The sequence below is a fragment of the Variovorax sp. W1I1 genome, assembly GCF_030815625.1.
Classification (GTDB): Bacteria; Pseudomonadota; Gammaproteobacteria; order Burkholderiales; family Burkholderiaceae_C; genus Variovorax; species Variovorax paradoxus_C.
On sequence record NZ_JAUSWZ010000001.1, the window covers coordinates 904,003 to 961,673 of the forward strand.

At 66.8% G+C, this 57,671-nt stretch carries 39 protein-coding genes (2 of these 39 only partly in view); 19 read left to right on the forward strand and 20 right to left on the reverse strand.

Features of this window, described 5'->3' with window-relative positions; genetic code table 11:
• The 4 genes from QFZ83_RS04440 to QFZ83_RS04455 form a co-directional block, all read left to right on the forward strand.
• Positions 1-317 carry the 3' portion of a hypothetical protein gene (locus QFZ83_RS04440; protein WP_306880730.1) on the forward strand. 28 nt of this gene lie to the left of the window's left edge, so the window shows 317 of its 345 coding nt (coding positions 29-345); its start codon lies beyond the left edge, outside the window; it ends in the stop codon at positions 315-317.
• A 157-nt stretch (positions 318-474) separates the two neighbouring features.
• Positions 475-1,098: a hypothetical protein gene (locus QFZ83_RS04445; RefSeq protein WP_307503087.1), complete on the forward strand. Its 624-nt coding sequence runs from the start codon at positions 475-477 to the stop codon at positions 1,096-1,098.
• Positions 1,095-3,200: a DUF3274 domain-containing protein gene (locus tag QFZ83_RS04450; RefSeq protein ID WP_307503089.1), complete on the forward strand. Its 2,106-nt coding sequence runs from the start codon at positions 1,095-1,097 to the stop codon at positions 3,198-3,200. Before QFZ83_RS04445 ends, QFZ83_RS04450 begins: the two co-directional genes overlap by 4 nt.
• Entirely contained in the window at positions 3,200-4,561 is a 1,362-nt protein-coding gene (locus QFZ83_RS04455; protein ID WP_307503092.1) for a DUF2875 family protein, read from the forward strand. Before QFZ83_RS04450 ends, QFZ83_RS04455 begins: the two co-directional genes overlap by 1 nt.
• A gap of 29 nt (positions 4,562-4,590) precedes the next feature.
• On the opposite strand, the gene QFZ83_RS04460 is transcribed toward QFZ83_RS04455, so the two are convergent.
• Positions 4,591-6,894, reverse strand: coding sequence for an NADP-dependent malic enzyme (locus QFZ83_RS04460; RefSeq protein ID WP_307503095.1), 2,304 nt, complete (start codon positions 6,892-6,894; stop codon positions 4,591-4,593).
• A 241-nt stretch (positions 6,895-7,135) separates the two neighbouring features.
• Here QFZ83_RS04460 and QFZ83_RS04465 point away from each other — a divergent pair, with 241 nt between their 5' ends.
• Positions 7,136-8,476: an NAD(P)/FAD-dependent oxidoreductase gene (locus tag QFZ83_RS04465; protein ID WP_307503098.1), complete on the forward strand. Its 1,341-nt coding sequence runs from the start codon at positions 7,136-7,138 to the stop codon at positions 8,474-8,476.
• 9 nt (positions 8,477-8,485) lie between these two features.
• On the opposite strand, the gene QFZ83_RS04470 is transcribed toward QFZ83_RS04465, so the two are convergent.
• The 3 genes from QFZ83_RS04470 to gcl are packed head-to-tail and all read right to left on the reverse strand — an operon-like array spanning position 8,486 to position 12,025.
• Positions 8,486-9,397: a 2-hydroxy-3-oxopropionate reductase gene (locus tag QFZ83_RS04470; protein WP_307503102.1), complete on the reverse strand. Its 912-nt coding sequence runs from the start codon at positions 9,395-9,397 to the stop codon at positions 8,486-8,488.
• Between the two features lie 28 nt (positions 9,398-9,425).
• Positions 9,426-10,205 carry a hydroxypyruvate isomerase gene (gene hyi / locus QFZ83_RS04475; protein WP_307503105.1) on the reverse strand — a complete coding sequence of 260 codons (780 nt, stop codon included), beginning with the start codon at positions 10,203-10,205 and terminating at the stop codon, positions 9,426-9,428.
• Positions 10,206-10,231: 26 nt separating this feature from the next.
• A complete protein-coding gene (gene gcl / locus QFZ83_RS04480; RefSeq protein ID WP_307503108.1) occupies positions 10,232-12,025 on the reverse strand; it encodes a glyoxylate carboligase in 1,794 nt (597 codons plus the stop codon).
• 112 nt (positions 12,026-12,137) lie between these two features.
• Here gcl and QFZ83_RS04485 point away from each other — a divergent pair, with 112 nt between their 5' ends.
• Complete coding sequence (locus QFZ83_RS04485) at positions 12,138-13,040, forward strand: LysR family transcriptional regulator (protein ID WP_013542945.1); 903 nt, start codon at positions 12,138-12,140, stop codon at positions 13,038-13,040.
• 308 nt (positions 13,041-13,348) lie between these two features.
• Here the strand turns inward: QFZ83_RS04485 and QFZ83_RS04490 are convergent, their stop codons facing one another.
• The 5 genes from QFZ83_RS04490 to QFZ83_RS04510 form a co-directional block, all read right to left on the reverse strand.
• Positions 13,349-14,845, reverse strand: a complete 1,497-nt coding sequence (locus QFZ83_RS04490; RefSeq protein ID WP_307503111.1) for a carotenoid oxygenase family protein — start codon at positions 14,843-14,845, stop codon at positions 13,349-13,351.
• 7 nt (positions 14,846-14,852) lie between these two features.
• The gene (locus QFZ83_RS04495) at positions 14,853-15,287 is read right to left on the reverse strand and encodes a DUF2141 domain-containing protein (RefSeq protein ID WP_307503114.1); all 435 of its coding nucleotides are present in this window, start codon (positions 15,285-15,287) and stop codon (positions 14,853-14,855) included.
• A 146-nt stretch (positions 15,288-15,433) separates the two neighbouring features.
• The gene (locus QFZ83_RS04500; protein WP_307503117.1) at positions 15,434-16,567 is read right to left on the reverse strand and encodes an AI-2E family transporter; all 1,134 of its coding nucleotides are present in this window, start codon (positions 16,565-16,567) and stop codon (positions 15,434-15,436) included.
• Positions 16,568-16,732: 165 nt separating this feature from the next.
• Positions 16,733-17,437, reverse strand: a complete 705-nt coding sequence (locus tag QFZ83_RS04505) for a GntR family transcriptional regulator (RefSeq protein ID WP_306880716.1) — start codon at positions 17,435-17,437, stop codon at positions 16,733-16,735.
• A 5-nt stretch (positions 17,438-17,442) separates the two neighbouring features.
• A complete protein-coding gene (locus tag QFZ83_RS04510) occupies positions 17,443-18,777 on the reverse strand; it encodes a C4-dicarboxylate transporter DctA (protein WP_307503121.1) in 1,335 nt (444 codons plus the stop codon).
• Positions 18,778-19,127: 350 nt separating this feature from the next.
• On the opposite strand from QFZ83_RS04510, the gene QFZ83_RS04515 reads away from it, so the two are divergent.
• The gene (locus QFZ83_RS04515; RefSeq protein WP_307503124.1) at positions 19,128-19,985 is read left to right on the forward strand and encodes an aldo/keto reductase; all 858 of its coding nucleotides are present in this window, start codon (positions 19,128-19,130) and stop codon (positions 19,983-19,985) included.
• 6 nt (positions 19,986-19,991) lie between these two features.
• Here the strand turns inward: QFZ83_RS04515 and QFZ83_RS04520 are convergent, their stop codons facing one another.
• The 5 genes from QFZ83_RS04520 to QFZ83_RS04540 all read right to left on the reverse strand — a co-directional run bounded on the left by QFZ83_RS04520 (position 19,992) and on the right by QFZ83_RS04540 (position 25,550).
• On the reverse strand, positions 19,992-21,497 hold the full coding sequence (locus QFZ83_RS04520) for a nucleobase:cation symporter-2 family protein (RefSeq protein ID WP_307503127.1): 1,506 nt from the start codon (positions 21,495-21,497) through the stop codon (positions 19,992-19,994).
• A gap of 164 nt (positions 21,498-21,661) precedes the next feature.
• The gene (locus QFZ83_RS04525) at positions 21,662-22,426 is read right to left on the reverse strand and encodes a GntR family transcriptional regulator (protein WP_307503130.1); all 765 of its coding nucleotides are present in this window, start codon (positions 22,424-22,426) and stop codon (positions 21,662-21,664) included.
• Positions 22,427-22,475: 49 nt separating this feature from the next.
• A complete protein-coding gene (locus tag QFZ83_RS04530) occupies positions 22,476-23,213 on the reverse strand; it encodes an aspartate/glutamate racemase family protein (RefSeq protein ID WP_307503133.1) in 738 nt (245 codons plus the stop codon).
• A 29-nt stretch (positions 23,214-23,242) separates the two neighbouring features.
• Positions 23,243-24,736 carry an NCS1 family nucleobase:cation symporter-1 gene (locus tag QFZ83_RS04535; RefSeq protein WP_307503135.1) on the reverse strand — a complete coding sequence of 498 codons (1,494 nt, stop codon included), beginning with the start codon at positions 24,734-24,736 and terminating at the stop codon, positions 23,243-23,245.
• A gap of 382 nt (positions 24,737-25,118) precedes the next feature.
• A complete protein-coding gene (locus tag QFZ83_RS04540) occupies positions 25,119-25,550 on the reverse strand; it encodes a helix-turn-helix domain-containing protein (protein ID WP_307503140.1) in 432 nt (143 codons plus the stop codon).
• Between the two features lie 309 nt (positions 25,551-25,859).
• On the opposite strand from QFZ83_RS04540, the gene QFZ83_RS04545 reads away from it, so the two are divergent.
• The 5 genes from QFZ83_RS04545 (at position 25,860) to QFZ83_RS04565 (ending at position 43,660) form a co-directional block, all read left to right on the forward strand.
• Positions 25,860-26,795 carry a LysR family transcriptional regulator gene (locus QFZ83_RS04545; protein ID WP_234974815.1) on the forward strand — a complete coding sequence of 312 codons (936 nt, stop codon included), beginning with the start codon at positions 25,860-25,862 and terminating at the stop codon, positions 26,793-26,795.
• A gap of 430 nt (positions 26,796-27,225) precedes the next feature.
• Positions 27,226-27,837: a hypothetical protein gene (locus QFZ83_RS04550; RefSeq protein ID WP_307503143.1), complete on the forward strand. Its 612-nt coding sequence runs from the start codon at positions 27,226-27,228 to the stop codon at positions 27,835-27,837.
• A 143-nt stretch (positions 27,838-27,980) separates the two neighbouring features.
• On the forward strand, positions 27,981-30,881 hold the full coding sequence (locus tag QFZ83_RS04555) for a hypothetical protein (protein ID WP_307503146.1): 2,901 nt from the start codon (positions 27,981-27,983) through the stop codon (positions 30,879-30,881).
• A gap of 207 nt (positions 30,882-31,088) precedes the next feature.
• The gene (locus QFZ83_RS04560) at positions 31,089-38,321 is read left to right on the forward strand and encodes a DUF11 domain-containing protein (RefSeq protein ID WP_307503149.1); all 7,233 of its coding nucleotides are present in this window, start codon (positions 31,089-31,091) and stop codon (positions 38,319-38,321) included.
• A 32-nt stretch (positions 38,322-38,353) separates the two neighbouring features.
• A complete protein-coding gene (locus QFZ83_RS04565; protein WP_307503152.1) occupies positions 38,354-43,660 on the forward strand; it encodes an Ig-like domain-containing protein in 5,307 nt (1,768 codons plus the stop codon).
• A gap of 34 nt (positions 43,661-43,694) precedes the next feature.
• Here the strand turns inward: QFZ83_RS04565 and QFZ83_RS04570 are convergent, their stop codons facing one another.
• Positions 43,695-44,099: a helix-turn-helix domain-containing protein gene (locus tag QFZ83_RS04570; RefSeq protein ID WP_307503155.1), complete on the reverse strand. Its 405-nt coding sequence runs from the start codon at positions 44,097-44,099 to the stop codon at positions 43,695-43,697.
• Positions 44,100-44,484: 385 nt separating this feature from the next.
• Here QFZ83_RS04570 and QFZ83_RS04575 point away from each other — a divergent pair, with 385 nt between their 5' ends.
• A complete protein-coding gene (locus QFZ83_RS04575) occupies positions 44,485-44,796 on the forward strand; it encodes a hypothetical protein (RefSeq protein WP_307503158.1) in 312 nt (103 codons plus the stop codon).
• A gap of 292 nt (positions 44,797-45,088) precedes the next feature.
• Here the strand turns inward: QFZ83_RS04575 and QFZ83_RS04580 are convergent, their stop codons facing one another.
• Together QFZ83_RS04580 and QFZ83_RS04585 are read right to left on the reverse strand one after the other, a co-directional pair.
• Entirely contained in the window at positions 45,089-45,640 is a 552-nt protein-coding gene (locus tag QFZ83_RS04580) for a MarR family winged helix-turn-helix transcriptional regulator (RefSeq protein ID WP_306880700.1), read from the reverse strand.
• 19 nt (positions 45,641-45,659) lie between these two features.
• Positions 45,660-45,821, reverse strand: coding sequence for a hypothetical protein (locus tag QFZ83_RS04585; RefSeq protein WP_306880699.1), 162 nt, complete (start codon positions 45,819-45,821; stop codon positions 45,660-45,662).
• 894 nt (positions 45,822-46,715) lie between these two features.
• Between QFZ83_RS04585 and QFZ83_RS04590 the strand changes: the two genes are divergently transcribed.
• The 5 genes from QFZ83_RS04590 to QFZ83_RS04610 all read left to right on the forward strand — a co-directional run bounded on the left by QFZ83_RS04590 (position 46,716) and on the right by QFZ83_RS04610 (position 52,955).
• A complete protein-coding gene (locus QFZ83_RS04590) occupies positions 46,716-49,160 on the forward strand; it encodes a phosphoesterase (RefSeq protein WP_373457491.1) in 2,445 nt (814 codons plus the stop codon).
• 130 nt (positions 49,161-49,290) lie between these two features.
• The gene (locus tag QFZ83_RS04595) at positions 49,291-50,676 is read left to right on the forward strand and encodes a cytochrome-c peroxidase (RefSeq protein WP_307503160.1); all 1,386 of its coding nucleotides are present in this window, start codon (positions 49,291-49,293) and stop codon (positions 50,674-50,676) included.
• Positions 50,673-51,338 (forward strand): hypothetical protein, encoded by a 666-nt coding sequence (locus QFZ83_RS04600; RefSeq protein ID WP_306880697.1) that lies wholly within the window; start codon positions 50,673-50,675, stop codon positions 51,336-51,338. The genes QFZ83_RS04595 and QFZ83_RS04600 overlap by 4 nt, the downstream gene beginning before the upstream one ends.
• A gap of 80 nt (positions 51,339-51,418) precedes the next feature.
• Positions 51,419-52,051 (forward strand): hypothetical protein, encoded by a 633-nt coding sequence (locus QFZ83_RS04605; RefSeq protein WP_307503163.1) that lies wholly within the window; start codon positions 51,419-51,421, stop codon positions 52,049-52,051.
• Positions 52,052-52,064: 13 nt separating this feature from the next.
• Positions 52,065-52,955: a 2OG-Fe(II) oxygenase gene (locus QFZ83_RS04610; protein WP_307503166.1), complete on the forward strand. Its 891-nt coding sequence runs from the start codon at positions 52,065-52,067 to the stop codon at positions 52,953-52,955.
• A 62-nt stretch (positions 52,956-53,017) separates the two neighbouring features.
• On the opposite strand, the gene QFZ83_RS04615 is transcribed toward QFZ83_RS04610, so the two are convergent.
• Entirely contained in the window at positions 53,018-54,724 is a 1,707-nt protein-coding gene (locus QFZ83_RS04615; protein WP_307503169.1) for an S-layer protein, read from the reverse strand.
• Positions 54,725-54,923: 199 nt separating this feature from the next.
• Between QFZ83_RS04615 and QFZ83_RS04620 the strand changes: the two genes are divergently transcribed.
• Positions 54,924-55,310 (forward strand): DUF1090 domain-containing protein, encoded by a 387-nt coding sequence (locus tag QFZ83_RS04620; RefSeq protein WP_307503171.1) that lies wholly within the window; start codon positions 54,924-54,926, stop codon positions 55,308-55,310.
• 19 nt (positions 55,311-55,329) lie between these two features.
• On the opposite strand, the gene QFZ83_RS04625 is transcribed toward QFZ83_RS04620, so the two are convergent.
• Together QFZ83_RS04625 and uraD are read right to left on the reverse strand one after the other, a co-directional pair.
• On the reverse strand, positions 55,330-56,556 hold the full coding sequence (locus tag QFZ83_RS04625; RefSeq protein ID WP_307503174.1) for an ArgE/DapE family deacylase: 1,227 nt from the start codon (positions 56,554-56,556) through the stop codon (positions 55,330-55,332).
• A gap of 157 nt (positions 56,557-56,713) precedes the next feature.
• A protein-coding gene (gene uraD / locus QFZ83_RS04630; RefSeq protein ID WP_307503177.1) for a 2-oxo-4-hydroxy-4-carboxy-5-ureidoimidazoline decarboxylase crosses the window boundary here: on the reverse strand, positions 56,714-57,671 show its 3' portion. Its footprint extends 812 nt past the window's final position; 958 of the gene's 1,770 nt are visible here — the last part of the coding sequence; its start codon lies beyond the right edge, outside the window; it ends in the stop codon at positions 56,714-56,716.

Below are 57,671 nucleotides of genomic sequence, written 5' to 3' on the forward strand. Positions count from 1 at the left end.
CCTTGCTCGTGTCATTTCTCTTGGGGTGTTCTTCGCCGGCGCCCAAGTCGAAGGAAACGCCAGAGTCTGCGCCAGAAAAAAGCGTCGAGTCATCGCGAGCATTAGGCATTGAGTCAGCCAAGGGTGGCCAAAACAATCTCCGCATTCCCTATCCCAATAGGGAGGTCGCCGTTAGAACGAGCGACGGGAAGATCGCACATTTCATAAGCGACGACCAGGGATTGATTCGTCTGCCCGACGGCGATCTTTTTGACCCCAGCAAGCTAGAAATTCTGGTGTGCCGGTCGTTGACCGGCTGCTCAGCGCCCAAGTTCTGACCCGCGCGCGGTGCGATGACTTTCAATGCGCAAATTTCCATCGACCCCTTATCGCTTCGACACAACCCTTCGCCGACTCTATCAACGCAGCCGACGGCAACCCGCCAGTTCGGGCCGGTTTGACTCGTTTCGCACAAAAGACAGGGAAAGCATTTTCATGAGCAATCTTGATTTCAAACCGGCATGGCGACTGACGCTGGCGGCGTTGGCGTTGGCCCTGAGTGCGTGCGCGTCCGGCAGAGCTTCGCCGCCGCCACCATCCCAGCCCGCCAAGCCACCTCAAGTGGTCTATCGCATCGACGACCACCGCTACTTTGAGCTCACGCCGGACGAGACGTGCTTTGGCAACATGCTGTACTTCATCGATACGGCTAAAGGCATCCGTTCGGAAGTGGTGACATTCGATGCAGTGATGAACCGAACCACGCTCATCATCGACGCCGCCAACGATCAGTATTTGGTGGCGCCTGTGACGCGAGGGGGTATCAACTGTTCGTCGGGAGGAGGAGCATGCGGTGGAGATCAATTGCCCTATTCCATCGACGGCGGAAGAACCTGGACGCGAATATGGGCATATTCGTCTCGAGAGGGTGTGATGATCAGCGACTCAACGGCATACAACGTGGACGGCCTCAAGCTGATGAATGGCCTGAACCTGGCGCTCCCCAAGCCGCAAAGCAGTGATTGGAAATATCTTCGCGATTTCGTCTTTAAACCCCGTATTTCCCCGGTGAACACCAAGGTGCAATGCAAAGCCCAAGATAGCGGGAGCAGCAAATGAGCCAGGACAAGGACCTGAGTTCGCTTACCCCCGTAGTGCCCGACCCCGGCAAGTACCAATGGGTCAAAGGCAAATCTACCGGCACCGACGACAAGCAGAAGGACCGCACACACACAGTCGGAGTGCCGGACCTGATGCCCGGCATCATCATCTTTGTGCATGGGGTCAACTCCGATGGAGAGTGGTATCACGATGCCTCTATTGAGTTCGCAAAAGGACTAAACCAGCGATTGGGAAGAGAAGACCTTACTGCCTTGTTTCCCGAGGAAACGCCGCTTTCTGATGGCCGAAAGTCAACTCGATACCTAAGGGGAAAAGACGGAAAACGCGTCAAATCCCCCGTCATCCCCTTCTGGTGGGGCTACCAAACCCAGCCCACAGAACGCAAGATAGTCAAGGGCACAGACCAGCACGGTGAGACCCCCGCCAAGACCGACCTATACGGCAACCCCCTGCGCACCGACGGCGCGTGGGGCGGCGGTCCTTTCCAGAACGGCGGCGCCGCACTCACCTCGTTCTGGCTGCCCACGGGATTTCGCAAAGACGTCCTGTTCGGCACGGTCGACGTCAACACCATCAACCCCGTCGTCGGCCGCATGCTGTGCGACTGCCCGCCGCGCCTGTACTACGCGCACGCCGCACGGCGCCTGGCGAACCTCGTCAAGGACATCCGCAAGAACCTGCCCAACGAACCGATCAACATCGTCTCGCACAGCCAGGGCACCATCGTCGCGCTGTGCGCGCTGTTCTTTCTGGACAAGGTGCGCGGACCCGACACCGTGATTCTCAACAGCTCGCCCTACCGTTTCGACACGGCGATCACCGATGTCATCAGCGCGTCCGACGGCAAGCGCAGCGTGCAGCCAAAGCAGGCGCGCATCGACACCTTCGTCAACGCCGTCAAGATCGTGGCCGAGGCCATCAAGAGCTACCCCGCGCCGCCGGAGCCGAAGTTCGCATGCACCGTCGAACACAAGCCGCGACACGCCTACGACGACGCCGTGTATTGCCACAAGCCCGCGGACGCCCCGCAGTGGCAGGCTGAAATCGGCGGCAAGGTCGAAGACCCCGAAGGCCCTCGCGGGCAAGAAGGCAAGCCCTGGTGGAGCAATGCCAAGTTCGAGCGTAACGACACTCGCGGCAAGCTGTTCGTCAACTTCAACCCCGGCGACCGCGTGATCGGCGTATCCGCCGTCTCCGGCATGGGTTGGCGTGGCATTCCGCCGAACTACATGGAGAAGGTCAACCAGGAAAAGAACGTGCAGCAGCGCCTTTTTGCGCGGGGCACGAATGGCAAACACAACCCGCCGGTCGGCGCGAAGCCCAGCGGCAAGGCGCTGCCCTACTTCTACAAGCAGCTCGTGCCTGTCGCGGCCGGCCCGAACGGCGAACCTGCATACAAGCGCGAGGAATTACGCTATTTGAACGGCAGCAACCCCAATGCCATGTGGAAAATCGAGCCGGAAAAGATAAAGGGTCTCGTGCCGGTGCAGGGAGACCTCCAGTCGAATGAGCGCGGCGAGGTGGAGAGCGTGATCGTCAACGCACCGGAGGTACCGCGACCATTGAATCTGCCTCAAAAATTCGATGCCGAATACGTGATGTACCACGGCAAAGAGGGCCACGACCCAGACGGAGCGCCGGTAAAAGCCTCGACAGAACAACGGGAGGACTTCAAGGACGACGTGAGATACCAGGAGCGGCAGACCGTCATGCGTCGCGACGAAAAGGGGCTGCCTACGCATGTGACCTACGAGACCTGGGAAGAGGTCGAGAGGCGCCGCGAGAAAGAGGTCGGCAAGACACCGGTGTCGCCCACCAACCACGCGGCCATCCTGCGATTTGTCAATGATGACGACGACAGAAGTTCACCGGTGGCGAACGTGCTCAGCTACGACGTCACCGTGGGCTTGGGCTACGCCTGGCACGACGAGAAGTACTGGAACTACCTGCTCGATCTGGCCGACTGGAAGAAGAGCGACCCGTACTACGAAACGGGCAAGCTGCCGGACTCCGACAAGACGATGCCGCCGGGCATCGTGACCGGCAACGCGCCGGCATCTGCGCCTCAGCCAAGCTCGGACCAGATGGGAGCACTGTGATGACGAGACGCTATCGCTATCAGCCGGCTGCCGCGTCGCCCGCCAGGTTCTTGCATGTTTCGGGTGTCGGGCTGCGCGTGGACCATGTGCCCGCAGGTCCCTTGTGGGACCGCGTGCAACGCCGGGCATCACCCGTCGAAGAAGAGCCCACTCCGCCGGGCTCGCTGGACAAATGCCGCGAGATGGCAGGTCTGTTTCGCAGCGCCGCGTTGCGCGCCGCACTCACCCACCGGCCAAGGAACGACGAGCGCGGCCGTTTCGTGGAGAGCTATCCTCTGCCCACCACGATGGCATTGCCGCCATCCACGCAAATGGACAGGGCAGCACTGGCGGAATGGAGCAGCACCTACCAGAGCAGCGAGCGCACGGGCGGGGTGCCCTGGCAATTGCAGAACGGCCCGGCGGGCATGGCATTCCACCAATTGGGATTCAAGACGCGACCGAGCTTCGAGGTGGCGGGTGTCGATCTCTGGCGATCGGCCTGCAATGCCTTCGATACCCAGGGCGACCTCAACAGTCTGCTGGTATGGGCCGAAGACGGCTACGCAGTGCGCGCAGAACTTGGCGGATGGGAGAACCCGAAAGGGCAGCGCAGCGAATCGCTCGAAGACATTCTTGCGCGACCCAAGCGTCCCGGGCAGTTGCGCGACTCCTTCTCGGGCCTGCTGCTCACGCGCCCCGAGGCGGCCGAATGGTTGCGAGAGTGGTCGCTGCACGTGCGCGATGCCAGCCAGGACAGCCGCTTCCCCAACGGCGTAGTGGCACGCGGCCCGCACGGCTTTGGCGGCCTGCACACCGAGGCCCATGACGGTGGTGCGAACTACTGCGTATTTCGCGGCGATTTCAAACCGACGCCCAACGTGCCGTCGCTATGGAGTCGGGCGCAGTACGAGCAGTACGCGCAGATGCCGACGTTGGCGCTGTTGCTCAAGCCCAGCGTCGCGGGTTTCGGTGTGGACATGTCGGAGGATCAGCGGGCCCAAGCGTTGGAAGCGGCACTGAAGTCCACGTTGGAGGACTCTTTGCTTGAACGGCCGCCCAAGCGGGTGTTCTACAGCGCCGCATCGGACCGGGACGACGGCGCCGCCGCATTGCTCGCCCGCAGCATGGCCAAGGCCGCACCGCAAAGCGGACTGTTGGATCCGGGGCGCGGTTTCAGGCTGGAGCAGTGCCTTGGTGGAGAGCTGGGCGCGGCGAGCATGAATGCAGCCATTGGCCTGGCAAGCATCGCGGTTTGGGAAACCAACGAGCCTGCGCTTGTCGTCACCCTGCGCGACCCGCGCGGCGCCCTGGTCTTCGGGCTCTTGCCGCCGAGCGCCGAGCAGCGCGCGAGGACGAGCGCGCGCCCCTATGTGATCTAGTACGCCGCCCCGGAGGGCGTCGTACCAGGCTACTTCAACGCCGTCGTCGCATTCGCCACAGCCAGCGCCGTCATGTTGACCACGCGCCGCACGGTCGACGAAGGCGTCAGCACATGCGCCGAGCCCGCGCCGCCCAAGAGGATCGGGCCGACCGTGATGCCATTGGCACCGGTCATCTTCAGCACGTTGTAGAGGATGTGCGCCGAGTCGAGATTCGGGCACACGAGCAGGTTGGCCTCGCCGGTGAGCGTGGTCTCGGGCAGTGCGGTGCGGCGCACTTCTTCCGAAAGCGCGGCATCGCCGTGCATCTCGCCGTCGCATTCGATGTCGGGCGCCATCTGCGCGAACAGGTCGCGTGCGAGGCGCATCTTGCGCGCCGAGCCGCGGCTGGAGGTGCCGTAGTTCGAGTGCGAGAGAAAAGCCACCTTGGGCGGCAAGCCGAAGCGGCGCACTTCCTCGGCCGCCATCAGCGCGATGCTCGCGAGCATTTCTGCGCTCGGGTCTTCGTTGACGTTGGTGTCGGTAATGAACACCGTGCGCTTCTCCAGCGTGAGCGCGTTCAGCGTCGCGAAGCCCGGCGCGCCGCGCTTCAGGCCGATCAGGTTGCGGATGTGCTCAAGGTGCACGTCGAAGCGTCCGACCAGGCCGCAGATCATCGCGTCGGCATCGCCCAGGTGCAGCATCAGCGCGGCGATGGTGGTGTTGGAGCGGCGCACCATGGTCTTGGCGGCCTCGGGCGTCACGCCGCGGCGGCCCATGAGCTTGTGGAAGGCCTCCCAGTACACACGGAAGCGTGGGTCGTCTTCAGGATTGACGATCTCGAAGTCGGTGCCCGGGCGGATGTGCAGGCCCGCCTTCTTGATGCGCGCCTCGATCACGGCAGGGCGGCCTACCAGGATCGGGTGCGCCAGACCTTCGTCCACGGCCAGTTGCGCGGCACGCAGCACGCGCTCGTCTTCGCCTTCGGCGTACGCCACGCGCTTGGCGGTCGCAAGCTTGGCTGCGGTGAACACCGGGCGCATGAACATGCCGGTCTGGTAGACGAAGCGCGTGAGGTGCTGGCGGTAGGCCTCCATGTCCTCGATCGGACGGGCGGCCACGCCCGAAGCGGCGGCCGCCTTGGCCACGGCCGGCGCGATGCGCAGGATGAGCCGCGAATCGAAGGGCTTCGGAATGATGTAGTCCGGCCCGAACGAGAGCTCCTGCCCCGCGTAGGCGGTGGCCACTTCCTCGCTGATGTCGGCCTTGGTGAGGTCGGCGATCTCGCGCACGCAGGCCAGCTTCATTTCTTCCGTGATCTTGGTGGCGCCGCAATCGAGCGCGCCGCGGAAGATGTACGGGAAGCACAGCACGTTGTTGACCTGGTTCGGATAGTCCGAACGGCCCGTGGCGATGATGCAGTCCGGCCGCACGGCCTTGGCCAGCTCGGGCCGGATCTCGGGCTCGGGGTTGGCCAGCGCCAGGATGATGGGCTGCGTGCCCATGGTCTTGACCATCTCGGCCGTCATCACGCCGGGGGCCGAGCAGCCGAGGAACACATCGGCGTCCTTCACAACGTCGGCCAGGGTGCGGGCGCCGGTGTCTTCCTGGGCGTAGCGGGACTTCGATTCGTCAAAACCGCCCGCGCGGCCGATGTAGATGAGACCCTTGGAGTCGCAGGCGTAGATGTTGGCGGGCTTGGCGCCCAGGCCGACCATGACGTCCAGGCACGCGATGGCTGCTGCGCCAGCGCCCGAGACGGCGATCTTCACGTCCTCGATCTTCTTGCCGACAAGCTCCAGGCCGTTGATCAGCGCCGCGGCCGAGATGATGGCCGTGCCGTGCTGGTCGTCATGGAACACCGGGATGTTCATGCGCTCGCGCAGCTTCTTCTCGATGTAGAAGCACTCGGGCGCCTTGATGTCTTCCAGGTTGATGCCGCCCAGCGTGGGTTCCAGCGCCGCGATGATGTCGACCAGCTTGTCGGGGTCGTTCTCGGCCAGCTCGAGGTCGAACACGTCGATGCCGGCGAATTTCTTGAACAGGCACCCCTTGCCTTCCATCACCGGCTTGGCGGCCAGCGGGCCGATGTTGCCCAGGCCCAGCACCGCGGTGCCGTTGGTGACGACGCCCACGAGGTTGCCGCGGGCGGTGAATTCGACCGCCAGCGACGGGTCGGCCGCAATGTCGAGACAGGGATAGGCCACGCCCGGCGAATAGGCCAGCGACAGGTCGCGCTGGTTCAAGAGGGGCTTGGTGGGGGTGATCGAAATCTTGCCCTTGACGGGCGAGCGGTGGTATTCGCGCGCTGCCTCGCGAAGTGCTTCTTCGGCGGGGGAGAGGGGTGCAGCCATGAAATGTCTCCTTGTTTCTGACGGGCAATGAGGCTACCCCAAAAGCGCACCCGGTTCCCGGCGAGGGAATGCCGAAAACGCCTGAACCCATAGCCGGGGCGGCTCCGGCATGGCGCCGGTTCGCTAAACTCCACAACTGTTAACCAAGGTCACCCAAGGTTCACAAGGCAATCCGGAACCGGCCGCCAGAACGGCCGGCCGGCGTCCATCGAGACACACAATGACAACGGAGGGGCAGCGCATGACACCCGGAGCTTTCACCACCACCGACCCCGACGTCGTGGTCATCGGCGGCGGCCCTTCGGGCTCCACCGTGGCCGCGCTGCTGGCGGACAAGGGCCACGACGTGGTGCTGATCGAGAAGGCGCAGCACCCGCGCTTTCACATTGGCGAATCGCTGCTGCCGATGAACATGCCGCTGTTCGATCGGCTGGGCGTGCGCACCGAGGTCGAGGCCATCGGCATCAAGAAGCACGGCGCCGAGTTCGTCTCGCCCTGGCACGACCACACGAGCCATTTCGATTTCGGCCAGGCGATGGACAAGAGCTTCCCGTACGCGGTGCATGTGCGCCGCTCGGAGTTCGACGAGCTGCTGTTCCGCCACGCCGGCAAGCGCGGCGCGCGCACCTTCGAGGGCCAGCGCGTCACCGGCGTGGACATGGATGCCGGCAAGGGAACCCCCGACAACCGCCCGCTGGTGAAGATCAAGGCCGACGACGGCACCGAGACCCAGTGGCGCCCGCGCTTCGTGATCGACGCGAGCGGGCGCGACACCCTGCTGTCGAACCAGTTCGACGCCAAGCAGCGCAATCGCAAGCACGCGAGCGCGGCGCTCTATGGCCACTTCGCCAATGCCGAGCGCCGCCCGGGTCGCTTCGAGGGCAACATCTCGCTCTTCTGGTTCGACCACGGCTGGTTCTGGTACATCCCGCTGAAGGACGGCACCGTGAGCGTCGGCGCCGTGGCCTCGCCCGCGTACTTCAAGCGCCGCCAGGGTGCATCGCTCGAAGAATTCCTGATGGAGACCATCGCGCTCGCGCCGAAGCTGGCCGCGCGCCTGAAGAACGCCACGCTGATGGAGGGCGCCACCGCGACCGGCAACTACGCCTACGACTCCAAGTTCTGCCGCGGCGACCGCTTCATGATGGTGGGCGACGCCTACGCCTTCGTCGACCCGATGTTCTCTTCGGGCGTGTACCTGGCGATGAACAGCGGCTTCGAGGCCGCGAACGCGGCCGACCTGTGGCTCAAGGGCGAGGCGAAGGAGGCCGAGAAGGCTTTCCGCCACTACGAGAAGGTCATGAAGCGCGGGCCGAAGATGTTCTCGTGGTTCATCTACCGCATCACCTCGCCGGCGATCCGCCGGCTCTTCATGGCGCCGCGCAACATCTGGCGGATGCAGGAGGCGCTCCTGTCCATCCTGGCCGGCGACCTGTTCCGCGACACGCCCATCGGCCCGCGCTTCTGGGGCTTCAAGGTGACGTACTACGCCTCGTGCATCGGAATCCTGCCGCAGGCCATCAAGACCTGGGCATGGCGGCGGCGAAACCTGAAGGAATCGCTGGACGCCGCAAAGACCTGAGCCGCAGGCTCAGTCCGGGGTGACGGTGTGCTGGGCGAGCGCTTCGAGCGCCTTGACCAGCGCCGAGTGATCCGACTGCCCGTGGCCGAGCGCCGCGCAGGCATTCATCAGCTGCGCCGCACCCGCCGTCTGCGGCAGCGCCACGCCCAGCGAACGCGCGCTCTGCAGCGCGAGGTTCAGGTCCTTCTGGTGCAGCGCGATGCGGAAGCCCGGCGCGAAGGTGCGCTTGATCATCCGTTCGCCGTGCACTTCGAGAATGCGCGAGCTCGCGAAGCCGCCCATCAGCGCCTGGCGCACCTTCGCCGGATCGGCGCCCGCCTTCGAGGCGAACAGCAGCGCTTCGCCCACGGCGGCGATGTTCAGCGCCACGATGATCTGGTTGGCCACCTTGCAGACCTGGCCGTCGCCCACGGCGCCGACCAGCGTGACGTTCTTGCCCATCTTGTCGAGCATCGGCTTCACGCGCTCGAAGGTGCCTTCGTCGCCGCCGCACATGATCGTGAGGCTCGCGGCCTTGGCGCCCACTTCGCCGCCGGAGACCGGCGCGTCGATGTAGCCGCAGCCGAGCGCGACGATGCGCTTGGCGAAGGCCTTGGTGGCGATCGGGTCGATGGAGCTGCAGTCCACCACGATCTTGCCGCGCGAGTCCTTCAGGCCCTCGGCCACGCCGTGCGTGCCCGGCTCGCCGAAGAGCACCTTTTCCACGTCGGGCGTGTCCGGCACCATGATGAAGATGATGTCGGCCTGGCGCGCCACTTCGGCCGCCGAGGCGCAGATCTTCGCCTTCGAAATGAAGGGCTCGGGCGTGTTGCCTTGCGTGTTCACGAAGAGCTGGTGGCCCGCGTCGAGCAGGTGGCCCGCCATGGGCGCGCCCATGATGCCGAGGCCGATGAATCCGATTTTCTGGGGGCTTGTCGTCATGTCTCTTTTTCCGATCTGAAGTTGTCTTTTATTGCGTGAGCGCTTCGCGCCATCCGAGGCCATTGACCGTGTCGCTGCGCGGCTTGTATTCGCAGCCGATCCAGCCGTCGTAGCCCAGCGAATCGATGTGCTTGAAGAGCCACGGGTAGTTGATCTCGCCCGTGCCCGGCTCGCCGCGGCCGGGGTTGTCGGCCAGCTGGATGTGGCCGATCTGCGCGAGGTGCTTGGTCAGCGTGTTGCCGAGCTCGCCCTCCATGCGCTGCGCGTGATAGATGTCGTACTGCACCTTCAGGTTCGGCGAACCCACAGCCTCGATCAGCGCCAGCGCCTTGTCGGTGCGGTTCAGGTAGAAGCCCGGAATGTCGAAGGTGTTGATCGGCTCGATCAGCATGCGGATGCCGGCCGCCTCCAGCTCCCGCGCGGCCAGGCGCAGGTTGTCGATCACCGTGCGGTTGACCACATTGATGTCGGCGCCCTCGGGCACCTTGCCGATCAGGCAGTTGACCTGCGGGCAACCGAGCGCGCTTGCGTAGTCGATCGCCATGCCGATGCCTTCGGCGAATTCGCCGGTGCGGTCGGTAAGGCAGGCGATGCCGCGCTCGCCCTTGTCCCAGTCGCCGGCAGGCAGGTTGTGCAGCACCTGCTGCAGGCCGTTGGTGCGGAGCGCCGCGGCGAGTTCCTTCTTCTCGAAGGGGTAGGGAAAGAGGTACTCGACCCCCTTGAAGCCCGCCTTGGCGGCGGCTTCGAAGCGTTGCATGAACGGCAGCTCGGTGAAGAGCATCGTGAGGTTGGCTGCGAACTTGGGCATCTGTGTCTCCTTGCTTGTTCGCTTGCTCAGTCCAGCATCTCGGCCGCGACCGCGGTGGGCGCATCGGCCGGGTGCTCGGCCAGCGGCTCGAACTCGGTGATGTTGTCGATCTCGGTGCCCATCGCGATGTTGGTCACGCGCTCGAGCATCACCTCGATGACGACCGGCACGCTGAACTCCGCCATGAGCGCCTCGGCGCGCTGGATCGCCGGTGCGATCTCTTCCTGCTTGTTCACGCGGATCGCCTTGCAGCCCAGGCCTTCGACGACCTTCAGGTGATCGACGCCATAGCTGCTCTCGATGCCGGCGTCCGGACCTGCATTGATGTTGTCGAACGCGAGCTGCACGCAGTAGTCCATCTCGAAGCCGCGCTGCGCCTGGCGGATGAGGCCGAGGTAGGAGTTGTTCACCACGATGTGGATGTACGGCAGCTTGAACTGCGCGCCCACGGCCAGCTCCTCGATCATGAACTGGAAGTCGTAGTCGCCCGAGAGCGCGACGATCTTGCGCGTCGGGTCGGCGGCGCGCACGCCCAGCGCGGCGGGAATGGTCCAGCCCAGCGGGCCGGCCTGGCCGCAGTTGATCCAGTGGCGCGGGTTGTACACGTGGAGGAACTGCGCAGCCGCGATCTGCGAGAGCCCGATGGTGCTCACGTAGCAGGTGTCGTTGCTGAAGTTGTTGTTCATGCACTGGTACACGCGCTGCGGCTTCATCGGTACGCTGTCGAAGTTGGTCTTGCGCAGCATCGTCTTCTTGCGCTCGATGCACGACTTGGCCCACTCGCGGCGGTCGGTGAGCTTGCCGGCGGCCTTCATTTCCTCGGCGACGGCGACGAACTGCTCCAGCGCGGCCTTGGCGTCCGAGACGATGCCGAAGTCGGGCGTGAACACGCGGCCGATCTGCGTGGGCTCGATGTCCACGTGCACGAACTTGCGGCCCTTGGTGTAGACGTCGACCGAGCCCGTGTGGCGGTTGGCCCAGCGGTTGCCGATGCCCAGCACGAAGTCGGAAGCGAGCATCGTCGCGTTGCCGTAGCGGTGGCTCGTTTGCAGGCCGCACATGCCGGCCATGAGCGGATGGTCGTCGGGGATCGCGCCCCAGCCCATCAGCGTCGGGATCACCGGCACGCCGGTGGCTTCGGCAAAACGCACGAGCAGGTCGGACGCATCGGCGTTGATGACGCCGCCGCCGGCCACGATCAGCGGGCGCTCGGCCGCTTGCAGCATGCCGATGGCCTTCTCGATCTGGGCGCGCGTGGCGGCCGGCTTGTAGGGGGTGAGGGGCTCGTAGCTGTCGATGTCGAATTCGATCTCGGCCATCTGCACGTCGAAAGGCAGGTCGATGAGCACGGGGCCGGGGCGGCCCGAGCGCATCAGGTGGAAGGCCTGCTGGAACACCTGCGGCACCTGGCCGGGCTCGCGCACCGTGACCGACCACTTGGTGACCGGCTTGGAGATCGATTCGATGTCGACCGCCTGGAAGTCTTCCTTGTAGAGACGTGCGCGCGGCGCCTGGCCGGTGATGCAGAGGATCGGAATTGAATCGGCCCAGGCCGAGTACAGGCCCGTGATCATGTCCGTGCCCGCCGGCCCTGAGGTGCCGATGCAAACGCCGATGTTGCCGGCCACCGCACGCGTGTAGCCCTCGGCCATGTGCGAGGCGCCCTCGACGTGGCGCGCGAGGATGTGCGAGATGCTGCCGCGCTGGCGCAGCGCCGAATACATCGGGTTGATGGCCGCGCCGGGCACGCCGAAGGCCTGCGTGACGCCTTCTTTTTCCATCACAAGCACAGCGGCTTGGACTGCTTTCATTTTTGCCATGGGACTGTCTCCGTTAAGTGACGTCCACTGTAGGAAGCAGGGGCCATTCGAAGAAGACGGCTGCGGACCATAAAACCTATTCCGTGGCGGAATAACTGGCTACCATCCGCGAATGGACAGACTCTTGGCAATGGAAATGTTCGTGCGGGTCGTGGAGACCGGCAGCTTCTCGAAAGCAGCGCGCGAGTTCAACACCACGCAACCCACCGTGACCAAGCAGATCGCGGCGACGGAAACGCGGCTGAAGGTGCGGCTGCTCAACCGCAATACGCGCGGCGTGAGCCTCACGGAACCGGGCGCGCTCTACTACGAGAAGTGCAAGACCATCGTGCGCGATGCCGAGGAGGCCGACAGCATCGTGCAGCTGCGGCAGAACCAGGCGCAGGGGCTGCTGCGCGTAGGCACCTCGGTGGCGTTCGGGCGGCGCGTGGTGGTGCCGCTCGCGCTCGAGTACATGCGCAGGCATCCACAGGTGCAGCTCGACCTGAGTTTCGAGGACCGCTACGTCGACCTCATCGCGCAGGGCATCGACGTGGCGATCCGCATGGGCAAGCTGGCCGATTCGTCGCTGGGTGCGCGCTACCTCGGCGCGAACCCGTGGGTCATGGTGGCGGCGCCGGGCTACCTGAAGAAGCACGGCACGCCCAAGCGCGCGCAGGACCTCGGCGCGCACGTGGCGCTCATCTACAGCAGCGTGGTGGGCGACGAGTTCTGGCGCATGCACACGCCAAAGGGCGAGCCGGTGACGGTGCCGGTCTCGGGTCGCTTTCGCTCGAACAATCTTTCGGCCGTGCTGGCGGCCGCGCGCGACGGGCTGGGCATTGCGCTCATGCCGCGCTATGTGGCGAGCGAGTCCATGGCGGCAGGCAAGGTGGTCGCGGTGCTCGGCGACCATGCGCTGCCCGAGCAGGAGATTCATGCCGTGTTTCCGTCGCCCAAGCTGGTGCCGGGCAAGGTGTCGGGCTTCGTGGCGTTCCTGCAAGGGCGGTTCGACGAAGGCTGGTGGGCAGCGTGAAGGTCGGATGCGGGATTCATTCAAGGCGCGTGCACAGGCCGCCGGGTACTCCCCTCCGCGAATGTCCCCCGGCTTCGCCTTCTCCTTGATTTCGCTGCGGGGAGTACCCGACGCCCTGCGCACATGGGCACGCTGCTGGTGATCGGGCGATCAACCACCGCCGCTTGCAACGCTCGCGCCGATGGGGTGCCTTGCGCAGCGAAATCAAGGAGGAGGCCGCAGGCCGGGGGACATTCGCGGAGCAAGGTACCCCGTCGGCGTGAGTGCGCCCTGAATAACGCGCTCTGCCACGAAACAGTACGCCGGCTTCAGGCCGGAACGAACGCCCCGTGCAGGCCCAACGGAAGCGCATACGGTAGGACGGCCTGCGCCACCGGACCCGAAGCCAAGTGATCGGCAGCGAAGCACGACAGCACCGTCTTCTGTCGGCCGAAGTCGAGCACTGTGCCCAACACCCAACCCGGCTTCGAACCATCGGGCACGAAAACGTGCTCTTCCACGATGGATCGCGGCCCGTAGCTGAAGCGCTGGCTGCGACCGGTTTCGACATCCGTGCGCGCGACCGCACCGAAGCCCGGCAGGCCGGATCGCAGCTGCGTCGCGTGCACCACCTGGCGATGGCGCAGGCCGACGCGCCTCGGATCGATGCGCGGAAACTCCGCCTCCAGCGGCAGTGCTTTCTGCGTGGCCTCGCCAGTGGCCAGATTCAGCGTGGCGACGGTCAGGTGAGGGCGGGTGCTTCTTGCGACGCGCGCCCGCATCAGTTCGCGGTTGGTGGTGAACACCGAATCGGCGTTGTCCGAGCGCACGTAGTCGATGTGGATCCGCGTGCCGCGCGGCGTGTCTTCTTCCCAGGCGTTGCCCACGTGGAACAGGAAGCCGGCCGGCAGCGCGAGCATCTGGCGCTTGTCCCAATTCTGTTTGTCGACCACCAGCGCGCGCATGCCGAGTTCGGGCCGCCAGACATGCGCGTCGAGAAAGCTCGCGCCGGCTTCCTTGCGCTTGCCGTCGTAGACCAGCGGCGGCATCAGGAACACCAGGTGCCGATCGGTGACAGCGAAGTCGTGGACCATCCCGATGTCGGGCACCGGCAGCGCGGTCGCGCGGCGAAGCACCCCGTCGGCGGCGATCTCGTACAGCGCCATCAGACCTTGGCTGCTGCTGACACCGAAGTTCCAGACCGTGCCGTCGGGGTCCACCTTGGGGTGGGCCGAGAAGGGCATGCCCGCGAGGTCGGGGCGCCAGGCCTTTACGCCCAGCGTGTTCAGCGTGCGCGCATCGACGCGCGTGGCCGAGCCGCCCTCCCACAGCGCCAGCACCTCGCCCTGCAACGGCAGCACGCTGGTGTTCGCGACGTTGATGCTGTCGGCCGAAGTCGGCGGCTCGACGCCCGGCGGCATGGTGCCGAAGGCCTCGAACAGACGGCGCCCGGCCCGCACCTCGGCCACGCGCTTGGGCGTGGCGACATACCGGCCCTGATGGCGTACGTCGGCGCCGTCGATGACGAAGCGGTGCACCATGCCGTCGCCGTCGAACCAGTGGTGGTAGCGCTCGCCGCCCAGATCGTGGCCCGCCGGGCCGATGCGGAACAGCGTGCCGGCGACGGCGTCGGGGAAGCGCCCGCGCACCGTGGCGCGGATCAGCGGCAGGTCGCCGGGCGGCGTGGCGAAGCCGGTCTTCCAGGGCGCGTCGGCGGCCTCGAAATCGGCCTGCCAGGTGTCCTTGCCCGCGGCGCGCGCCAGGGGCGCGAGAAGAGAGAGCGCACCGGCCGAAGCCAGCAGGCGCATGAGTTCGCGTCTTTGCATGGCGGCCTCAGCGCAGGTGGATGACGGTCTGCAGGTCGGTGTCGATGCCGATCGCGGCGGCGTCGAATTCTGGTGCGCCGCGGTTGCCCTTGGCGTCGTTCGAGAAGCCATAGCGTTCGGTGGGCATGCCGAAGAGGTTGGTGTCGAGCTTGCCGTTGCCGTTTTCGTCGGCGAACACGCGCACCGCATAGCGGCCCGGCGCGAGGCCCGGAAACACGAGCTGCGCCGCACCGGCGCGCATAGGCACCATCTGCGAAGCCAGCGCGTTGCCCGCGAAGCCGGCTGCGCTGTCGTAGAGCGCGACGTACAGCGTGGCGTCGGCGGCGGGGCCATCGGCCACGCTCAGGCGCAGGTCGGCGGCGAGCGCGCCCAGCGGCGCGAGGAGGGCGGCGGCGCACATCGCGCGCACGGCCGGACGGGAGGGGAGAGCGAAAAGATGCATGGCGGGCCTCGTTGCAGTGAAGAGGCCCCGACGATCTCGCAGGCACCTGGCGGTGCCCAGCGGCATGCGACGAAATGCGGAAATGCGCGCGCCAGATGCAGAAATTGCGCGCGACCGGCGCGAGAAGCGCCGGCAACCTGCCGGGTTCAGCCCTTCTTGCGGTTCTCGGGCAGGGCGGCCGGGTCGGCGGCTTCGGGCGCCTGCGGCGGCTCGATCGTCTGGTGGCCGTTGCCCACGTGCCCCGAGTCTGCGAACAGGCTCCACGCCGCCATGAACAGCGCCGCGATCACCGGCCCGATCACGAAGCCGTTGATGCCGAAGATCGCCATGCCGCCGATGGTGGACATCAGCACGATGTAGTCGGGCATCTGCGTGTCCTTGCCCACGAGCACGGGGCGCAGGATGTTGTCGACCAGGCCGATCACGAACACGCCCACGAAGATCAGCACGCCGCCCTGCCAGAAGTGCCCCGTGGCCAGGAAGTAGATGGCCACCGGCCCCCAGATGAGCGCCGCGCCCACGGCGGGCAGGAGCGACAGGAAGGCCATCAGCACCGCCCACAGCAGCGCGCCCTGCACGCCGAGGAACCAGAACGCGAGCCCGCCGATGGTGCCCTGCGCGATGGCCACGGCTACGTTGCCCTTCACGGTGGCGCGGATCACGGTGGTGAACTTGTTGAGCAGGTAGTGCGTGTGCGGCTTGGCGAGCGGCACGGCGTCGCGCATGGTCTTGGAGAGCGTCGCGCCGTCGCGCACCAGGAAGTACAGGAGGTACAGCATCACGAAGAAGCTGACGATGAAGTCGAAGGTGTTCTGGCCGATGGCCAGCGCCTGGCTCGCGATGATCTGGCTGGCCTGCCCGGCGGCTGTGGAAATGCGGGCCTGCCAGGCCGCCATGTCGCCGAGGTTGAAGCGCTCCACCAGGCTCAGCAGCCACTGCGGCGAGGCATCGAGGATCTGCTGGAAGTAGGCCGCGAAGTTGATCTGCCCCGAACGGATGTTCTGCGTGACCAGCGCGATTTCCTGCACCAGCGACACGCCCACCATCGCCAGCGGCAGGATCACGATGAAGAGGCAGATCGCCAGCGTCGCGAGCGCGGCGGCATTGGGCTTGCCGCGCATCTTCTTGAGCAGCCACTTGTAGAGCGGCGTGAACAGGATCGCCAGCGCCACGCCCCACAGCACCGCGCCGAAGAACGGCAACAGCACCCAGACGAAGGCGGCGGTGACGACGGCGAGCAGGGCGAGGAACACGCCGCGCTGGAGTTGGGGTGAGTTCATAAGTGTCTCGGACTGTAGCCGAGCAGGGCGGCGCGATCCTGTCAGCGGGCACGCCCTTGTGCACAGCCGCGCCGAGGGCGGGCGAATTCGCTTGCAGCCATTGCTGGCTCTTCGCCGCGTGCTATCTCATCGATAGCGTGCCGCGGCACTAATGCACGGACGGCTTCAGCGTTTGGCGCGCGGCAGCGCGATCGGCGCGAGCGTGGCGCGCAGGCGGCTCGGCGCATCGGGCTCGGCGGTGGCATCCACCTCGAGCGCGCGCTCGACGTTGCCGATGTGATCGAGCATCAGGCGGCGCGCCTTGTCCGTATCGCCTTCTTCGAGTGCCGCGACGATGGCGCCGTGCTCCGCGCACGACTGCCCCGCCTCGTGCTTCGACTGGTAGAGCGTGGCCGCCAGCGTGGTGCGCGCCGTGAGGTCGCGCAGCACATCGACCAGCAACTGGTGCCCCATCTGCTCGGCGAGGCAGACATGAAAGTCCGCCAGCAGGAAGGCGCGCGTTGCGGCGTCGGCGCCTTCGATGGCGCGCTGCTCGTCGGCGATGTGGTCGCGCAGCTTGCGGATCACCTTGCCCAGCGGCCGGCCTTCGCTCGCGGCCAGGATGCCGGCCTCGACGATGCGGCGCGCCGAGAAGGCATCGCGCGCTTCCTCGGCCGATGGCTCCACCACGTACCAGCCGCGGCGCGACTGCACCTCGACGAAGCCGCGCGCCTGCAACTGCATGAGCGCCTCGCGCACCATCGTGCGGCTCACCGCGAAGTTCTCGGCCAGGGCCTGCTCGCCCAGTCGCTCGCCCGGCGCGAGCTTCTGCGCGAGGATCGCCTCGACGACGCGCTCGGCGATGGCGGTGGGGCTGACGTCGTTGGCCATTGTTTTCAGTGGGTGGTGGAAGTGGATGCAGCGACGGTGTTTGTCACGGGCGCGTCGGCGAGCGGCTCGTCGTCCGGCGTGTACGTGCCGTCGAGCACCGCATGCGCGCGCTCGCGGTCGATGTCGCCTTCCCACGCGGCAATCGCCACCGTCGCCACGCAGTTGCCGATCAGGTTGCCAAGCGCGCGGGCGATGCCCATGAACCAGTCCACCGACAGCACCAGCACGAGGCCGATGGCGGGAATCGCCGGAATCGCATGCAGCGTCGCGGCCAGCACGACGATGGCCGAGCCCGGCACGCCGTGCGCGCCCTTGGAGGTGACCAGCGCGATCGCCAGGATCGTGAGCAGGTCCGCCATCGAGATCGGCGTGTTGGTGGCTTGCGCGATGAACACCGCCGCGAGCGTGATGTAGATCGAGAAGGCATCGAGGTTGAACGAGTAGCCGGTCGGGATCACCAGGCCCACTGTCGAATCGCGGATGCCCATGCGGCGCAGCTTGGCCATGATCTGCGGCAGCACGCTGTCCGACGAGGTGGTGGCGAACACGATGGCGAGCTCTTCGCGCAGGTACCGCAGCAGCTTCCACAGGCTGAAGCCCGAGAAGCGCATCACCAGCCCCAGCACCACGAATACGAAGATCAACACCGCGCCGTAGAAGAGCGCGACCAGCATGCCCAGCTGCTTGAGCGAGCCGATGCCGTACTGCCCCACCGTGAACGCGATGGCGCCCAGCACGCCGAGCGGCGCCAGCTTGATGATGATCCCCATGATCTTGAAGAGCACCAGCGAGAGCGCGTCCACCACCACCGCCACCGGCTTGCCGCGATCGCCCAGGAGCGACAGCGCGCAGCCGAACAGCACCGCGAACAGCAGCACCTGCAGCACGTCGCCCGTGGCGAAGGCGTTGACCACCGTGGTGGGAATCAGCTTCATCAGGAACTCGACCGTGCCGCCGCTCGTGAGCTTGTCGGCGTTCGATGCATAGGCGCTCATGGCGGCCGGGTCGAGCTTGGCCGGGTCCACGTTCATGCCCACGCCCGGCTGGAACACGAAGGCCAGCGCCAGGCCCATGGCCAGCGCGACGGTGGTGAGCACCTCGAAGTAGATGAGCGCCTTGACGCCCACGCGCCCCACGCGCTTCAGGTCCCCCGCGCCCGCGATGCCGTGCACGACGACGCAGAACACCAGCACCGGGATGATCATCTTGATCAGCTTGATGAAGCCGTCACCCAGCGGCTTGAGCTTGACGGCGTACTCGGGCCAGAAGAGGCCGGCGAGCACGCCCAGCACCAGCGCGATGACCACCTGACCGAAGAGCGATTTGGCGAAGCGAGGCATGGGAGTCTCCTGTCTTTATGTCTTGTCGAGGGTTGCATGCAAGGGTCGCTTTTTCTTGCATACAAGAAATGTAGGCAAGAAGGGTTCGGGGGCGGCAGAGGGTATTCCCGGGCGTTCGGGAATCCGAAGGCGCAACCCAGTGGTATCGAATACCGATGCTTTTTCGATCTGTCGGGGCCGATGGATCAGGCATCTCGTACCCTCGATGCAGCCGACCTTCAACATCAGCCACCGACATGCACGCCATCCTCATCCATGGCCGTGATCCGCGGCCTCGGCCGAACACCCGTCACCCCCGGGCCGCGGGCATGCACGCCGTTCTCCTGCATCGCCCTCGTACCATTGGCCGCATGCGAACACTCCCACTCCCCACCGGCGGCGAGATGCCGGTCCTCGGCCTCGGCACCTGGCGCATGGGCGAGGTGGCTTCTCGTCGCGCGGCCGAGGTCGCCGCGGTGCGCGAAGCCATCGTGCTGGGCTACCGGCTCATCGACACCGCCGAGATGTACGGCGAAGGCGGTGCCGAGACTGTGCTCGGCCAGGCCATCGGCGAGTCGCTGCGCGCCGGCGACGTGCGGCGCGACGAGCTCTTCATCGTGAGCAAGGTCTACCCACACAACGCGAGCCGCCGCGGCACGCGCGAGGCTTGCGAGCGCAGCCTCAAACGATTGGGGCTCGATGCCATCGACCTCTACCTGTTGCACTGGCGCGGCAGCCATCCATTGAGCGAGACGGTCGAGGCGATGCATGCGCTGGTGTCTGACGGGCGCATCGGTCACTGGGGCGTGAGCAACTTCGACACCGATGACATGGAAGAGCTGGATGGCGTCATCGGCGATGGCCCCGGCTGCGCAGCGAACCAGGTGTACCTATCGCTCGGCGAGCGCGGCCCCGAGTTCAGTCTGCTGCCCTGGCTGCGCGAACACGGCATGCCGTTGATGGCCTACAGCCCGATCGACCAGGGCGCGTTGGCCGAAGACGATGGGCTCAGTGAATTGGCCGAGCGCCTCGGCGTGACCGCCGCGCAGCTGGCATTGGCCGCGGTGATTGGGCGCCCAGGTGTCGTTGCGATTCCGAAGGCGGTGCGCAGCGCGCATCTGAAAGAAAACCTCGCAGCCGCCGAACTGAAGCTCGATGCGGCAACCCTCGCCGAACTGGATCGCCTGCACCCGCCGCCGCGGCGCAAGACGCCGCTGGCGATGATCTGATTTCCCTTAGTGCGCGTCCGCGTGCTTCGCCGCCGCAATCACCGCTTGCTCGTCGTGCTTCGCGCCATTGAGGAACAGGTTCAACAACACCGCCACGATCGACGCCAGCAAGATGCCCGACTCGATCAGCGAATGGATCGCATGCGGCATCCACTGCTTGAAGTTGGGCGCAATCAGCGGAATCATGCCGACGCCAATCGACACCGCGACGATCATCGCGTTGTGGCGATTCGTCTTGAAGTCCACGCCCGAGAGAATGCGGATGCCGGTGGCCGCGACCATGCCGAACATCACGAGGCCCGCGCCGCCGAGCACCACGGTGGGCAATGACTCCACCAGCGCCGCCATCTTCGGCAGCAGGCCCAGCACGATGAGGATCACGCCGCCTGCCACGCACACATAGCGGCTCTTGATGCCGGTGACGGCCACGAGGCCCACGTTCTGCGAGAAGCTGGTGTACGGAAAGGTGTTGAAGATGCCGCCGATCAGCGTGCCCAGGCCGTCGGTGCGCAAACCCTTGGCAAGGTCCTTCTGCGTGATCTTGCGGTCGGTCATTTCGCCGAGCGCGAGGAACATGCCGGTCGATTCGATCATCACCACGATCATGATCAGCGTCATCGTCAAGATGAGGATCGGGTCGAACTGCGGCATGCCGAAGTGAAAGGGCAGCACGATGTCGACCCACGCGGCCTTGCCGACTTTCTCGTAGGTCATGAGGCCGGTGAATGTGGCGACCACCGCGCCGATCACGATGCCCAGCAGCACCGAGATGTTGGCGACGAAGCCCTTGGCGTACTTGACGATCAAGAGAATCGACAAGAGCACCAGCGCGGCCACGCCGAAGCCCGAGAGGTCCGCGTACTTGGGGTTGGGCACGGTGGGCATGATCGCGAAGCCCTTGGGCACCGCGGGAATGGAGCTGCCCGGCGAGGTCACTTCAGCGAGCCACTTCGCATACACCGGGTCGACCAGCGCAGGTGCCGTCGGCCCCACGGGGTTGCCGAAGATCCAGTTGATGCCCACGCGCATCAGGCTGATGCCGATGACCGCGATGATCGTGCCCGTGACCACCGGCGGAAAGAACCGCAGCATGCGGCTCACGAGCGGCGCGATGAGTATCGACACCACGCCTGCGCCGATGATCGCGCCGAAGAGCAACTGCGCGCCGTTCTGACCGGGGTTGGCATTGGCAATCGCCACCATCGGCGCGACCGACGCGAAGGTCACGCCCATCATCACCGGCAGCTTGATGCCGAAGAACTGCGTGGCGCCCAGCGCCTGGATCAGCGTGGCGATGCCGCAGCAGAAGAGGTCGGCCGAAATGAGCAGTGCGACTTCATCGGGCGAGAGCTTGAGCGCGCGGCCGACGATGAGCGGCACCGCGACGGCGCCCGCATACATCACCAGCACGTGCTGCAGGCCGAGGGCCGCGAGCTTGCCGGAGGGCAGGCGCTGGTCCACCGGGTGGACTGTTGAAACAGCGGAAGAATCGGAAAGGGTCTCGGCCGTCATCGTGTATCTCCTGGCGCAGCAAGGGGAGAGAAGGCGCGGACGGCGCGGCGTTTCGCGGCGTCCACAAAGTGTGTACGCGAAACTGTATACAATTTATGCGGCAATACGGATGCAGGAAAACCCGCATCGCAGCGCGCAATGGTGTCGGGCTGTTTCCGGTGGTTCTAGGCGAGCAGGGCCTTGACCAGGTCGAGTTGCCGGTCGGGCTTGTCGCTGCCCAATTCAAGGCTCGCCTCGATGCGTTCGAGGTGCTCGGTCATACAGACCACAGCGCCTTCGACATCACCCTTGCGGCAGATGCGAAGGAAATCGGAGTGCTCGTCCGACGAGCAGTGCGGATCGTTCGACGAGTGATACAGCATCGCGATCAGCGAACTGCGCGCCACCAGCTCGCGCACCAGCGTGGCCAGCGTGCGGTTGCCCGTGAACTCGGCCAGCGCCACGTGAAAATCGCCCAGCACCTTCTCGCGCACCGTGCCCATCGCGGGGCTCTGGCGCAGCGCCGTGCGCTCGAACTTGATGTGCTGCTCCAGCACCTGGTAGTCGCGCGGCCGTGCATTGGCGATGAAGAGTCGCACCACTTCGCTCTCGAGGATGCGGCGCACCGCGAACACCTCGCGCGCCTCCTGCACCGTGGGCTGCGACACGAAGGCACCCTTGTCGGGAATCATCTCGATGAGCTTGTCCTTCGACAGCATCAAGAGCGCCGCGCGCACCTTGGTGCGACTCACCGAATAGACACGACCCAGCGCCTCTTCGCGCAGCCACGTGCCGGGCGGCAGGCGCTTCTCGACGATCGCGGTGGCGATGTCCTGGGCGATGCGCTCGATGGAGCTTCCCTTGCCAACGGCTGCACCGTTCTCGGCCGGAGTGGCGATGGTGTCGGTCGGGGCGGGGGAGGCGATGGTTTTGGAGCTGGCGCGGGGCATGCGGAGATTGTGGCTCAGCGTCCGATGCCTTCGCCTGCACCAGCCCGCATCACCCGCGCAGCGTGAAGCCTTCGAGGGCGCCCGTCATGGTCTTGGGCAGCGGCCGCGCGAGTTCGCCGCGCTTGCTGGTCTTGAGCTTCAGCGTGACCAGCGATTCGATGAGCTTGGTGCCTGCGGCCACGCCGTCGATCACCGGCACGCCCAGCAGGTCGCTGATGTGCTCGCACAGGTCGGTCATGCCGGCGCAGCCGAGCACGATGCAGTCGGAGCCGTCTTCTTCGAGCGCGCGCCGGCATTCGTCGACGATGCGTTCGCGCGCGTTGGAACCCGGCTCTTCAAGCTCAAGCACCGGCAGCTCGCACGCACGCACGTTGGCGCAGAAGCGCTCCATGCCGTAGATCTCGGCCAGGTGCCAAGCCTGGCCCATCGTGCGGCCCAGCGTGGTGACCACGCTGAAGCGGCTGCCAATCATGCTGGCCAGGTGCATCGCCGCTTCGGCGATGCCGACCACCGGGCCGCGCGCGAGTTCGCGTGCAGCCTTCAGGCCCGGGTCGCCGAAGCAGGCGATCACGTAGCCGTCGATGCCCTCGCGCTCGCCCGCTGCAATCTCCTGCAGCAGGCCGGGCACGGCCAGCGCTTCGTCGTAGTGGCTCTCGATGGAGACCGGCCCCATGGCCGGGCTGACCGCGACGATTTCCGTGCCGGCGTGCGCCACCGCGCGGGCGCAGGCGCCGATCTTCTCGGTCATGCTCCAGGTGGTGTTGGGATTGATGATCTTGATGCGCACGGCGCGGCCCTTTCTTTCTCTTCGGTGTTTCAAGTCTTGTTGTTGCGGTTCAAAAGCACGTAGAGCACGAAGCCCAGGCCCATGCCGATGAAGCACGCATAGTTCGCGCCACCGCGCAGCACCGGCACCATCACGCAGAGGATGGGCACGAGGGCCGAGGGCACCAGCGCCTGGATCGCCTTCGGGTTGTAGCCGCCGCTGTACCAGTACTTGCCCTGCTTGCTCATGGTGTAGAGCGCGTCGACGTCGATCTTCTGCTTGCGCACGATGTAGTAGTCGGCAATCAGGATGCCGAACAGCGGACCGATGAACGAACCCAGCACGTCGAGCGTGTAGTGAATGACTTCGGGGCTGTTGTAGAGGTTCCACGGCGTCAAGAACACCGAACCCACCGCGGCGATCATGCCGCCCGTGCGCCAGCTGATGTGCTGCGGCGCCACGTTCGAGAAGTCGAAGGCCGGCGAGACGAAGTTGGCGACGATGTTGATGCCGATGGTGGCGATCATGAAGGTCAGCGCGCCCAGCACGACGGCGGTGGTGCTGTCGATCTTGCCCACGGTATGCACCGGATCGGTGATGAGTTCACCGAACACGGGCAGCGTGGCGGCGGTGGTGATCACGGTCAGCAGCGAGAAGAACACGAAGTTGATGGGCAGGCCCCAGAAGTTGCCCTTCTTCACCGCGTCGAAGCTCTTGCCGTAGCGCGAGAAGTCGCCGAAATTGAGCATCGGACCGCTGAAGTAGCTCACCACCAGCGCAATGGCCGAGAGCATCACCGGCAGCGCGTCCCAGCCCTGGAACTTGATGCCGCCCAGGTTCAGGTCGATCTTGCTCCAGCCGGCCTTCCACACCAGCCAGCCGCACAGCACGGCCATCACCACGTACACGGCCGGACCGGCCCAGTCGATGAACTTGCGAATGGCTTCCATGCCGTGCCAGAACACGAAGGCCTGCAGCACCCACATGACCATGAAGGCGACCCAGCCGAGGGCGGAGAGGCCGACGAAGCCGTGCTGCGCGACATCGGCGTACGGCGCGAGGTTCGGGAACATGTGCAGCGCCAGCACCATGAAGGCGGCCGACGCCAGATAGGTCTGCACGCCGTACCAGGCCACCGCGATCAGCCCGCGGATGATGGCCGGGATGTTCGCGCCCAGCACGCCGAAGGACGCGCGGCACACCACCGGGTAGGGCACGCCCGTCACCTGGCTGGGCTTGGCCACGAGGTTGCAGAAGAACTGCACGATCACGATGCCCACGAGCAGCGACACCAGCACCTGCCAGCTCGACAAGCCCAGCGCGAACAGGCTGCCGGCCGTGATGTAGCCGCCCACGCTGTGCACGTCGGACATCCAGAACGCGAAGATGTTGTATTGGCCCCAGGTCTGCTTCTTGAGCGGCGCGAGGTCCTCGTTGGTCAGGCGCGGGTCGTAGCCGGGCTTGATGAGGGCGTTCGATTCCGCGTGCGGCGCAAGGCCCGCTTCGCTGGCCCCGGCGGGGGCGTGGCTCACAACTGTGCTCATGGTCTTTTCCTCGTGCAAGTGTTGGGAAGATGAAGCCCGTTTTCGACGCAAATATCGCGCCACATATCGAGTGCGTTATTTGTATACAAAAAATGCACGCAATCAAGACCATTCGGGGAATCATATATCCGTAGATTCCCTGATGCGGCTGGCCGTCATGAAGTGCGTCGCCATTTCGCCCCCCCAACGGTCGCAGTCAGGTTCCGACTTTCGCCAGGCGGGCGAAAGCCTATGGACGCTGCATCACTGCGCACGCGGCTCTTCGTCGCCGGCTCTCAGGCACTTCTTGACGGGGTTGCGAGGCAGGCCTGTACGCCTGGCTATCTCGCGAATGCACATCTGCGCGCAGGGCCCAGCCCTAGCGGTTGTTTGCCAGCCGGACTCAGAGCCCCTGGACGAGGTCTTCCTGTTCAAGGTCGGTGGGCGCGTCGATCACCCTGGACAGCCTCGATTGCCAGCCAATCAACCAGAGGTGGAGTTCGGCGTGTTCTGCTTGCGTGAGCTTCGCTCCTCGCAAGGCCACCTCGTCGAATTTGGTCAGCACCTCGCCCACGGGCAGCTGGACTGTCTCCGAGAGTCGCGTCGGGCGCTTTGCCCACTTGGGCGCGTCACCTGTCGCCAGCCACCGCGCATGGACACGGAAGTAGTCCGCGATGGCAAACAGATACGACGAGTTGATGCCGTTGTTGCGGCCGGACAGCCAGTTCGAGATCGCGGGACGCGACACGCCGCAGTGCCGCGCCAGATCAGCCTGCCACCCCCGGTCGGCATTTGCCGCGAGCTCGTTCAATCGTTCGCTGAAACTGCCGCTCATCTGCATCGCTCCACCTTGAAAACTGCGATTTGACCGAGGCGGCCGAACAGAAGGTGCCGCCGCTTGCTCAGGGAACCGGAGCCGCAGTAATCCTGTTCGCAAGACGGCTGCAGTGGCGGACATCGGAGCCCTTCGCACGCCTGCACGTTTGTCGAAAAAAGGTGAACTATTCCCGCTACTTCCTGAATTTGCTGTGACAAATGTTAACAGTTGCAGGCTCTTCGTTTGAGAATGTGAACCAAAGGTTTCCTGGAAAACCCTGGACTCCCTGGCCCCGCGGCGCAGCACAGATGCTCTCAAGCCGCAGGAATGTTTCACGGAAAAACAAACAAACGGACCTCCGAGCCGAAGATGCGAGACTTTTCTTTGTCCGATGTGCGGCTCTTCACGAAGGCCGCCCAACTCGGAGGATTGACGCCGGCGGCGGATGCCCTGAGCGTGCCCAAGGCGTCGGCTTCGCGCCAACTCCAGCGGCTCGAAGCGATGGTCGGGCACCAGCTGCTGCATCGCGGCTCCACACGGTTCGCGCTCACGGAAGAGGGTCGGGAGTTCCTGGTGGCGGCCGGGCAGGTGCTGACCATCCTGGACGACGTCATGCTGAGCTTGTCTTCAGGCGCAGGCACGCTGGCGGGGCGGCTGCGCGTCGCGGCCCCCCACTACTACGGCAGGGAACTGCTGGGGGTGCATCTGCCTGACTTCATGTCGGCCTACCCGCAACTGGAGGTCGTGGTCGAGACGGGCAACGACCGGGCCGACCTGTTTCGCGACGAGGCCGACGTGGCCATCCGCCGCGGACGCGAGGGTTGCGACGAGATGGTGGCGCGCCATCTGAAGAACGAGCCGATGGTGCTGTGCGCCACATCGGACTACCTTGCGCCGCGCCAAGCGATCGAGAGCGTGTCGGACCTGGCTCCGCACGCCTTCCTGGTCAGCGAAATCGAAGGACGCAAGAAGGAGATCAGCCTCTCGATCACGGGAAAGACCCATCGGCTGAACGTGGAGAGCGTCTTCCAGTCGGACGACCTGGAATTGATCCTGAAACTCACATTGGCCGCCAAAGGCATCGGCCTCGTTCCCTTGTCGCTGGCCCGATCGCACCTGGACAGCGGCGCGTTGTCGGCGGTGCTCCCGGCATTGAAATTGACGCCGCAGGAAATCAATCTTGTCTATTTACCGTCGCGCCGCCACTCGCCAAAGATCAAGACTTTTGTTGATTACGTTCTGAATATCTTCAAACAGTCTTGATCGATGCGGGCGCCGCCAAGACTCATTCAAACGCGGGGCTGACCCGAATTCCTCTACCTGTCGCAATTGCCGCGCGACCCGTTTTTCGGGCACATGCGGGTTGGGGATCTTGCGGTTGTTGGAATCGAGACTGTTGTTTCACATCAACGATTGTCGGCTCAGATTGATACCAAATTACTCATTTACAATACACTTGGTAACCATAAGAAATATGGGTTAACAACATGAGACCGGACTGACAGCGACAGAGAAATCGCGACAGTCCCGAGGGTGGCGTCCATTTCGAAGCAGTTCGAAAGCGGGTGTCAATCGCTCTTCCGAATACCGGCCTTTGCAAAGCCGGTGCTTTCTCCCGCGGCCCGAGCCGCTCAATTCATCACCGGCCGTGGGCTGGAGGTGGAGTCCTGTGTGTCTTGAATCTGGAGCAACCATGTCCATTAAAAAACTGACTCAAAAAATCCTGTCCCGCCGTCGCCTCTCGAGCCTGGGGGCGTGCGCGCTCCTGCTCGCCGGACTCAGCGGCTTCGCCGCCACCGCCGCAGCCCAGTCCGCGCCCACCCTGGAGGCCGGCCAGAAGAAGGTCGTTGCCGTCGTCCTCACCCAGTCCAAGGTGGTGAAGGACGCGCAGGGCCGGGAGCAACTGGTCGATGCCAGCTCGGTCAAGCCCGGCGACATCGTCGAGTACCGCGCGGTCTACACCAACAACACCGGCAAGCCGGTCACCGGCCTGGTGGCGGACCTTCCGATTCCCGAAGGCCTGGAGTACCAGCCGCGCAGCGCCAAGCCGGGCGCGGGCCTGGTCCAGGCCGCCGCCAAGGACGCCGTGTTCGGCGCCGAGCCGCTCGTGCGCAAGGCCGCCGGCAACAAGACCGAACCGGTGCCCTATGCCGACTACCGGTCGCTGCGCTGGACGCTGGGCCAGCTGCCCGCCAACGGCAGCACCGCCGTGAGCGCGCGCGTCAAGGTGGAGACGGTCGCGCCGGCCGCAACGCAGGTCTCGGTGGCAGCGCCGACGTCGCCGGCCGCGCCGGCACAGCGCTGATCCGGCGCCCCCGCCTTTTTCACCGTATCCCCAGCGACCGATTTTTTCGAGTGCAGCCCGGCTGCCGCGATTTCGAGCAACGAAACACGGCAACCGGGTTTTTTCATGTCCCACCGCCTTTTTGACAACCGAGGAGAAACCACGTGATTTCCATCCTGCCAACCCGGCGCGGCATCGGCTTCAAGCCGACCGCGTCCTGGGCCGGCGCCGCAGCCTTGACGCTGGGCTTCCTGTTCGGAAGCTCAGCCGCCCTGGCCGCGGCACCGCCTGCCAATACCGTCATCGGTAACCAGGCTTCAGCCACTTACTCCGACTCGGCCGGCACCACGCAGCTGGCCACGTCCAACCTGGTCCAGACCACGGTCCAGCAGGTGGGTTCCTTCACGCTCGACTCGGTCAACCAGGTCACGACGACCATCGTCAACACCAAGGTCGGCGCCGCGGGTTCCATCGTCTATGCACCGCACACGCTGACCAACACCGGCAACGGTACCGACACGTTCACGCTGACGGTCGATGCCGACGCCGACAAGTTCTCCAAGGTCGAGGTCTACGCCGATGCCAACGGCGACGGCGTGCCCGACGGCACCACCCCGCTGTGCACGGCCGCAGCCGCCGGCGTCTGCAGCGTGCCCGCCCAGAGCGTGGCCGGCAACAACGGCGTGTTCCGCTTCGTCGTGGCCTACACGATCCCCGGCACGGCCAGCGGCGCCGGTGCTTTTGAAACGGCGACCATCACCGCCACTCCGGGTACCACGGCGCTGTACACCGCGCCCAACACCTCGGCGGCCGACAAGGATCAGGTCACGCTGACGACGGACGCGGCGTTCAACGTCACCAAGTCGATCGGCATTCCGTCCGTGGCTGGTCCGGGCAATGGCGCCTGGCCGACCGCGACCAGCGGTGGTCCGCGCTCGACGGCGGCATGCGCCACGACCTGGTCGGCCGGCCTCGCTTCCAGCGCGACCTGCCAGTACACGGTCTACACGCTCACGTTCAACAACACGGGCGGCGCACCAGGCAGGTTCGCAATGTCCGACGCACTGCCGAGCGGCATGACCTACGTCGCGGGTTCCGCGGTGTGGAGCAGCGCACCCGGCACGGCACTGGGCGACGGCGTGGGCGGCGATCCGGCCGGCATCGACTTCCAGGTGAGCGGCAATACGCTGAACACCGTGGTTGCCGCGCTGGGCCAGAACGTGACGCAGACCGTGAGCTTCGTGGTGCTGGTGAACAGCAACGCGGCGATCGGCACTTCGACCACCACCAACGTGGCGAAGTTCGAGCCGGCCAACGTTCCCTTGACGATCACGGCGGCAGCCATCGGCACGCCGAGCTCGAGCACCAACCCGTCGGCCTACACGGTCGTGGCGAGCTACAGCATCGCGGTGGGTACCAACCCATCGACCGCTGCCACCGCCGTCGACACGACGCCCGGCACGCCCAACGCCACCGCAGCCGACTTGACCACGCGTCCTTCGGTCGTGGCCGGCGGCAGCGTCAAGTTCGCGCAGTCGGTGTTCAACGCGGGCACCGGCACCGACACCGTGAACCTCACGGTGGCGGCAGGCACGTTCCCGGCAGGCACGACCTTCGTGCTGTTCGCGGCAGACGGCGTCACGCCGCTGCTGGACACCACCGGCGACGGCGTGCCCGACACCGGCCCGATCGCGGCCGGCGGCAGCGTCAACATCGTGGTGCAGGCCAACGTGCCGTCCGCCACGGCAGTGGGCGCCGGTCCGTTCGCTGCCACGGTGACGGGTCGCTCCGCGGGCGACGCGACCAAGATCGATGCCACGCTCGATCGCGTGACCATCGTCGTCGGTTCGCTGGTCGACCTGACCAACACCGCGGCAGGCACGGGCACCGGCTCGGTGGCCGGCGGTGACCTGGGCCCCGGCCCGAGCCCGCTGCCTACCACGACCAACGCAACGGCCGCCGGCACCGGCACCGTGTTCGCGCTGTTCGTCAAGAACAACGACTCGGTCAACAACACCTACAACCTGGCAGCCAGCCAGTCGACCAGCTTCCCCGGCACCCTGCCGACCGGCTGGACGGTGAAGTTCGTGGCCTCGGGCGGCACCTGCGCATCGGCGGCGATCACCAGCGTGGCCGTCAATGCCGGCGCGCAAGGCGATGTCGCTGCCTGCGTGACGCCGCCTGCCACGCAGTCGCCCGTCACCGCGCAGAAGGTCTACTTCCAGGTGCAGTCCACCGCCGTCGCCTCGACCGGTGTGATCGTGTCCGACACGAAGACCGACGCCGTGACCGTCACCGCCGCACTGGTGTCGAGCGCCACGCTCACGCCGAACAACAGCGGCCAGCTCGCACCGGGCGGCACCGTGGTGTATCCGCACACGCTGACCAACACCGGCAACCAGAGCTGCGGTGCGTACACGCTGACGGCCACCGTGCCGGCGGCCGACGCCTCGCTCGGCTGGACCACCGCGATCTACCTGGACGTCAACGGTGACGGCCAGATCGACGCGGGCGACACGCTGGTGACCGGCCCGCAAGCCGGCCCGCTGGCCGTGGGCGCATCGCAGAAGCTGCTGGTGCGCGTGTTCGCACCGGGCGGCGCCAGCGCCGGCGCAACCGACACCACGACCGTGACCGCGACCTTCAGCGGCCCCGCGAGCTGCGGCGCACCGTCGGCCACCGACATCAGCACCGTGATCACCGGCCAGATCCGCGTCCTCAAGACGCAGGCTGCCGACGTCGCCTGCGATGGCACGGCGGATGGCGCATTCGCGGCAGCGCCGCTGTCGCTCAAGCCGGGCCAGTGCATCGTCTACAAGGTCGTCGCCACCAACGAAGGCACCTCGCCGGTCACCAACATCGCGATCAACGATGCAGTGCCTGCGTACACCTCGCTGAGCGCCACGCAACCCACGGCTGCAACGCAGTGCACCTCGACCGGCGTGTCCGGTACGGCACTCGTCTACGCGCAGACCGCCACCGCGGTGAGCTGCGGCAGCGCCAGCAATTCCGTGGCCCCGAGCGGCACGGCCACGTTGACCTTCGCCGTGAAGATCAACCAGTAACGACAAGGGTTTGAGTCGCCGGCGGGCCTAGCGGTCCGCCGGCTTTCGCGAGGCGCTGCCGCATCGGCTCGCTTCGCCTTTTTCCCTTGCCGCTTCCAACAAAGCAGCACGCAACCGCACCTGTATTTGCAGGCGGCAGAGGAAAAAGTTTTTTTCGAGTTTTGACGGCTCGCGCCGCGTGCGAGGGGCCGACGGAAGGTTCGTGGCGTGCAATTTCTTCTGGCGTACCTGAGCACCCGCTCGCAGCAATGGCGAGGCGGCATGGCCGCTGCCGTCGCTGCGATGGCGGTTCTGTGCTGCACGGTCGCCGGACCCGTCGCGCACGCCGCGGCGCCGGCCGGCGGCACCGTGCTGCGCAACGTCGCCACAGCCACCTACGTGCCGGCCGGCCTTGCGCAGACCGAGACTTCGAGCTCCAACAGCGTCGTCGCCAGCGTGCTGCCGGTCGAGGCGCTGGTGCTCACGCACGACCAGTCGGTCGACCGTCCGCCGGCCACCGTCGTCACGCTGAGCCACCTGCTCACCAACACCGGCAACGTGCCGTCGAGCTACACCATCGGCCTGGCGAACAACGGTGCGGGCTGTCCGGCCGATGCGCTCGATCTCTCGGCGCTGCGCGTGGTGCGCGACAGCAACAACAACGGCGTGGTCGATGCGGCCGATCCGGTGCTGCCGCTGGGCACCGCCGGCGCAATCGCACTGCAGCCCGGCGAAACCGCGGCGCTGCTGGTGCAGGGCACCGTGCCCGCCACGGCCACCGGCAGCGCCTGCGTGGTGCTCAGCGCCACCACCGCGCTGCAGAAGCTCAGCGCCGTCAACCGCGACACCGTCACCGCGGGCAACGTGGCGGTGCTTGCGCTCACCAAGTCGGCCAGCTATCCGGGTCTCGTGGTTCCTGGCAGCACGCGCATCGACTTCACGGTATCCGGCACCAACATCGGCGCGCGCGACGCCCGCCCCGGCAACACCGCCGCACCCGCCGGCACGCCGGTGCTGGTGAACGGCACGCCCACCGCCCTGTTGCTGGTGCGCGACCTCGTGCCCGCGGGCACGCGCTACATCGCGGGCAGCCTGCAGAGCACGGCGGCCGGCGCGGTGCGGCTGTTCCGCCTGCCGGGCGATGCGGACTTCAGCTATCGCACCGTGGACGACGCCTCGGCCGTCGAAGTGGCCATCGGCGTGCCGGCACCGCTGGCGCGCAATGCGTCGATCGCGATGCAGTTCGCGGTGCAGGTCAAGGCCGACCAGACGGGCGACATCCGCAACACCGCGCAGGGCTACTACAACGACGGCGTGGCGCCGGCGGTGTCGCCCTCGAACACGGTGGTCATCACCTCGAGCCAGAACCGCATCGGCGTCGCCAAGGCGGCCTCGACGCCGCGCATGAACCACGGCGCTGACGGCCAGCTCGACGGCACCGCCACCGTGAGCTTCAGCGTCAACGTGCGCAACTACGGTGCCGTGTGGCTCTACGGCGTGCAGGTGGCCGACCTCATGGAAGGCAGCGGCGCCACGCAGTTCGGCAGCTTCACCCCGGCGGCGGTGCCGGCCGCGAACCAGTACACGATCGTGCCGGGCTCGCTGGCCATCGCGAGCAACCAGGGCAATGGCGTGAGCGGCACCGTGGCCGCCGTCAACAGCGCGTTCAACGGCACTGCCGGTGCGCAGAACCTGCTCGCACCCGGCGCGGTGCTGCCGGTGGGTGCGCAGTTCACCGTGCGCTTCGACGTGCGCTTCAATGTCGGCGGCCGCGCCGGCACGCTCCTGAACACCGCGCGCGCGCAAGGTGCGCTCACGCCGGGCGGCGCGCCCGTGGCTTTCGACGATTCGGTCAACGGCAGCAACCCCGATGCCGACGGCGACGGCAACCCGAACAACGACAGCTCCCCCACGCCGGTGTCCACGCAGTTGCCCACGCTCTCGCTGGTCAAGACGGCCTCGGCACCGCGGCGCGTGGCGCAGGGCGTGTACGAGCTCGACTACCACCTGAAGGTGACCAACACCGGCGCGGCCGCGGCGCCGAACCTGCGGCTCATCGACAACCTGAACTGCACCTTCGACATGGACAAGCCCGACGGCCTCGTGGCCGCCTGGGAACTGATCGCCCCACCGAAGGCGCGCAACGGCGTGCTCAACGCGGCGGCCGGCTTCACGGGCCGCGCGAGCTGCGACCGCGAGTCGCTGGCGAGCAGCGATCCGTTCAAGCTGCCGACCGAGGCCGTGCTGAGCGTGACCGACGGCAGCCGCGCGCTCGCGCCGGGCCAGAGCGAAGAGCTGTCCTTCACCGTGCGCATGACGCAGAAGCCCGCGGCCATCGGCGGGCGCATGGCGGTCACCAACAAGGGCTGGGCCGCGGCCTTCGACCAGAACACGGTGAACGTCACGCCGGCCATGCTGGTGGTGGCGAGCGCGAGCTCGGTGCAGTCGCTGCTGGTCGATCCGCAGGGCGTGGTCTACAACGCGGTCACGCGCGAGCCGGTGGCCGGCGCGGTCGTCACCTTCACGCGCCAGTCGTGCAGCAGCGGGGCGGTCACGCCGATCACCACGGACCAGTTGTACGGCGGCGCGTCGGGCCTGTACACGGTCAATGCCAACGGCAGCATCTCGATGGTCACCGGCGCCGACGGCGGCTACCAGTTCTACCTGCAGTCGCCGCCGGTCACCGGCTCTTGCACCTACGCGATCGGCGTGGTGCCGCCCGCGGGCAGCGGCTACGTGGCGCCGTCGCAGCTCATCCCGGCCACGGCCGGCACCTTCAGCCGCTGCGGCGCCATCGTGCCCAATGCCGGCGCGCCGCAATTGGCGGATGCGACCACCCATTACTTCTCGGTCAACGCAGGCCTCGATGCCGCGGGCGCCGCCTGCGACGTGGTGCACAACCACATCCCGCTCGATCCGGGCAACGTGCTCGGGCTGGTGCTGCGCAAGGAAGGCAGCAAGCGCCAGGCCGAGTTCGGCGACTTCATGGACTACGCCCTGGTCGTCACCAACAAGACGGGCTTTCCGGTCACCGGCGTGCGGCTGTCCGACACGCTGCCGCCAGGCTTTGCCTATGTGGCGAAGAGCGTGCGCCTGAACGGCTCGGCCGCGGTCGATCCGGTCGGCGGCGCGGGCCCGCAGTTGTTCTTCGACTACCCGGCGCTGAAGCTGGGCGTGGACCAGTCGGCCACGGTGCGCTATCGCGTGCGCATCGGCGTGGGTGCACCGACCAACGGCGATGCGGTCAACCGCGCCCGTGCGAACTCGGGACCGATGCAGTCGAACCTGGCGAGCTGGACGGTGCGCGTGACCGGCGGCGTGTTCTCCGACGACGCCTTCATGTTCGGCAAGGTCTACATGGACTGCAAGCGCGACGGACGGCAAGAAGGCGACGATGAAATCGGCGTGCCGGGCGTGCGCCTCTACATGGAAGACGGCACCCACGTCATCACCGACGTGGAAGGCAAGTGGAGCCTGTACGGCCTGAAGCCCCTCACGCACGTGCTGCGCGTCGACCAGATCACGCTGCCCCGGGGGGCGCAGCTCGCGGTGCTCGACAACCGCAATGCCGGCCGTCCCGAGAGCCGTTTCGTCGACCTGAAGAAGGGCGAGTTCCACAAGGCCAACTTCATCATCGGCAACTGCGACGCACCCGACGTGATGAACGACGTGATCGCGCGCCGCGCGGCCATTGCCGCCATTCCCGACACCGAAGCCGAAGCACAGGTGCGCATGCGGCTCGACCCCGAAGGCCGCATCGTGCCGGTGGGCGACGTGCGCTCGCTGCCTGCCAGCGGCCAGTCGTCGGTCACGGGCAGCACCGGCAGCACCGGCTCCACGCTCGCCAACTCGGCACCGCTCATCTCGATGCCGGTGGCACCGTCGGGCGCAAGCAGCTTCGTCAATGGCGCATCGGGCACGGCGAGCGGCACGCTCGGCGCCAGCGCCGCGCCGGCACCCACGCCCGCCGGCAGCCTGTTCGCGGCATTGAACGGCCTGCCCACCAACGCGCAGGGCGCTTCGGCCACGGGCGGTGGTGCCGCAGGCGTGGGCGCCTTCGCCAGCCGGCCGGTCAACACCAGCACCCAGATGCTCGCGCCGCGCGCCAACCCGCTGCTGCCGCAGGCCGTGCCCAGCCCGGTCGAACTCGAAGCACTGCTACCGCGGATCGAAGGCAACGCCCTCGGCTTCATCGACCTGAAGGACGGCGACACGCTGCCGGCCCAGTCGGTCAATGTGCGCGTGAAGGGCGAGGCCGGCCTCGCGCTGCGCCTCACCGTCAACGGCAAGGTCATCGAGGAGCGGCGCGTCGGCAAGAAGACCCAGCTCGATGCGAAGAAGCTCGGCGCCTGGGAATACATCGGCGTGGTGCTGCAGCCCGGCGCCAACCGCCTGTTGCTGGAGGGCATGGACCCGTTCGGCAACGCGCGCGGCACCGCGCAGCAGATCACCGTGGTCGCGCCCGACAAGCTCGGTGCCATTCAGGTCGAGCTGCCCGCGTCCGCGCAGGCCGACCTGCGCACGCCCGTGATCGTGAAGGTGCGCCTGACCGATGCCGCCGGCGTGCCCGTGACCGCGCGCACCCAGCTCACGCTGGAAACCGACCGCGGCCGCTGGCTCGACGAAGACCTGAACCCCGCCGAGCCGGGCACGCAGGTCTTCATGGAAGGTGGCGCGGCCGAGTTCCGCCTGCTGCCGCCCGGCGAACCCGGCGATGCGCGCCTGCGCGTGACGGCCGGCAGCTTCGTGAAGGAAGTGCGCCTCGCGCTCTTGCCCGAGATGCGGCCGATGATCGGCGTGGGCATCGTCGAAGGCGTGCTCGACCTCACCAGGCGCGGCGGCGTGCCGCTGGGCGCGATGCCTGCCGGCGCCGCCTTCGAGGCCGAGCTCACCGGCCTGGCCGACGAAAGCAACAACCGCCGCGCGGCCGCCCGCAGCGCCTTCTTCTTCAAGGGCACCGTCAAGGGCGAGTACCTGCTCACGGCCGCCTACGACTCGGCCAAGACGCGCGACGACCGCCTGTTCCGCGACATCCGTCCCGACGAGTTCTATCCGGTGTACGGCGACTCGTCGGTCAAGGGCTTCGACGCGCAGAGCACGCAGAAGCTCTACGTGCGCATCGACAAGAACCGCTCTTACCTGCTGTACGGCGACTTCACCACCGCCAGCAGCACCGAGGTGCGCAACCTGAGCCAGAACAACCGCGCGCTCACGGGCCTGAAGCACGTCTACGACGACGGCAACGTGCGCGCCACCAGCTTCTTCTCGCGCACCGCGCAGACGCAGCAGGTGGAAGAGTTCCGCGCGGTCGGCACCTCGGGCCCGTACTACCTGAGCGCCACGGGAGGCGAGTTCGTCGACAACAGCGAGCAAGTCGAGGTGGTGGTGCGCGACCGCAACCAGCCCGACCTGGTACTGCAGCGCACGACGGTGGCGCGCTTCGTGGACTACACCATCGAGCCGCTCACCCGCCGCATCCTCTTCACGCATGCGATCTCCTCGGTCGATGCGAACCTCAATCCGCAGTCGATCCGCGTGACCTACGAGGTCGATGCCGGCGGGCCGAAGTTCAACGTGGCCGGCACCGACGTGCAGGTGAAGGTGACCGACAACCTGCAACTGGGCGTGGTCGCGAGCACCGACGAGAACCCCGAGAACCGCCGCAAGCTCGGCGCGCTCACCGCGGTGGCGCGCGTTGGCGAGAACACCACCATGGCCGGCGAGTGGGTGCGCACCGAGTCCGACAAGAACGGCAAGGGCAGCGGCGGCCGCGTGGAGCTGCGCCACCAGACCGAAGACCTTGCCGTGGTGGCGCTGGCCAACAAGACCAGCACCGGCTTCGACAACCCCGGCGCGAGTTTCTCGGCCGGGCGCACCGAAGCGTCGGCGCGCGCCGAGTACCGCATCGACACCAGCACCGCGCTGCGCGGCGAGGCGCTCTTCAGCCAGGACGCGCTGCTCGGCGGCAGCCGCCGCGGCTTCACCGCGAGCGTGCAGAAGAAGGTCGGCGAGCAACTGGTCGCCGAAGTGGGCCTGCGCCACGGCCAGAGCGGCGCGGGCCTGGGCACCAGCTCCGGCTTCGACTACGGCCAGATCTCGACCTACAGCGGCAACCTCGGCAGCGGCGTGGGTGCGGGCAACGTCACCGCGCTGGGCGCCGCGGCCACCGCCAACGCGAATGCGGAAGACCTGACCACGATTCGCGCGCGCATCTCGGCCCAGGTGCCGGGCCTGCCGCAGGCCAACGTGTTCGTCGAGGGCGAGCAGGACATCCGCAAATCGGATCGCCATGTGCTGGCCATCGGCGGCAACTACGCCGTGACCGACAAGACGCGCATCTACGGCCGCTACGAACTGGTCTCCAGCCTCTACAACCAGGACGAACTCGGCACGACCGGCTCGAACAACGTCGGCATCCTGGGCATCGAGAGCAGCTACATGGAAGGCGGCCGCGTCTACAGCGAATACCGGCTGGCCGACAGCATCGACGGCCGGGCCGCGCAGGCGGCGACCGGCGTGCGCAACACCTTCAAGCTCAACGACCAGTGGCGCCTGACCGGTGGCATCGAGCACACGCGCCAGCTCGGCGGCCTGGCCAACAGCGGCAACACCGGCACGGGCTATTCGGGCGGCCTCGGCCAATCGACGGCCATCACCGGCGGCGTCGAGTACGGCACCGAGCGCATCAAGGCGAGCGGCGTGCTCGAAGGCCGGCGCGGCGACGATGCGAACACGCGACTGTTCAGCGCCGGCTTCGGCTACAAGATCGACCGCGCGTGGAGCCTGCTCGCACGCAGCGTGATGAGCGACAGCGAAGGGCAGGGCACCAACGCGGGCAACGAACATCACCTCGCGCGCCACCAGGTCGGCCTGGCCTACCGCCCCGTCGACACCGACAGCTGGAATGCGCTGATGCGCTACGAGCGCCGTTCCGAGCGCGTGGTCGGCACGGGCAGCTCGACCGGCGCGCTCGACGGCGCGAGCGTCTTCGGCTCGGGCTCGGGCAATGCGAGCCTGCCGGGCAGCACGAGCGCCGACATCGTCTCGGCCCACCTCAACTACAACCCGCGTCCCGGCACCGTGATCAACGGGCGCTACGCGGCCAAGTGGTCGCGCGCCGACGACGGCTGGCTCAAGAGCACCTACTGGGCGCACCTGCTGCAGGCGCGCTACACGCAGGACATCGACAAGGACTGGGACTTCGGCATCCAGGCCGGCCTCTTGTACGGCAAGGGCGGCGCGCTGCAGAAGACGCTGGGCGTCGAGGTGGGCTACCAGGCGATGACGAACCTGTGGGTCTCGGTGGGCTACAACGTCGTCGGCCTCAAGGACCGCGACCTCACCGCCAACGAATACACCAGCAAGGGCGCGTACATTCGCCTGCGCTTCAAGTTCGACGAGACGGGGCTCGGCTTCCCCTCGGCAGGCGCTGCGAACGCGAACGCGGCAGCCCGCCCATGACAAGAAAAGATTCGGCCGGCATGGCAGGACAGATGACTCAATTCCTTTTTTCGAGCGCCCTGCGCGCGCGCGCCGTGCTGGCGCTCGCCGCACTTTGGACGCTGCTCGCACTGCTGCTGACGCCGGCACCGGCGCGGGCCGCGCAGGCCACGTGCACGCCGCAAGCGGGCTACAACTCGTGCGTGCGGGTGACCTACTCCGGCGGCGACCAGACCTTCACCGTGCCGACCGGCGTGACCTCGGTGTTCATCAAGGCCTGGGGCGCCGGCGGCGGCGGACCCAACAGCAGCTACTTCCCCACGCAGCGCGGCGGTGGCGGCGGCGGGTTCGCCTCCGGCACGCTGACGGTGGCGGCGGGCACCGCGCTCGGTGTTCGCGTGGGCGAGGGCGGCGGCGTCAACGACACCTCCACGACCTACGGCGGCGGCGGCGCGGGCGGCACCTCGCAGGCCACGGCGATCGGCTCGAGCGGCGGCGGCCTGTCGGGCGTGTTCGCCACCACGACCTACACGCAGGGCAACGCGCGCCTCATTGCCGGCGGCGGCGGTGGCTCGTCGCCGGGCGGAGACGTGGGCACGCCTGCCGGCGGCGGCGGCGGGGGCGCGAGCGGAAGCGACGACGGCGTTGCCGCCAGCGGGCGGCCCGGCACCCAGGCGGCGGGCGGCGCGGCCGGCTCGGGCGGCACCTGCAACCTCGGCGCACCGACGGCCGGCTCCGCGCTGCAGGGCGGCAACGGCGGCTCCACCAACGAGAACCAGAACGAAGGCGGCGGCGGTGGCGGCGGCGGCTACTTCGGCGGCGGCGGCGGGCTGTGCCAGGGAAGTTCGCCCAACGGCATGGGCGGTGGCGGCTCCGGCTACGTCGGCGGCGTCACCAGCACGACCTCGACGGCGGGATCGATCTCGACGTCCAACAATGGCGGCGGCGCGGCGGCCGGCACGGGCGACACCCACTACGCGAGCGGCATCGGCACGGGCGGTGGCGGCGACGCCAGCGGCGGCAACGGCCAGGTGGTGATCCAGTTCAATGCGCCGTTGTCGGTCGCGCTGAGCAAGACGGCGCCGGCGACCGTGGCGCCGGGCGCGGCCATCGCCTACGTCCTGAGCCTGACCAACACCAGTCCTGCGACCAGCGGCACGTCGATGGTCGTGCGCGAGCAGCTTCCGCCGGGCGTGATCGCCACCTCGGTGGCCGCGGGCACCGGTGTCACTTCCGTGAGTTGCGGCGCGATGCCGAGCGCCGCCGGTGCGGCATTGACCTGCACGGTGACACTGCCGGCCGCCGGCATTCCCGTCAATGGCGGCGTGCGCAGCTTCACGCTCAATGCCACGGCGCCGCTGGTGGCCGCGGGCACGGTGCTCACCAACTACGCGAACACCAACGTGGCGGGCAGCGGAACGCCGGCCACGGCGCCGGGCGCGGCGTGCGTCTCCAACACCACGGTGAGCTGCGCCAGCGCCGCCACCACCGTGGTGACCGGGGCTGCCGTGCCGACACGTTCGGGCGAGCGCACCGCCACCGACAACCAGGTGGCCAACGGCAGCGCGCAGGACGTGCTCGAAGCCATCGTGCGCGATGCGGCCGACAACCCGGTGGCCGGCACTGTCGTGACCTTCGCCGCCACCACCGGCGTGGCCTTCAATGGCGGCGCCGTGGGCGCGGCGGGCACTTGCACCACCGCTGCCAACGGCATCTGCCAGGTCACCGCGACCAGCACCGTGCCCGGCACCAAGAGCAGCGCGGTCAGTATTCCGGCCGGCGCGCTGACGGGCGTCTTCACCGCGAACGGCCAGAGCTACGGCGCGAGCCCCGCGAGCTACAGCTTCGTGGCCGGCACGCCGAGCGCCGCCCAGTCGGGCCTGCGCGTGGTCACCGACAACCAGGTGGCCAACGGCACAGCGCAGGATGTGCTGCAGGTCTTCGTGCGCGACGCGAGCGGCAACCCGGTCGGCGCCGGCGTGGTCGTGAACTTCGGCGCCACGCCCGACGTGGCCTTCAACGGCGGCGCCGAGGGCGCCGCGGGAAGTTGCACCACCAGCGCCGCCGGCACCTGCCAGGTGACGGCAACGACCACCGAGGCCGGGAGCTACAGCACCACCGCAGTCACCCTGGGCGGCGTGGCACTGGGCGGCACCTTCACGGCCAGCGGCAGCAGCTACCTGCCGAGCCCGCAGACGTACCGGTTCCTGGCGCTGCCGACCGTGACCATCCGCGCGATCTCGACCAACGGCGTCGGCACTTTCGATTTCACCGGCACCAACGGCCTGGCCGCGCAGAGCATCACCACCACCGTGGCCGGCACCGCCGCCAGCGCGGCGACGCAGACGCTCACCGCCGCGAGCACCGCCACCACCATCACCGAAAGCGTGCCGCCGGCGGGCTACACGCTGACGGCCGCCTCCTGCACGGGCCTGCCGTCCGGCGGCACCGCCACGTTCTCGGGCCGCACGCTCACGCTCAATGCCGCGGCCACGGTGCCCGGCACCAACCTGGTCTGCACCTTCACCAACACCGGCGCCACCGGCACCACCTCGCCGCCGGTTCCGCCGCTGGTGAGTTGCCTCTCGAACGCAGCGATCTTCAACACCGCCTACAACGGCGCGAACGGACCGCCGCTCACCAGCGGCCGCGACACCGTGTGGGAATCGGGCGAGGGCGCTGCCAGCGGCGGCCCCGGCACCGTGAGCTCGTGGCAGCGCGCCTACGTGGGCAACAAGGCGCCCGGTGCGTGGATCGACTCGCCGTTCGGCAACGCCAACTGGAACTCGAACTACAACCCGAACCACACGGGCAACGTCGACGTCTACCACCGCTTCACCTTCAACATGGCGGCCTCGGTGAACCCGGCGACCTTCTCGCTGAAGCTGGACTTCTATTCCGACAACTCGGTGGCGGAAGTGTTCGTCAACGGCGTGCTGCAGACCGTGCCCGGCGTGCCGCAGGGCGGCGGCGATCCCTACAACTTCCGGGGGTTCGATCCGGGCCGGCAGGCGAGCGCGACGCTCGCGAGCAACTGGCGCGCCGGCAGCAACACGGTGGTGGTGCACATCAAGAGCGGAGCGAACGCCGAAGGCTTCCTCGCGCAGGCGACCACCACCGCGGTCTGCGCGCCGCCGACCGTGGTGTTGTCGAAGACCACCACCGGCGGCGCCGGCGGCCCCTTCAACTTCACGCTGAGCAACACCACCCAGACCAACGGCGTGGTCAGCACCGTGGCAGCGGGCACGGCGGTGCAGGTCGACGGCAGCACCGCGACCGCCGGCACGCAGCCCTTCTCGGCCACGACGCAGGGCGCCGCGATCACCATCGCCGAGCCGGCGGTGCCGGGCTGGAACCTGGCGGGCGCGACCTGCACCGATGCCGGCACGCCCGTCGGCAGCCTGGGCAGCGGCGCCGATGCGCGCACCTACACGATCCCCGCGGCCAGCGTGCAGTACGGCCGGCCGCTGGTGTGCACCTTCACCAACGCCGCCTCGGCCACGGTGACGATCAGCAAGGTGAGCAACGGCGGCGTCGGTCCGTTCGGCTTCACCGGCACCAACGGCCTCGCGGCGCAGACGATCACCACCGTGACGGCCGGCACCGCGGTCGCGGGCGCGATCCAGACGCTGACCGCACCCGGCGTGGCCACCACCATCACCGAAGACCCGCTGCCCGCCAACTACGCGCTCACCGGCGTGAGCTGCACCGGCCTCGGCGCAGGCGGCACCGCCACACCCGACCTGCCCAACCGCAGGGTGACGCTCGATGCGGCCGCCACCGCGGCGGGCAGCAACATCGCCTGCACCTTCACCAACACCTTCACGCCGCCGTTCCCCCGGGTGCAGATCGTGAAGACCACCACCGGCGGCACCGGCGCCAACCTGTTCGGCTTCGCGCTCAGCGGGCTTTCGGCCGCCACCGACAGCATCACCGTGACCGGCGCCGGCACCGCCAACGGCGCGGCCAACCTGACCGGCACCGCCGGCCAGCTGGCCAAGATCAAGGAAAGCTCGCCCGCCGGCTGGCCCGCCAACCCGGTCAGCGCGAGCTGCCTCGATGCTTCCAGCGCCACGCCCACCGTGCCCTTCGGCACGCTGGCGGGCAACGAGCTCACGATTCCTGCGGCCAACATGGTGGCCGGCGCCAACATCACCTGCACCTTCGTCAACAGCTTCGGCTTCAGCGTGACGGGCCGCGTGTTCCTCGACAACGGCACAGGCTCGGGCGTGGCGAACGACGGGCGCATCAACGGCACCGAAGGCGGCATTGCCGGCGTGAGCGTGCGGTTGACCAACTGCGCGGCCACCGTGCTCTCGAGCGCCACCACCGACGGCGCCGGCAACTACGCGCTCGACGTGCCCTTTGCCACCGCCGCCAATGCGCCGCTGTGCGTGGAAGAGACCAACACCGCATCGCGCCTGTCGACCGGCGCCTCGTTCGGCAGCGTGGCGCTGCCCTCGGGCTCGGCGGTGGCGGGCGGCGGCACGAGCTACACCTACACCCGCACCGGCACGCCCGACCGCATCGCCTTCACCTGGAACGGCACCGGCCACGCCGGCCTGAATTTCGGCGACGTGGACCGCAACACCTTCGCGGCCGACGGCGCCAAGAGCGGCATGCCCGGCAGCACCGTGAGCTATGCCCACACCTTCATCGCGCGCACCGGCGGCACGCTGCGCTTCGGCATCTCGAATTCGGTCGACACGCCGGCGGTGAGCGGCTGGAGCGGCAAGATCTTTGCCGACACCGGCTGCACCGGCGCGCAGCAGCCCGGCGCCGCGCTGTTGTATCCGCCCTCGGCACCGCTCACGGTGGTGGCGGGGCAGAACGTCTGCATCGTGATGCAGGAGTTCATTCCGGCCAACGCGGCCAACGGCAGCAACAACCAGAGCACGGTGCAGGCGAGCTTCGATTTCACCAACGCCGGGCCCGCGCTGAGCGCGAGCTACACGGTGCTGGACACCACCACCGTGTCGAACAGCGCGCTGGAACTCAAGAAGGAAGTGCGCAACGTCACGCAGGGCGCGGGCTTCGGCGTGAACAACCAGGCCAAGTCGGGCGAGACCCTGGAGTACCGTGTGACCTACACCAACAACGGAACCACGCCGATCTCCGGCATGACGGTCAACGACACGACGCCGCAATACACCAGCTTCGTGGCCGCGCAGGCCGGCACCACGCCGGCTTCGCTCACCGCCTGCAGCAAGAACACGCCGGCCAATGCCTTGCCTGCGCCGGCTGTGGCCTGTGCGGCCTCCCAAGCGGCGGGCGGCACCGGCGGGCTGCGCTGGTCCTTCACCGGGTCGCTGGCGCCGGGCGCCACCGGGGCGGTGCTGTTCAGCGTGAAGGTGGACTGAGCGAAGTCGTCGCGGGGCGCGGGCCGTCTGGCCTTCAGGCCGCGGTTTGCGAAGCGGCCGGCTTCTGGAGACTCAGCCTCTCGCCGACCAGCCAGATGTAGAGCTCGATGCGCTCGGCCTCGTTCATCTGCTCTTGCCGGGCGACCACTTCCTCGAACTTGCTCAGTACCTCGCCCACGGTCGGGTGCACATTCTTCGACAGGTCCATCGGGATTTCGGCCCACTTCGGGCCGGCACCGGTGGCCAGCCATCGCGGATTGACCCGGAAATAGTCGGCAATGGCGAACAGGTGCGTCGACTCGATGCCCTTGTTTCGACCCGAAAGCCAGTTGGTGATTGCTGCACGCGTGACCCCGCAGTGGCGCGCGAGGCTGGCCTGCCAGCCGCGGCCGATGTCCGCCGTGAGTTCCTTCAGACGCTCGGTGAACGTGCTGCTCATCGCGCGTACCCCGGGGTCCGGTCTCGCCGTTGCGGGGAGGCAAAGAGGCGCAAGGAGGAGCGCCGCGGCGTGGTCCGGACGGGGCAACACTGCAGGAGCAGCAGCCAGGGGAACGGGCGCGTCCTCGTGCGTCGGGCGAGACGATTCACCGGATGAAAAGCGCTGCCTGGGAAGGCGAAGGACGGAGACATGAAATCCAGGGGGTTGGGAACGGTTCCATGACGCTCTCCCTGCCAGGCTCTGCGTCCTTGGGCTGCGCCGATGCAGCTGCGCATTTTTTCACGAAGACGGTTATTTGCCATCATCAACTAACGACATCTGCGATGAATTGATCAGGCAAGCAACACCGGACCGGATGTTTGAGCGCCACTGCAGGAACGCTGCGATGCGCCGTCGTCTGAGGACGTTCGCCGCGAACGGCTCGGGGGCATCGGGGCCATGCAATGGACGGCCACTACCTCTTCAGGAAACGGGTCCGGGTATCTCTTTTGACCTTGGCCGCCTCGATCTCTCGTTCGGAATGGAGCTGATGCTTGCCGCAGTTGTCGCAGCGATAAAGGCGCAGCCACGGCAGGAGTCGCATCCACGTGCTGCGGCGCATGCGCTTGAGATGGTCGATGCCGCAGGGGCAGGCAGAAAACAGGTTTTGCATGAAGAGGGCGATCTGGATGTGATGGACCCCCTTGCCAAGCTCTGACGGCTTATCGGCGGATGCACTGCAGTGCAGCATTTTTCAGCGAACCCGTGGGTGCCGCACTCCCATGTTCACGGTATTTGTAACTTTGTTACTACATTCGTGTCGCCCTGAACTGCCAGGGCCTGCTGCACTCCGGCTTGGATCGAACGGGCCGCGGACATGCCCGGATCGCGCGTTTCGCCGTCGGAGTGTCTTGGCTGGCTCGCCGGCGCACATCGGGCCGGGTGATGCGGATTTCTTCGACAGACTTGACCGGAACTCCCGGTCGGGTGCCTCTGCCGTCAGGCACCTCTCAAGTGAGGTTCGCGTTCCTCGGCCAGTGACGGCGCGTGCCGCCCGCGCGGCGGTCGGCCTTCTCGGGAACGGCGTCCTGTGCATTCAGTTCCTGGCTGCGCAACTCGACGCGGCGCAGGCATTCGAGAAGCACGTCGTGGTGCCTCTCGTCGAGTCCATCGAGCAGGCCGGTATTGAGATCGGCGATGCGCGGAAACACGTCCTCGTAAAGCTGCCTGCCGGCGGCGCTCAGCTGCACGTGCACCTCGCGGCGGTCGTCGGTGTCCTGGCGCCTCTCGACCAACGCCTTGTCGAAGAGGCCGCGCAGGGCGCGCGAGGTGCGCACGCGGTCCAGCTTCATTCGCTCGGAGAGTTCAGAGGGCCTGATCTCCCCGATCTGCGCAAGCATGCCGATCAATCCCCACTCGCGGTGGGTGATGCCATGGCGTTCCTCCACGATGCGCGTTGCCAGTTTGCTGCCCGGGCGCAATGCGCGCCACAGGCGATGGAGCAGGAGATCGTCCAGCGCGCGGGGCGCGCTCAGTTCCGTCGTATCGGCAAGGGCTTGCATGCGGTTTCGGGCCAGTTGGTCACACGGAAAGTGGCATCGGCGCGACCCGTCGGGTTGCCGATCGTGTCCAGGCGCAATGAACCAGCAGGTAGCCCGCCGATTGCGCTTGCGCGCCGCCCCATGCGGCGACCGGCATGACCGCGGCAAAAGCCGAACGGATCGATTTCAAGTACGTCTTCACCAGTGAATTCCTGTCTCCATATAAAGGCAGCCCGTTCGTTCGCCGCCGCTTGCCGGCGAAGGCGCTGAAGGCTTGCCCAAATCCCGTGACCGCCAACCCAGCCTTGTCGAAAGGACGGGTTCACGACCCCACGGGGTTCGTTGCCCCTCGCTTATCCGGCGAGTAGGCGACGGCGATGCTAGGGAAGCATCCGCAGGAGCACCAATCGTTTTTTCGCTCGCTGAGATACCTAAAGTTCAGAAGTCCCAAGGAATTGAATCGCCGTATCAGAAATCGGTGAAATCCAACATGCAAGAAATTGCGCGTAATCGCAATACCGGCCCACGTGCAATTTGCTTGGCAACTGATCGCAATGTTATTGGTAAATATTAATTGCCGATCTCAATGATATGGAGCGAAGGCAGGCTCCTTTGGCTACCGAGCCGCGAATCAGGCGGTCGTCCGGAGGAATATGCCGCTGGAGGTTATTTGAATTACGCCGAGTAATTGTGCGCATCAATTTCCGAGGGAAATGTACAAGCGGAATTTACCGAGTTGGTTCTGATGCCGAGGACTCGAATCGAAGCGCTCCACGCCTGCTGGTCAGCTGTAGAAGGGCGACCATCCCCGACGCGCAAGCTTCGCGCCGGACCCACCGCAATCAGCGCCCTAATTCTTTCCTAATTAACAAGTCAGCCCATGGTCAGGACACCTGTGGCAGCGAATTGGCGCACCGCAAATGTACCCATTGAATTAGCCAGGAATTAGCAAAAAGCCAAATCCTCTTTTGACACATAGATGTCACCCGCTATTTCTACATTGCTCCTCGATGTGGCGTTTCGTACTCCAAACGCACGATGCCCGCATGCCTCATGCAGGCCGGTCAAAACCATCGATAACCAACAGCCCCTATATATGATGATTTTCCAGAAAAGAGTTTTGCTCTCGTCATTGACGACGGTTGCAGCCTGCGTGCTCGCCGCTTGCGGCGGCGGAAGCGACGGAGGGAGCGGCTTCTTTCCGATCGTTCCTCCGCCTAGCAACACGAGCAGCACGACCTACAGCGGCGTGGTCGCCGCCAGCGGCTACGTGCCGGGCAGCACCACCGGCAACCCGACGCTGAAGCCGGGCTACTACCAGAAGGCCACGGTCTTCGTCGATGCCAACGGCAACGGCGTGCTCGACAGCGGCGAAACCTCGACCGTGACCGATGCCAGCGGCAAGTTCACGCTCACGACCAGCGCCAACGGGCAACTGGTGGCCGACATCGGCACCGGCACGACGAACACCGCCACCGGTGCCGTCGTGGCCAAGCACCTGATCCTGCGCGCCTCGGCCGCCCAGATCGCCGACCAGGGCACGGACAAGATCGTCATCAGCCCGCTGTCGAGCGAAGCGCAGCGCCTGGTGGAAGCCAACGGCAGCGACTACGCGACCGAAAAGGCCAACCTCGTCGCACGCATGAACGGCCCGGCCTTCAACCTCGGCGATGCGAAGTTCAGCGACCCGCTGGCGGACGTGAACACCCTCGGCGGCGCCACCCAGTACGCCGCGCTGTATCAAGACAACGAGCTGACCAACCGCTACACCTACGCGACCGCCAAGCTCGACCGCAAGGACATGTTCCCCGACAACCTGGCCATCGCGGGCGGCGACCCCCGCCTCGTGGGCCTCGCGGGCGTGACGCTCACCAACTCCGACGGCACCAAGGCCACCCCCTCGGCGCCGACGCAGAAGCAGGCGGCCATCACCTTCGCCCAGGCGCAGCAGGCGGCCTTCGATGTGGAAGGCGTGCCGGCTTACGACAACATCTTCGTGATCATCGAAGAGAACAAGTCGACCGATGCGATCGTCGGCAACCCGCGGGCCGTGAACATCAATCACATCCTGAACAACTACAACCAGCTGAGCACGTACTACTCGACCGGCAATCCGTCCGAGCCGAACTACACCGCGCTGGGCGGCGGCGACGACTTCGGCATTCACGACGACAACTGGTTCGGCTGCGGCGCTGTCGGCGACTACAAGATCACGGATGTCGCATTCGCCGGCGGCACGGCCTCCGACGGCCAACCCCTGCCCGTCCAAAAAGATCTCCCACCGACGGGCACTCGCGCCGGCTGGAGCGGAACCGCTGGCGCAACCTGCAGCGACACGCCGACCAACGGCACCGTGCACAACGTCCCCGGCGACAACCTGTTCACGCTGATGTCCAGGACGGGCCGCACCATCCGCACCTACAGCGAATCGATGAACCCCGGCCAGGATGTGCGCGGCGACAGCATTGGCGACACCAACGTGGTCGCCACTTACGACACGAGCCGCCTGAAGGGCGTGACCAACCTGGACGGCTCGGCCATTCCCGCCCTCGTCGGCACGTCCAACTTCGCGGTGGTCAACGGCCTCTACAAGGTCAAGCACGGTCCGTCGATCGCCTTCCAGGACGCACGCAACCTGCCCGAGTTCGTGGCCACGAACCGCACCATCTTCGGCACGCAGTACCAGGAAGCGGACTGGCTCAAGACCGGGGCCTACCAGGTGCCGGGCGGCTGGGTGTATGACCAGTTCAGCAAGGACCTGGCCGCGGGCGATGTGGGCAACATCAACTTCATCGTGCCGGACCAGTGCGACGACATGCACGGCGTGGGCAGCGACTCGAGCTGCCAAGGCGGCAACGACGGCCAGGGCCCCAACATCAAGCGTGCCGACATCTACCTGGGCATGACGGTCAAGGCAATCCAGAACTCGGCGCTGTGGAAGAACCCGCACAAGCGCGTGGCGATCGTGGTGATGTTCGACGAAGGCGAAGGCGGCAGCAACGGCTCGTGCTGCGGCTGGAACGCGGGCGGCCCGAATTCCGGCGCCGCGCCGGTGACCGTGGACGCGAGCGGCAAGGCCGTCGCCACCACGCCGCCAGCCAACTACGCGGGGGGCAACTTCGGCCACGGCAATTCGATCTTCGGCATCCTCACGAACCAGCAGGACGTGGGCACGGCGAAGAAGAAGGTTGCCGACAGCGACGCCTACAGCCACTTCTCGTTCGTGCGCACGCTGCAGGACATGTTCCAGATCGCCGACCCGGCTGTCGATGCGACGTACCTGAACCGCGCCAAATATTCGGAAGCGTTCATCACCGCCAACATCCTGGCGCTGCCTGAGTACCAGAACAGCGCGGACACGCACTTCGACTCGGTGCGGCCGATCAACCATGCCTACGTGATCCCGGCCAACTACAAGCAGAAGCTGTACGCGAACGACATCGTCGGCGTGAAGAACCCGGACACGAACGAGGTGCAAGGCCAGATCACGCCGCAAGTCGGTGCTGACGCGAGCCAGACCAGCGTCTGGGCGACGAAGTAAGTCAACCGAAGACCGACGACAGAAAAGCCGCGGAGGGCGCGGAGGCGGGACGCGAGACGTCTTGCCTCCGCACCCTCCGCGGCACAAGCTTGAAGCGATTTCCCTTTTGATGAATCTGGCAACGGACAAGATGGTCCCGCTCGTCATGGCGCTCTCGGTAGCGCTGTTGGCTTTGACGGCATGCAACGGCAACGGCAATGCGGTGGCGACCGCCCCCGCTCCCCGCAAACAGGTGCTGAGTGCCCAGGCGCAAGTCGGGCAACTGGCCTTCTTCGACAAGAACCTCTCGCGCGGAAAGAACATGTCGTGCGCGAGCTGCCACGACCCGCAATACGCCTACGGTCCGCCGAACAGCATCTCGGTGCAACTAGGTTCCGACATCACAAAGACCGGCGCGCGCGCCGTGCCCTCGCTGCGCTACAAGGAATCGACGCCGCCCTTCAGCGAAGACGCGCCGAACCCCGACGGCGTCACCTCCAACTCGCCGGGTGGCGGCTTCATGGCGGATGGTCGCGCGGCCACGCTGGCGACACAGGCCGGGATGCCGCTGCTCAACCCGCTCGAGATGAACAACAGCTCGAAGGAGGCGGTCGTGAAGGCGGTGCAGAACGGCGCCTATGCGGGCCTCTTCAAGCAGACCTTCGGCGCCAACGTGTTCGACAACACCGATGCCGCCTTCGACGCCCTGGGCACCGCGATCCAGGCGCTGGAGACCGAGGACCTGAGCTTTCATCCGTACAGCAGCAAGTACGACCTCTATGTCTTCAACAAGATCGGCGGCGTGCTGACGCCGGCCGAGCGGCGCGGCGAGGTGCTGTTCCACAGCACCGGCGTCACCAACTGCTCGGGCTGCCACTACACGGGCGCGAACTTCAACGGCAACAGCGGCCTGATGACGGACTTCACTTATCAAGCCCTGGGCGCGCCGCGCAACGACCGGTCGATCCCGAACAACCCGGACCCGATTCCGGCGAACGACGACCCGGCGTATTTCGACATGGGCCTGTGCGGCCCCTTCCGCACCGACTACATGCCAGCCCCGGGCAAAGCGCATCCGTACTGCGGCATGTTCAAGGTGCCGGTGCTGCGCAACGCGGCGACGCGCGGGGCCTTCTTTCACAACGGCGTGCTGCATTCGCTGGAGCAGGTCGTCAACTTCTACAACACGCGCGACACCAATCCCGAGTACTGGTATCCATCGCATGGCGACGGCACCGGCAAGCCGCAGGCCAACCCGGTCTGGGCGCTCCAGCCCACCGCCGTACCGGGTGCGACGGTCGACAAGTACAACGACCTGCCGCCAGTGCAGCAAGGCAACGTCGACGAGGAAGTGCCGATGGGCACCGGCGAGGGCGGCGAGAAGACGCTCGCCAGCGGCACGAAGCCGCGCGCGCCCGGCTCCACCCCGGTCATGACGCCGCAGCAGGTCGCCGACCTGGTCTGCTTCCTGGGCACGCTGAGCGACGGCTACCAGCCTTCCTCCGCGCCATCGGCCAGCGGCAGGTGCGTGAAGTGAAGACGAATACAAACGCCGTTTCTCGGTGCATCGGCGGTGCGTTGTCCCTGCTGGTAGTCCTGGTCTCGCTCGCCGGTTGCGACAACGAAGCGGCGCGCATGCCGAACCAGGAAAACTTCACCGCGACGACCAACGACTACCTCGCGCAGCGCGGCCATGTGTGCCTCGCCAAATACGAGTGGCCGATCACCGTGGCGGCCGGATCGCGCGAACCCGATGCACAGCAGATGCCCGTGCTCGAGAAGCTGGGGCTGGTGACAGGCAAGGATGTCGTTGCCGTTACCCCCAAGGACACGGCTGCGGCCGTGCCGGCCCGCGAATACGCGCTGACCGATGCGGGCCGCAAGTCCTACCTGCAGGTGCCCGTGGTGATCCGCACCACGACCGAGAACATCACGCACCCGGCCGACTTCTGCGCGGCCACGCTGAGCCTGGACCGCCTCGTCGGCTGGGACCCGCCGCAAACGCGCGACGGCCGCACCGCGACCTCGCTGCTCTTCACCTACCGCATCGCGCTCGAACCCTGGGCGGCAACGCCCGAGGCGCAGCAGGCCTTTCCGCTGCTGGCGCGTGCCATCCAGCGCGAAGGAACGATGCAGATGCGCCTGGGCGTTCATCTGACGCAGCGCGGCTGGGTTGCCGACGAGCTCGATGCGCATTGACCGAATCCACGACACGCCCCCGTCAAACCACAACAAGACTTCGCATGAATTTCCGTTCCATTCGCCCGAGCCGCCACGCCATGACCCTGGCGAGCATCGCCTTGGTTGCTGCGCTGGCCGCATGCAGCACCAGCCACGATGCCAATGCACCCACTGCCGAGAACCTCGCGGCGCCGCTGGACGACTACCTGGCCCAGCGCGGCGACATCTGCCTCGCGATGGCCGACTGGCCGATCGACCTGACCGAAGCCGAGGCGGGCGCCGGTGCCCGCCATGCGATCCAGTTCCCGGTGATGGAGCAACTGGGCCTGGTGCACAGCACCATCGTCGCCGTGCCGAAGAGCTCCGAGAACCCGGATGGCGCCGTCAAGCGATTCGAGCTGACCGACGCGGGCCGCAAGTTCTACAAGCCGCATGCGTCCGCAGCGAAAGGCGCCGAACAGCAACAACCTACCAACGATTTCTGCGTGGCGCATCTCAAGCGCGAGCAGATCGTCGACGTCAAGGTCGACGCCTCCAACGCGCAGCATCCGATGGCAGTGGTGAGCTACACCTACCAGATCGACACCGCGCCGTGGATGCAGGACGCCGACGCGCAGCGCGTGTTCCCGATGGTCGCGCGCATCGCCAACGGCGCGGGCGGCAAGCTGCAACTGCGCCAGGGCTTCACGCGCGGCGACAAGGGCTGGGTCGCCGAGACGGGGCCGGTCTGATTCGGCAACGCGCATGAGCACCGTCGTCCGTTTCTCGCCCGACCTGGGCCGCTGGCTCACGCACAACCTCAATGCCGGCCAGATGCCGCAGGCGCTGGTGGCCACGATGCGAAAGCAGGGCATGAACGAGCGGGCCGCGCAAGGCATCGTCGCGGCCTACCTCGACGCGCGCCAGCGCGGAGGGCCGATGCCGGCCGACGCCATCGAACTGCCGGACGAGGTGCCGTCCGAGCCCGTGGCGCGGCTCGCGCCGGGCACGCGAATCCTCGCAGTCGATCGCGAGATCGTCGTGCATTCGCGCGGCGAAGACCCGGTCTTTGCGGCGCTGGGCAACGTCGTGGATGCCGACGAATGCAAGGCCCTCATCGAGATGGCGAAGCCGCGCCTGAAACCTTCCACGCTGGTCGATCCGAGGAGCGGCCGCGACGTGGTGAGCGACAAACGCGCGAGCTGGGGCATGTTCTTCCGCCTCGGTGAGAACGACCTCGTCGCCCGTCTCGACCTGCGCCTTTCGGCGCTGATGAACCTTCCGCTGGAAAACGGCGAGGGGCTGCAGCTGCTGTACTACCCCACCGGCGCGGGCAGCGAACCGCACCACGACTACCTCGCGCCCACCAACGCCGCCAACCGCGAATCCATCGCGCGAAGCGGCCAGCGCGTGAGCACCCTCGTGACCTACCTGAACGACGCGCCGGAAGGCGGCCAGACCGTCTTTCCGCAGCTCGGCCTGGGGGTGTCGCCGATACGCGGCAACGCCTGCTACTTCGAGTACTGCGATGGCAACGGCCGCGTCGATGCGCGCTCCCTGCACGCGAGCGCACCGGTGACGCGGGGTGACAAATGGGTCATGACGAAGTGGATGCGCGAGCGCCGCTTCGTGGCTGCCGACGAGGCGGCGCGTTGAAGCGGCCTTGAAAGAAGCGCCATGCCCCGGCGAGGGACATGGCACTTCGTGCCGGGCAAAAACTACTGCGCCGCGACCTTCACGAACACCGGGTTCGAATAGAACCACAGGTCGCTGTAGTTGCGCGCGTTGATGGCGTTGAAGCGCGCCACGTTGTCCGCGCCGCTTGTCTGCGCATCGAACAGCGGTTCGCCGCCCGCGGTTTCGTTGGGCACGTCGGTGCCGAGGTTGGTGCCGCGCAGGCGGAAGTACTGGTTGCTGCCGGCCTTGACCGTGTAGCTCACCGAGAAGTAGCCGTCGGCATCGAGCTTCCAGTCGCTGCGCGTGAAGCGCTTGACCACGCGGGTCGATGGATTGGTGTCGCGCGCATAGCCCGGCGTGCCCGGGGTTTCGCGGCCGGTCACGTCGCCTGCGATGAGGTCGACGTGATCGACCACCGGCTTCACGTTGGCGAACACGCCGCTGCCCAGCTGGAACTCGTAGTTGTTGCGCTCGGGGCTCTTGAAGCGGATGGTGATCTTCAGGTCTTCGCCCGGCACGGCCGGCACTTCGGCGCCCATCTCGCCCGTGGCCTTGGCGCTCTGCACCTTGAAGTCGAGCGCATCGATCAGGCCGCCGTTCACCGCGAAGAGCTTGCCCGCGCGAAAGGCCGAGAGCAGCGATTTCGGGTCCTTGATGTCGCCCCAGAGGTGGTTCTTCGCGTATTCGCCCGGCGCATAGCCGCTGCTGTACTGGCCCTGCGAGATGGTGAAGTGGTAGTCCGAATCCGCCACGTTCCAGATGTGGCGGCCCTCGGACAGCAGTGCGTCCCAGGTGCCGCCGAGCCTGGCGACGAGGAAGTCCACGCCGCCATAGGTGCGCGAAGGCAGGTTGGCCGGCGTGTAGGCGCTGTTGTAGCCGCCGCGGTCGGGCTCCATCTGGTTGCCGACCATGCCTTCGAGCGAGAACACGATGTTCGGCGCGGTGTCGTTCATCTCGCGCAGTTGCGCGGCCGTGTACTTGCCCGGGTTGCGCGAGGGATGGTTGATCTGCAGGTAGCTCGTGTCCGGATAGTTCTTCTTGAGCCAGGCGATGGCCGCGAGCACGTCGGCGTGCGTGGAGAAGGCGCGCGCGTCCTTCGCGTTCCATGCCGTCACGTCGTCGGCCGGGAACAGCGCGGGGTCGCGGTTGGTGAACAGGTATTCGAACTGGTTCGCGGCCTTGAGCGCGGCATCGGACATCGGGTTGTCGGTGAGGATGCCCACGTTGCCATGGTCGTGCGTGGCCATGTCCCACTCGAACGACGCGAAGATCGTCTTGTCGGCGTACTTGCCACCTGCCTGCAGCGCCTTGATGCGCGGCACCTGGTACTTCGCCATGCCTTCGGAGAAGGGAATCTGCTTGGCCAGCTTGTTGCCGTCGTTGTCGTAGGAAGACAGGCGCAGGTGGTCGGAGATCGCGGCCCAGTCGAGGCCGAAGCGGTCGAAGGCCTTGGCGAGCACCTGGTCGAGCGTGGAGATCTGCTGCGTGTCGTCCGACTGGATCGTGTGGACGTGCAGGTCGCCGACGGTCCAGCGGCCGGTGGGCTCCGAGGGCGGCGCCGGCGGCGCGGGAGGTGGCGATGCAGCAGGGGCCGGTGCGGGCGCCGGCGCCGCCGGAACGATGGGCAGCCCCGCGAACGGGTTGCCCCCGCCGGAGCCGCCGCCGCAAGCGGTCAGCGCGGCCGCGGCGAGTGCGAAGGTGGAGAAGCGGGCGGCGGGGGAGCGGGAGGAAAGAGGATGGGATTTCATGACGGCAGACACGGCGACGGCCAGCAAAGGCTGGCCGTCGCTCCAGGGTTTCAAGAGAACCCCGAGTCTGGAATCCTGTCGTGACGCGGCGATGAAACTGAAGTGAAAGGTTTGAGCGGGAAAGGCCGAAGTCCCTTCCGCGGGAACGCTCGCTACAGTGAATCACCGGCCGACGTCACCCGCCGGACAAGGACGACACGTGCGACATCTTCTTTCCTCGGTTCTTGCCGCAACCATCATCGCGACGCTCTCCCTGAGCGCGGCCGCGCAGCCGATCACCAGCGAAAGCTGCAACGCCAAGCGCGAAGCCATCGAGCGCGACATCGACGCGGCAAAGGCCGAGGGCCAAGCGCAGCGGGTGCGTGGGCTGGAGCGGGCGTTGAGCGCCAACCAGCGCAACTGCAGCGAGGAGCGGCTGCAGGCCGAGCACCGCAAGCGGGTGAAGGCCCAGGAGCGCAAGGTGGCCGAGCGACAGCGCGAGCTGCAAGAGGCCAAGCACAAGGGCCGCGCGGACAAGATCGCGCAGCGCGAGGGCAAGCTGCGCGAGGAGGAGGCCGAGCTCGAGCGGCTGAAAGCCGCCCACTGAGCCCCGCCGAGGGCCGGCCTCAGGCCAGCAGGTCGCTCAGCGTGCGCGCAATCACCTTGGTGGCGCGGCGGAGGTCTTCGAGCACCACGCGCTCGTCGCTGCGCTTGGCGTGCGATTCGAGCACCGTGCGCGGGCCGGCGCCGTAGATCACGCCGGGAATGCCGGCCTCGCCATACAGGCGCACGTCGGTGTAGAGCGGCGTGCCCATGGCCTTGATCGGCTCGCCGAACAGCTCGCCGCCGTGCTTCTGGATCGCATCGACCAGCGGCTTGTTGCCCGCGAGCGGCTTCATCGAGTTGGCCAGCAGCAGGCGCTTGATATCGACCGTGATGCCGGCGCTTTCAGCGGCCGCATCGGCGATCACCTTGCGGATCGTCGCCTCGACTTCGACCGGGTTCTCCTCGGGGATCATGCGGCGGTCGAGCTTGAACATGACCTTGCCGGGCACGACGTTGGTGTTGGTGCCGCCTTCGATGCGGCCCACGTTCAGGTACGGGTGCGTGATGCCCTCGACCTTCGACGTCACCTGCTGGTAGAGCGTGTTCTGCGCGTAGAGCGCGTTCAGGATCTTCACCGCGCCTTGCAGCGCATCGACGCCGGTGGTCGGGATGGCGGCGTGCGCCATCTTGCCGTGCACCGTCACTTCCATCTGGAGGCACCCGTTGTGCGCGGTGACGACTTCGTAGCTGAAGCCGGCCGCAATCATCAGGTCGGGCTTGGTCAGGCCCTTCTCGAGCAGCCAGCCCGGGCCGAGGATGCCGCCGAATTCCTCGTCGTAGGTGAAGTGCAGCTCGACGCTGCCCTTGGCCGGCTTGGCGACCGCTTCGAGCGCACGCAGCGCGAAAGTGAAGCTCGCGAAGTCGCTCTTGCTCACCGCGGCGGCGCGGCCGTAGAGGCTGCCGTCGGCGATCTCGCCGCCGTAGGGGTCATGCGTCCAGCCTTCGCCGGGAGGCACCACATCGCCGTGGGCATTGAGCGCGACCGTCAGGCCGTCGTTGCCGTACTTCCGGCGCACGATCAGGTTAGTGATCGATTCGAGGCCGTAGTCCTTCACTTCCTGCGCGGGCACGGCGTGCTTCTCGGCATCGAGGCCGAAGTCCTTCAGCAGCTCGGCGGTGCGCTCGGCGTGCGGCGCGTTGTTGCCCGGAGGCGTGTCGGTGGGCACGCGCACGAGTTCCTGCAGGAACTTCACTTCCTCGTCGAAGTGGGCGTCGATCCAGGCGTCGAGCTTGGCGTAGTCGGTCATAGAAGGCCTCTTCAGATAGCTAATTCAATTTCGGATCGCACTTCGTTCGCTGCGAAATCTTTTCGGGAAACACCGTGGAACCGGCTTTGCCGGGCCACCGGTGTTGCCCCCTTGAGGGGGAAGCGGCTACACGCAGTGAGCTGCAACGGGGGGGGCCTCATTCAGCTGCGAGGTCGTTCAGCAGGTTCTGGAAGGCCTGCACCGCGAGCTGGATGTCGTCGTTGGTGCTCGATTCGAGCGGGTTGTGGCTGATGCCCGAGTTGATGCCGCGCACGAAGAGCATGGCCTGGGGCATCACCTCGTGCAGCTTCATCGCGTCGTGGCCGGCGCCGCTGGGCATGCGGAACAGCGGAATGCCCAGCGCATCGACCGCCTTCTCCCAGCGTTGCTGCCAGTCGGGCGCGCTCGGCGCGGCGGAGGCGCGCATGCTTTCCTCGATCTCGTAGCGCACGCCGCGGCGTTCGCAGATGGCCTTGAGTTCGGCTAGCACGTCGTCGGTGAGCGCATCGCGTTGCGCGTTGTTCGGCGCACGCATGTCCAGACTGAACTTGCAGCGGCCCGGCACCACGTTGATGGAGCCGCTGGGCACTTCGAGCATGCCGACGGTGCCGACCGAGTCGCCGTCTTTCGCGGCGCGCTGCTCGGTGTAGAGGATGAGTTCGGCGACCGCTGCGGCGGCGTCGCGGCGGCGGTCCATCGGCGTCGTGCCCGCGTGGCTGGCCGTGCCGATCACTTCGCCCACGAAGCGCACGCCGCCGTTGATGGCGGTGACGATGCCCAGCGGCAGGTCGAGCTCGGTGAGCACCGGGCCCTGTTCGATGTGCACCTCGACGAAGCCGAGGTAGCGCGCCGGGTCGCGCTGGATCTTCGGAATATCTTCCGGCTTCAGGCCCGCGTGCTGCATGGCCTCGCGCATGGTGATGCCGTCGGCATCCTTCTGGTCGAGCCAGCGCGCATCGAAATGGCCGATGAGCGCGCCCGAGCCGAGGAAGGTCGCCTTGTAGCGCTGGCCTTCTTCTTCCGCGAAGCCGACGACTTCGAAGGCGAAGGGCAGGCGCTTGCCTTGCCGCGCGAGTTCGCGCACGCAGGCGATCGGCACGAAGATGCCCAGGCGC

Coding starts and splice junctions, on each gene's coding strand:
- QFZ83_RS04625 (WP_307503174.1), bottom strand. CDS start 56,556: ATGACCGACTACGCCAAGCTCGACGCCTGGATCGACGCCCACTTCGAC.
- gcl (WP_307503108.1), bottom strand. CDS start 12,025: ATGGCAAAAATGAAAGCAGTCCAAGCCGCTGTGCTTGTGATGGAAAAA.
- QFZ83_RS04460 (WP_307503095.1), bottom strand. CDS start 6,894: ATGGCTGCACCCCTCTCCCCCGCCGAAGAAGCACTTCGCGAGGCAGCG.
- QFZ83_RS04520 (WP_307503127.1), bottom strand. CDS start 21,497: ATGACGGCCGAGACCCTTTCCGATTCTTCCGCTGTTTCAACAGTCCAC.
- QFZ83_RS04490 (WP_307503111.1), bottom strand. CDS start 14,845: ATGCAAAGACGCGAACTCATGCGCCTGCTGGCTTCGGCCGGTGCGCTC.
- QFZ83_RS04515 (WP_307503124.1), top strand. CDS start 19,128: ATGCGAACACTCCCACTCCCCACCGGCGGCGAGATGCCGGTCCTCGGC.
- QFZ83_RS04550 (WP_307503143.1), top strand. CDS start 27,226: ATGTCCATTAAAAAACTGACTCAAAAAATCCTGTCCCGCCGTCGCCTC.
- QFZ83_RS04565 (WP_307503152.1), top strand. CDS start 38,354: ATGACTCAATTCCTTTTTTCGAGCGCCCTGCGCGCGCGCGCCGTGCTG.
- QFZ83_RS04470 (WP_307503102.1), bottom strand. CDS start 9,397: ATGACGACAAGCCCCCAGAAAATCGGATTCATCGGCCTCGGCATCATG.
- QFZ83_RS04545 (WP_234974815.1), top strand. CDS start 25,860: ATGTTTCACGGAAAAACAAACAAACGGACCTCCGAGCCGAAGATGCGA.
- QFZ83_RS04445 (WP_307503087.1), top strand. CDS start 475: ATGAGCAATCTTGATTTCAAACCGGCATGGCGACTGACGCTGGCGGCG.
- QFZ83_RS04575 (WP_307503158.1), top strand. CDS start 44,485: ATGCGCCGTCGTCTGAGGACGTTCGCCGCGAACGGCTCGGGGGCATCG.
- QFZ83_RS04615 (WP_307503169.1), bottom strand. CDS start 54,724: ATGAAATCCCATCCTCTTTCCTCCCGCTCCCCCGCCGCCCGCTTCTCC.
- QFZ83_RS04510 (WP_307503121.1), bottom strand. CDS start 18,777: ATGCCTCGCTTCGCCAAATCGCTCTTCGGTCAGGTGGTCATCGCGCTG.
- QFZ83_RS04540 (WP_307503140.1), bottom strand. CDS start 25,550: ATGAGCGGCAGTTTCAGCGAACGATTGAACGAGCTCGCGGCAAATGCC.
- QFZ83_RS04535 (WP_307503135.1), bottom strand. CDS start 24,736: ATGAGCACAGTTGTGAGCCACGCCCCCGCCGGGGCCAGCGAAGCGGGC.
- QFZ83_RS04525 (WP_307503130.1), bottom strand. CDS start 22,426: ATGCCCCGCGCCAGCTCCAAAACCATCGCCTCCCCCGCCCCGACCGAC.
- QFZ83_RS04595 (WP_307503160.1), top strand. CDS start 49,291: ATGGTCCCGCTCGTCATGGCGCTCTCGGTAGCGCTGTTGGCTTTGACG.
- QFZ83_RS04495 (WP_307503114.1), bottom strand. CDS start 15,287: ATGCATCTTTTCGCTCTCCCCTCCCGTCCGGCCGTGCGCGCGATGTGC.
- QFZ83_RS04605 (WP_307503163.1), top strand. CDS start 51,419: ATGACCCTGGCGAGCATCGCCTTGGTTGCTGCGCTGGCCGCATGCAGC.
- QFZ83_RS04450 (WP_307503089.1), top strand. CDS start 1,095: ATGAGCCAGGACAAGGACCTGAGTTCGCTTACCCCCGTAGTGCCCGAC.
- QFZ83_RS04500 (WP_307503117.1), bottom strand. CDS start 16,567: ATGAACTCACCCCAACTCCAGCGCGGCGTGTTCCTCGCCCTGCTCGCC.
- QFZ83_RS04485 (WP_013542945.1), top strand. CDS start 12,138: ATGGACAGACTCTTGGCAATGGAAATGTTCGTGCGGGTCGTGGAGACC.
- QFZ83_RS04580 (WP_306880700.1), bottom strand. CDS start 45,640: ATGCAAGCCCTTGCCGATACGACGGAACTGAGCGCGCCCCGCGCGCTG.
- QFZ83_RS04570 (WP_307503155.1), bottom strand. CDS start 44,099: ATGAGCAGCACGTTCACCGAGCGTCTGAAGGAACTCACGGCGGACATC.
- QFZ83_RS04590 (WP_373457491.1), top strand. CDS start 46,716: ATGATGATTTTCCAGAAAAGAGTTTTGCTCTCGTCATTGACGACGGTT.
- QFZ83_RS04465 (WP_307503098.1), top strand. CDS start 7,136: ATGACACCCGGAGCTTTCACCACCACCGACCCCGACGTCGTGGTCATC.
- QFZ83_RS04505 (WP_306880716.1), bottom strand. CDS start 17,437: ATGGCCAACGACGTCAGCCCCACCGCCATCGCCGAGCGCGTCGTCGAG.
- hyi (WP_307503105.1), bottom strand. CDS start 10,205: ATGCCCAAGTTCGCAGCCAACCTCACGATGCTCTTCACCGAGCTGCCG.
- QFZ83_RS04610 (WP_307503166.1), top strand. CDS start 52,065: ATGAGCACCGTCGTCCGTTTCTCGCCCGACCTGGGCCGCTGGCTCACG.
- QFZ83_RS04455 (WP_307503092.1), top strand. CDS start 3,200: ATGACGAGACGCTATCGCTATCAGCCGGCTGCCGCGTCGCCCGCCAGG.